Here is a 56497-nt window from a genome sequence, read left to right as displayed (position 1 = left end):
TGCAGCAGCCGGCCGCTTTGGCACTGGCGTTGACCCGTTCGATCAGTTGACGGCCAACGCCCAGGCCGCGCTGCTCGCTGTCAACGTACAGGTCCTGCAGGTAGCAGGCGTTACCAATGCTCCAGTTGGTTCGATGATAGATCCAGTTGACCATGCCTACCGCCTTGCCATCGAGCCAGGCCAGGGCCGAGTGGGTCGGCTCCTGTGGGTCGAGGATGCGTTGCCATGTCACGGCGCTGACTTCATCGGCCAGTTCGGTTTGATAAAAGCGCAGGTAGGCCTGCCACAGGTGCAGCCATGCAGCATGGTCGTTGGCGCTGACGGGGCGCAGGATGATGTTCGGCATGGGGATGTTCCTTCAGGGCGTACGCATCTGCGCTGCCAGTTGATTGTTGAGCGGGTCGGTACTGCTGGCCAAGCCTTGGCGCACACCTTCCATGTCCTGCGCCGAGCGGTTCTGGCTGAGTTTGCGTGCACCCTGCAGCCGCGCGATGGGCAGACGGAAGCCGACGATGGCGCGGAGCATGCCTTCGATGTAATCGCTGGGTGCATCGGTGACTTTCCATGGGGCGCTGCGCCCTTGTTCGTGCAGGTCGGTCAGGCGGCTGACGATATCCAGCAGGCCGGGGCCGCCTTGCACCACCTCAGCGGCGCCGTAGGCATGCACCGCCAGGTAGTTCCAGGTAGGTACCACCTTGGGGTTGTCGAGCTTGCTCGGGTAGTAGCTGGGGCTGACATAAGCGTCTGGGCCGGTGAATACCAACAAGGCTTCTACACCTTGCTCCAAGGCCTGCCACTGAGGGTTGGCACGGGCCAGATGGCCGTAAACGGTGCCCAACTCACCTTCGCTGGCATCGATCAACACGGGTATGTGACTGGCCAGCAGGCCGTGTTCGCCGTGGGTGACGAGCAGGGCCAGGCGGGTTTCGCGCATCTGTTGATGCAGGCGCTCAAGGTTGTGTTCCTGGTGCGGTTTGCTGTTGTACATGAGCCGATCCTTGTCGATTGGCTCCATCGTAGGCAGGCTATTGGTTCAGGTTAAGAGCCATTGACGATGATTTTGATAGGTCCAATGCGATGAGCGAGCGCCCTTTGGTATTGCCATTCGACCCTGCCGGGATCGTCCTCGACCAGCGCCGAGGGTTGAGTCAGCAGCTGTATAAAGCGCTGCGTGCTCGCGTGCTGGATGGACGCTTGAGCAGCGGCACGCGCCTGCCGGCGACACGAGACCTGGCAAGCATGCTCTCGCTCTCGCGCAACAGCGTGGTACGGGCCTATGACCAGCTTTACGCCGAGGGCTACATAGAAAGCCGGGTAGGAGACGGCACCTACGTTTGTCATCTGCCAAAACTATCCACACAACTGTCCACAGGGTTATCCCATGGCTTATCAACAGGGTTATCCACAAAATGCCCGGAAAGCACTGAGGATTTATCCAGGTGTGAACGCTCCAGCGAGCGCCTGGAGCGTCTGAAAAATAACCATCTGCCATCCCCAAAAGCCGGCCCGTCACGGGCATTTCGAGTAGGTGTTCCAGCGTTCGACCTGTTCCCTTTCAACGTCTGGGCCAAGCTGCAAGCGGGCTTCTGGCGAAATCCAGATCCAGCGCAGCTTGGTTATGGCGACCCGGCGGGCGAGCCATTGTTGCGTGAGTTGATCGCTGCGTATCTACGTCGGTCACGGGGCATGTCGTGCACGGCTGGACAAATTGTGATCACCAATGGCGCGCAGGAGGCCATAAGCCTTTGTGCACAGCTGTTGATGCAACCGGGGGATGAGGTGGCTGTGGAAAACCCCGGGTATCGTGCCGCCGGGCATGCCTTTGCCGTGGCGGGCGGGCGGGTGAGAGGCGTGCCGGTAGATGAAGAGGGCCTGGACTGCGCCAGGCTTGCCCACGCTGGCAACTGTCGCTTGGTTTACGTCACCCCGGCGCACCAGTATCCGACAGGGGTAACCATGAGCCTGGCCCGCCGCTTGGCGTTGCTGGCCTGGGCCGAGCGCCAGGATGGCTGGATCATCGAAGATGACTACGACGGTGAATACCGTTACAACGGAGCACCGCTGGCCCCGTTGGCGGCTTTGGACCGGCAAGGGCGGGTGCTGTATGTCGGTACCTTCGGCAAGATCGCTTTCCCAGCGCTGCGCCTTGGCTACTTGGTATTGCCGGAGCGGTTGGTGCAGGCTTTCAGCCAGGGTAGGGCGCTGGCAGTGCGCCATTCCGAAGTGGGAACCCAGTGTGTGATGGCTGAGTTCATGGCTCAGGGGCATTTTCAGCGGCACGTACGCCGCATGCGCCGTGCGGCGCTGAGCCGGCGCAACGTGCTGAAGGCCGGGTGGCCTGGTGATGTGTCGGGGCTGGCGGCGATGCCGGACGTTGCAGCGGGGCTGCATGTGAAGGTCGATGTGGATAACTTTGCGCGCGAGCAAGAGCTGGTGGCCAAGGCCGAGGCTGTGGGCGTGGAGGTGAATCCACTTAGCAGTTACTGGCTCGAGGACAGTGAGGTGCCTGTGGATAAACGGGCGGGGCTGGTGCTTGGGTTTGCGGCAGTACCAGAAGGCGTGATTGCCGAGGCGTTGATGCGCTTGCGTAAGGCTTGGAGATAAACCCCGCCTTGAATCGCGAACGGCCCGCAAAGCGGGCCTCGCAGTGTTGCATGCTGCTCACGGCGTCGGGCCGCAAAGCGGCCCGGGGGCTGATCAGAACGCCGGAACCACAGCGCCTTTGTATTTCTCGGTGATGAACTGCTTCACCTCAGGCGAGTGCAGTGCAGCCGCCAGTTTCTTCATGTCTTGCGAATCCTTGTTGTCCGGGCGGGCAACGAGGATGTTCACGTACGGTGAGTCGCTGCCTTCGATGGCCAGAGCGTCTTTTTCCGGGTTCAGTTTGGCTTCCAGCGCGTAGTTGGTGTTGATCAGGGCAGCATCGACCTGGGTCAGTACACGCGGGATGGTGGCCGCTTCGAGCTCACGGAACTTCACGTTCTTCGGGTTACCGACAACGTCTTTCACGGTCGACAGGATATTGCTGTTGTCCTTGAGCTTGATGACCCCGGCCTTGTCCAGCAGCAGCAAGGCACGGCCGCCATTGGTGGCGTCGTTGGGGATGACCACGGTGGCGCCGGTAGGCAGTTCGTCGAGCTTCTTGATCTTGGTCGAGTAGACGCCCAGCGGCTCGATGTGCACGCCGGCAACGCTGACCAGGTCGGTACCCTTGGCCTTGTTGAACTCATCCAGGTACGGCTGGTGCTGGAAGAAGTTAGCATCCAGGCGCTTTTCGGCGACTTGTACGTTTGGCTGGATGTAGTCGGTGAATTCTTTCACCTTCAGGTTTACACCCTCTTTCTCCAGCTGTGGTTTGACGAAGTTGAGAATTTCGGCGTGCGGCACCGGGGTAGCGGCGACGGTCAAGTCACCGGCGTGGGCCGAAAACGCCGCGACAGCGGCAGCGACAGCAAGCAGCTTCTTCATGAATCACTCCTTGTGAGGGCCGCGACGGCCCCCGAACGGGTCGGCCAGGCCGACCCCATTGGGGTTACTTACGGGAAAAATGCACGACCAGTTTGTCGCCCACGCTCTGCAGTACTTGAACCAGAACCAGCAGCAGTACCACGGTGACTACCATTACGTCGGTCTGGAAACGCTGGTAGCCGAAGCGGATGGCCAGGTCGCCAAGGCCGCCAGCGCCGACCACGCCGGCCATGGCGGTGTACGACACCAAGGTGATGGCAGTGACGGTAATGGCCGCGAAGATGCCCGGGCGGGCCTCTGGCAACAACGCACTGGTGATGATCTGGCGGGTGGTGGCGCCCATCGACTGGGTGGCCTCGATGATGCCGCGGTCCACTTCACGCAGGGCGGTTTCCACCAGGCGGGCGAAGAACGGCGTGGCACCCACCACCAGCGGGGGAATGGCGCCGGCAACGCCCAGCGAGGTGCCGGTGATCAGCACGGTGATCGGGATCATCACGATCAGCAGGATGATGAACGGCAGCGAGCGCAGAATGTTGACCACCAGCGACAGCAGCGCATACACACCCCGCTGTTCGAACATCTGCTTCGGCCCGCAGAGGAACAGCAGCACGCCCAGTGGCAGGCCCAGCAGCACGGTGAAGAACAGCGAACCGAACAGCATGATCATGGTGTCGATGGTGGCCAGCCAGATTTCGGCCCAGTCGACGTTGGCGAAGAAATTCAGGGCGTCCATCAACGCAGTACCTCCATATGTACGTCAGCTGCCGAGAAGCGGTCGAACGCGGCTTGCATGTCGCCGCCGGTGACGGCCAGGGTCAGCTGCCCATAGGGCACATCCTTGATGCGGTCGATACGCCCGGCGAGGATGCTGTAGTCCACGCCGGTTTCGCGGGCCACGGTACCCAGCAGCGGCGCGTAGGTGGCGTCGCCCTGGAAGGTCAGGCGCACGATACGGCCCGGGACGTGGGCAAAATCGTCACGCTGCTCGCCTTCATCGACCTGCTCGTCTTCCTGGACAAAGCGTTTGGTGGTGGGGTGCTGCGGGTGCAGGAACACGTCGGCCACCGAGCCTTGCTCGACTATGTGGCCGGCATCCATCACCGCGACGCGGTCGCAGACCCGGCGGATCACGTCCATCTCGTGGGTGATCAGCACGATGGTCAGCTTCAGCTCACGGTTGATCTCGGCCAGCAACTGCAGCACCGATGCGGTGGTCTGCGGGTCGAGGGCGCTGGTGGCTTCGTCGCACAGCAGAATCTTCGGGTTGGTCGACAGGGCGCGGGCGATGCCGACGCGCTGCTTCTGCCCGCCGGAGAGCTGTGCCGGGTACTTTTTGGCGTGATCCGACAGGCCCACGCGAGCCAGCAGCTGCGTGACGCGCTTATCGATTTCGGCCCGCGACAGCTCGCCCGCCAGCGTCAGCGGCAGGGCGACATTGTCGGCGACGGTCTTGGAGGCCAGCAGGTTGAAGTGCTGGAAGATCATCCCGACCTGCTGGCGGAAGCCGCGCAACTGGGTGGCGTTGAAGGCGGTGACGTCTTCACCGTCGACGATGATCTTCCCGCCCGAGGGCTCTTCCAGCCGGTTGATCAGGCGCAGCATGGTGCTTTTGCCTGCCCCGGAGTGGCCGATCAGGCCGAACACCTGGCCGTCTTCGATGGTCAGGGTGGTTGGGTTCAGAGCGGGGATTTCCCTACCGGCGACGCGGTAGGTCTTGTGTACATGTTGGAACTCGATCACGTAGCGAACCTTGTGGGGCGCATGGAATTTGGGTCAGCGGTTGGCTGGGGTGGCGCATTTTAGCCTTTTCCAATAGGTGTTCTTAGCATTTATTTCGTAATGGACCAATCCATCAGGCATAACGCGACAACTGGTAATCCCGATTGAACGCTCGTCAAAGCCCTCTAGTCACTACTTGAACCAGCCCGAACAGGGCAAGCCTGAAGACTGATGAGGAAAGCCGACCATGACCAGCAAGAAAACGGACGCGCCCAAGCACAGTGAGGCCGCCGGCACGCAGACCCCCGACCGCGCCAATACCAACGCCAAGCTGCAGAGCCTGGAGTCGTTTCGCAGCGATGCCACTGGCCAGGCCTTGCGAACCAACCAGGGTGTGAAGGTAGCCGACAACCAGAACAGCCTGAAAGCTGGTGCTCGCGGGCCCTCGCTGCTCGAAGACTTCATCATGCGCGAGAAGATCACCCACTTCGACCACGAGCGCATTCCCGAGCGTATCGTCCACGCCCGGGGTACCGGTGCCCACGGTTACTTCCAGAGCTACGGCAACCATAGCGAACTGACCAAGGCCGGTTTCCTCCAGGACCCGGAAAAGATCACCCCGGTCTTCGTGCGGTTTTCTACCGTGCAGGGGCCACGTGGCTCGGGTGACACCGTACGCGACGTGCGTGGTTTCGCCGTCAAGTTTTACACCGATGAGGGCAATTTCGACCTCGTTGGCAACAACATGCCGGTATTTTTCATTCAGGATGCCATCAAGTTTCCCGACTTCGTACACGCGGTCAAACCTGAACCGCACAACGAAATTCCCACCGGCGGCTCGGCCCACGACACGTTCTGGGATTTTGTCTCGCTGGTACCAGAGTCGGCGCACATGGTCATCTGGGCCATGTCCGACCGCGCCATCCCGCGCAGCCTGCGGATGATGGAGGGCTTTGGCGTGCATACCTTCCGCCTGATCAATGCCCAAGGCGTGGCCAGCTTCGTCAAGTTCCACTGGAAGCCACGCCAGGGCGTGCATTCGGTACTGTGGGACGAAGCCCAGAAGCTGGCAGGCAAGGACACTGACTACCATCGCCGCGACCTGTGGGAAGCGATCGAGACGGGCGATTACCCCGAGTGGGAACTGGGTGTGCAGATCGTTCCGGAAGCTGATGAGCACAAGTTCGATTTCGACCTGCTGGATCCGACCAAGCTGATCCCCGAGGAGCTTGTGCCGGTGACGCCGCTTGGCAAGATGGTGCTCAACCGCAACCCGGACAACTTCTTCGCCGAGACCGAGCAGGTGGCGTTCTGCCCTGGCCATATCGTGCCGGGCATCGACTTCAGCAACGACCCGCTGCTGCAGGGCCGCCTGTTCTCCTATACCGACACCCAGATCAGCCGCCTTGGCGGGCCTAACTTCCACGAGATCCCGATCAACCGGCCGGTAGCGCCGAACCACAGTGGCCAGCGTGATGCGATGCATCGCATGACCATCGACAAGGGCCGTGCTTCCTACGAGCCCAACTCGATCGATGGCGGCTGGCCGCGGGAAACGCCGCCGGCGGCGCAAGATGGTGGCTTCGAGAGCTATCAGGAGCGCATCGAGGCACACAAGATCCGCCAGCGCAGCGAGTCGTTCGGCGATCATTTTTCGCAGGCGCGGCTGTTCTTCCAGAGCATGAGCCCGACCGAGCAGCAGCACATCATCAAGGCTTACAGCTTCGAATTGGGCAAGGTGGAGCGCGAAGCAATCCGCGCGCGTGAGGTCAATGAGATTCTGGCCAATATCGACCTGAAGCTGGCAGCGGCAGTGGCGGCCAACCTCGGTTTGCCGGCGCCCAAGCAGGGTACGGTTCAGGTCAAAGCAAGCAAGCTTGCGCAGTCCAAGGCCTTGAGCCAGATGAACCACCCTGGAGATGTGGGCATCAAGGGACGCAAGATTGCCCTTGTGGTCGCCGATGGCGTGGACTCCGCGAGCGTCGACAAACTGGTCAAAGCGCTCGAAGCCCAAAGCGCGCGGCCCATGCTCCTGGGGCCATCTTCGGCCCCAGTGAAGAGCGCCGATGGCAAGCCACTGCCGGTGGACGCTTCGATCGAGGGTATGCCGTCGGTCATGTTCGACGCGATAGTGGTACCGGGAGGTAAGGCTTCAATCGATGCCTTGAGCGGCAGTGGCGTCGCCAAGCACTTCCTGCTCGAGGGTTACAAGCATCTGAAGGCGATGGTGTTGGCCAAAGAGGCCAAAGCGTTGGTCGGCAGCTTGGGCCTGAAAGAGGACAAGGGCCTGCTGCTAGGGGATGATCAGAAGACAGTGGATGCCTTCGTCAAAGCCGTGGAAGGGCATCGGGTCTGGGAGCGGGAGGCTGCTGCAGAAGCGATTCCTGCGTAGGGCGCCGCATCGATACCCATCGCCGGTTGCCGGCGATGGGGCCCTGAACTATCAACGCTGATGCGGTACCAAAACCACCTGAGCGGGCAACGTGCGCTGAATCTCGTGCTTTTGCTGGAGTTCGAACCCGCTGTCGATCTTGCGAACCCGCTTTTCCAGCAAGGTCTTCAACCAAGGTGCATCTTCGGTGCGAGGTACCTGGAACACCACTTCGCACTGATAATTCACCACATCGATGGCAATCTCATCGAGCTGTCGGCGCATGGCACGGATGTCCGTGGTATTCAGCGCAATGACCGTGCTGGGCGCAGCCGGGTCAATCACCCGCGCCTTGGGCCTGGCCTCGGCAGCTTTCAAGGCAGCCTCGGCTTTTTCCAGCTCAGCCTTGCGTGCCTGCGAGACCGCGTCCCCGCCAGTCACGGCAGGGGCCTGTGGCATCAGGGCGCGGGCGCGTGCCAGGGCGGTTGCGGCAGCGTTTACGTCACCCTTCTGAAGGACGATCTGGCTGCGTTTGAGGTAAGCCTCAGCCAGTTGCCGCTGGTAGTGTTCCAGGCGGGCATCGTCTGGCGATTGAGCCTGCAGCGAGGCAAGCTGATCTTCGGCTGTGGCCAATTCATTGCTGTTGATGCTTTGCTGCAGCTGCTGCCAGGCATCGGCTTGGGCAGGTGCACCTGTCTGCTCGACCGGCGCGCTCGAACAAGCGGCCAGGAACAGGGAAAACGCGGCAACAAGCAGATAACGGGATGCGAACGGCTTCATTCCTGCGACTCTCTATTTGCGCAAAAAGCGAGCAAGTTTACACCCAGGTGCGCACGCTCGAAAACAAGTCTTACAGACCCTTTACCCGCGAAAAGGTTGCAGGGTGTGCCATGGCGCACCCTGGAGTTCAACGTTTGGGCAGGGCCAGGCTCAGCAAGAATAGCACTGCCGCGCAGACCACGATCGACGGGCCGGCCGGTGTGTCCTTGAACCAGGACATGGCCAGGCCACCGCAGACGGCCGTGACGCCCAGCAGGCTGGCCCCCAATGCCATCTGCTCTGGCGAGCGCGCATGGCGCTGCGCCGCAGCGGCAGGGATGATCAGCAAAGAGGTGATCAACAGCACGCCGACGATCTTCATGGCGACGGCGATGACGACGGCAATCAGCAGCATCAGCGCCAGGCGCAGGCCTGCGACTGGCAGGCCTTCGACCATGGCCAGCTCTTCGTGAACGGTAACCGCCAGCAACGGTCGCCAAAGGACTGCCAGCAGCACCAGCACCAGCGCGCTGCCGGCCAGGATCCAGGCCAGGTCAGTGGTACTGATGGCCAGCAAGTCGCCGAACAGGTAGGCCATCAGGTCGATGCGTACATCGTGCATGAAGCTCAGCACCACCAGGCCCAGCGACAACGTACTGGGGGCGAGAATGCCGAGCAGCGTGTCAGAGGCCAATGGTTGGCGTTGCTGTAGGGTCACCAGAAGGATCGCCAGCAACAGGCACCCCACCGTTACCGCCAGCGCCGGGCTGACGTCCAGCACGAAGCCCATGGCCACGCCCAGCAGCGCTGCGTGGGACAAGGTATCGCCGAAGTAGGCCATGCGCCGCCATACCACGAAAGAGCCCAGCGGGCCCGCCACCAGCGCCAGGGAAAGACCCGCGAGCAGGGCGTAAAGAAGAAAATCAGCCATGCTTGCAGTGGTCTCCGTGTACATGTGGGCCAGGGGCGACCACCGAGCCATGCAGGTCGTGGCTGTGATCATGGTGGTGGTGATAGACGGCCAGGCTCGGTGCGTTCTGGCCGAACAGTTCGACGAAGGCTGGGTCGTTGCTCACCTGCTCTGGGTGGCCGGAACAGCAGACATGGCGGTTGAGGCAGACCACCTGGTCGGTGGCGCTCATGACCAGGTGCAAGTCGTGCGAGACCATCAATACGCCGCAACCATGGCGGTCGCGCAGGCGGGTGATGAGGTTGTACAACTCGGTCTGGCCGACCACGTCCACGCCTTGTACCGGCTCATCCAGTACCAGCAGTTGGGGCTCGCGCAACAGCGCCCTGGCCAGCAGCACACGCTGCATCTCGCCGCCGGAGATGGTCTGGATCGGGCTGTCGATGACCTGTTCGGCGCCCACTTCCTGCAGTGCCGACAACGCGGCCTGCCGGCCAACACCGGGTACCAGGCGCAGAAAGCGCAGCACTGACAACGGCAGGGTCGCGTCCACCTGGATTTTTTGCGGCATGTAGCCGATACGCAGCTTCGGCTTGCGCCAGACGGTGCCGCGATGCGGCTTGAGCAGCCCGAGCACAGCGCGTACCAGGGTGGTCTTGCCTGCGCCATTGGGCCCGATCAGTGTAACGATCTGGCCGGGCGCCACCGACAGGTCGATGCTGTCGAGCACGGCCTCGCCACCGAACGTGACGCCAACCTGCTCCAGGCGGATCAGCGCGTCACTCATGCCGCGCCCCGGCAATTGCCGCACAGGCCGACAATTTCCACCGTCTGCGTTTCTACGCTGAAGCCCACGCCCTTGGCGCTGGCGAGGATCGCATCGCTGATGCTGTCCTGCTCCAGTTCGATGGCGATGTGGCATTCGCGGCAGATCAGGAACTGGCCTTGGTGCACGTGCTCTGGGTGGCTGCAACCGATGAAGGCATTGAGTGAGGCGATGCGGTGTACCAGGCCGTTTTCCAGCAGGAAATCCAGCGCCCGATAAACGGTAGGTGGCGCAGCACGCCGGCCATCCTGTTCGCTGAGCACGGCGAGGATGTCGTAGGCGCCCAGCGGCTTGTGGCTCTGCCACACCAGCTCCAGCACACGCCGGCGCAAGGCGGTCAGGCGCAGGCCCTGGCGCGTGCACAGCACCTCAGCCTCGGTCAGGGCGCTGTGCACGCAGTGAGAGTGATCGTGGGGGCGGTGGGCCAGCGGCGTGATGGACATGGGCAGCGACGGTTCTGGACAGAGACGTTATTATGTTACCCGTTTCTATCGAGTCGAGTATTCACAGTGTCCCGATTGCTTGTGCTTTTTGTCGCTTTTATCGCCTGCTCGGCGCAAGCCGACGTCCGTGTGCTGACCAGTATCAAACCGTTGCAGCAGATTGCCGCGGCTGTGCAGGACGGAGTCGGCACTCCCGAAGTGCTGCTGCCCCCGGGTGCTTCGCCACACCACTACGCCCTGCGCCCATCCGACGTGCGCCGCGTCGGCGATGCCGATCTGCTGTACTGGATCGGCCCCGACATGGAAGGCTTCCTGCCGCGAGTGCTGGGCAGCCGCAGCAAGCCTGTCGTGGCTGTTCAGTCGTTACCGGGTATGCACCTGCGTCACTTTGGCGAGGACAGCCATTCACACGATGAAGCAGCGCATGACGATCATGACCATGATCATCGTCCGGGCAGCCTGGACGCGCATCTGTGGTTGTCGTCAGTCAACGCCAGGGTGATTGCGGCGAAGATGGCAGCGGACCTGGCGTCAGCGGACCCTGCCAATGCTGCGCGCTACCAGAGCAACCTGAAAGCCTTCACCGGGCGCCTCGATAGCCTGGATGCACGCATCAAGGCGCGGGTGGCGGGTGTTGCCGACAAGCCCTACTTCGTGTTCCACGAAGCCTTTGACTACTTCGAGTCTGCTTATGGGCTCAAGCACACGGGTGTGTTCAGTGTGGCCGCCGAGGTGCAGCCTGGCGCGCAGCATGTCGCGGCCATGCGCAAGCGTCTGCAGGAAGTGGGCAAAACCTGCGTGTTCAGTGAGCCGCCGCTGCGGCCGCGCTTGGCTGAAACGCTGACGGCCGGGCTGCCGGTGCGCTTGGCGGAACTGGATGCATTGGGCGGGAATGACCCAGTGGATGCCCAGGGCTACGAGCGTTTGCTGGAAAAGCTGGGCGGTGACCTGGCAGGGTGCCTGGAGCAGCTCTAGCGCCTGTACTGGCCTGTCGTCGGCAAGCCAGCCCCACTTCGACCGCATGGCATTCAAGCGCTGTGCGGCACCTGTGGGGCTGGCTTGCCAGCGTCAGGGCACTGAGATCAGAGGGCGAACGGCAGGTGCAAGGCCACTTGCTGGCGCTGCGCCAGACGCACCTCGAACTCGGCAGGGTCATGGATCATCACATCCATCCCGGCAAACGACTCGGCCGCGATCAAACGCGACAGCCAGAAACGTACGCACCCTACCCGCAACATCTGCGGCCAGAGCTCGGCCTCGGCTGCCGTGAACGGCCGTAGCGCGGCATAGGCCGCCAGCAGGGCCTGGGCACGCGGCATATCGATCGCACCGGTTTCATCCAGGCACCAGTCATTCACGGTGATGGCGATGTCGTACAGCATCGGCCCTGAGCAGGCATTGTAGAAGTCGATGACGCCGGTCAGGTGGGTGCCTTCGAACATCACGTTGTCGCGGAACAGGTCGGCATGCAGGTTGGCCCGGGGCAATGCCAGGATCTGCGCTTTGTGCGCGATGATTTCGTCCAGCGCTGGCTGCAGCAAGGCAACCTGGTCTGCCGAGAGCCGTGGCATCAGCTCGGCACCGTTGGCGAGCATCCAGTCCAGGCCGCGATCGGTCTTGCGCTCGATGACGTGCTCGCGGGTGGCCAGGTGGATGTGCGCCAGCAGCTCACCTACCTGGGCGCAGTGCTGGTTGTTCGGCGCCTTGATGTGCTTGCCCGACAGCCTCGGCTGCAGCAGTGCCGGCTTGCCGCACAGCTCGCGCAGGCCATTGCCGTCACGGTCACGTAGGGCGTAAGGCACCGGCATATCGGCGGCGTGCAGCGTGTCGAGCAGCTCGATGAAGAACGGCATGTCCTCGCTGGGGCCGCGCTCGATCAGCGTCAGGACGAACTCCCCCTGTTCGAGGCTGACGAAGAAATTGCTGTTTTCGGTGCCGGCGGCAATGCCCTGGAAGTCGAGCAGACGGCCCAGCTGATACGGCGCCAGAAAGGTTTCCAGCTCAGGCCGGGTCACGGGGGTGAAGACTGACATGATGAAAGAATGCCCATACGGGCACTTCCGCCGGGAAGTGCCAGGTTGATGTGAACGATACGCGTCAGATTACCACTCGAAGATCTTCCAGGACGGGATCAGCATGTCCGGTTGGTCGGAACGAATGAAATTGCCATCAGAGCCATCGGCGCGTACCAGAAAATAAGGCTTGCCGTTTTTCGGCGTGATCTTGATCGCATACAGGAAGCCGTTTTGCCGGTATTCCTGGATGGTTTTATCGCCTTCGGTGCGAATGGTTACCTCGGGATCTGCCGAGGGAGCGTCATCCGCTGCCAGGGTGACGACAGGCATGGTTGCCAACAGGCCGAGCAGTAACAGGCGATTGAGTGTACGCATGATAACCTTGTCCCTTTGTCGTCATTGATCCGGCTATTCTAGCTCCGGACCCGCCGAAAAGGTTGATTCTGCTCATGAGCCAAGCGCCCCTCGTCCTGGTGGACGGTTCCTCCTACCTTTACCGCGCCTTCCACGCGCTGCCGCCGTTGACCACTTCCAAGGGCATGCCCACCGGCGCGGTCAAGGGGGTGCTGAACATGCTCAAGAGCCTGCGCAAGCAATACCCCGACAGCCTGTTCGCCGTGGTGTTCGATGCCAAGGGCGGTACTTTCCGCGATGCTATGTTCGCCGAGTACAAGGCCAACCGCCCCAGCATGCCAGACGACCTGCGGGTACAGGTGGAGCCGCTGCATGCCAGCGTCAAGGCTTTGGGTTACCCGCTGCTGTGCGTCGAGGGGGTCGAGGCCGACGACGTGATCGGCACGCTGGCGCGCAGCAGTGCGGCAAAGGGGCGCCCAGTGATCATCTCGACCGGTGACAAGGACATGGCGCAGCTGGTAGACGGCCACGTTACCCTGGTCAACACCATGACCGGCAGTGTGCTGGATGTAGCTGGCGTGCATGAGAAGTTTGGCGTCGGCCCGGAGCACATCATCGACTTCCTCGCCCTGATGGGCGACAAGGTCGACAACATCCCGGGCGTACCTGGGGTCGGTGAAAAAACCGCCGTTGGGCTGCTGACCGGCATCGGTGGCGGCCTCAGCGACCTGTACGCCAACCTGGACAAGGTGCCGGCGCTGGCGATCCGTGGCGCCAAGACCCTGCCGGCCAAGCTCGAAGAGCACCGTGATGCGGCGTTCCTGTCCTACGAACTGGCGACCATCAAAGTCGACGTGCCGCTGGATATCGAGGTAGATGCGCTAGTGTGCGGCGAGCCGGACCGTGAAGCACTGCTGGCGCTTTATACCGAGATGGAATTCAAGAGCTGGATCGCCGACGTGCAGCGGGACGCGGCCAGGGCCGGCGATGAAGTTGCACCCGTGCAGGCGCCTGCGGCCAAGGTCGAGCCCAACTACGAAACCATCCTCGATCAGGCTCGCTTCGACGCCTGGTTGGAGAAGCTGCGTCAGGCACCGCTGTTCGCCTTCGACACCGAGACCACCAGCCTCGATGCGCAAAAGGCACAGCTTGTCGGCCTGTCCTTCGCTGTCGAACCCCATGAAGCGGCTTACGTACCGTTGGCTCACGACTACGAAGGCGCGCCGCTGCAACTGGATCGCGAAGCCGTGTTGCTGGCGTTGCAGCCGCTTCTGCAAGACCCGGCCAAGGCAAAGGTAGGGCAGAACGCCAAGTACGATATCAACATCCTTGCCAATGGCTCGCCGGCGATCCACATGCAGGGCGTGGCCTATGACACCATGCTTGAATCGTATGTGCTCAACTCCACTGCGACCCGTCATGATATGGACAGCCTGGCGCAGAAGTACCTCGACCACGCCACCATCGCTTTCGAAGACATCGCCGGCAAAGGCGCCAAACAGCTGACCTTCAACCAGATCCACCTGGACAAGGCCGGCCCTTACGCTGCCGAAGACGCCGACATTACCCTGCGCCTGCATCAGGCGCTGCAGGCCCGCCTTGCGCAGACCCCTAGCGTGCAGCCGGTGCTGATGGATATCGAGATGCCGCTTGTGCCGGTACTGGCCAAGATCGAGCGCCAGGGCGCGCTGGTTGATGCTGCCCTGTTACAGATTCAGAGCGGGGAGTTGGGCGTCAAAATGGCCGACCTCGAGCGTCGGGCCTATGAGTTGGCGGGTGAGGCATTCAACCTCGGTTCGCCCAAACAGCTCGGCTCGATCCTCTATGACAAGCTCGGCATGCCGGTGTTGAGCAAGACCGCCAAGGGCCAGCCATCCACGGCCGAAGCGGTACTGGACGAGTTGGCCGAGCAAGGCTACCCGTTGCCGGAGGTACTGATGCAGTACCGCAGCCTGAGCAAGCTCAAGAGCACTTACACCGACAAGTTGCCGGGCCAGATCAACCCGCGAACGGGGCGTATCCATACGTCTTACCAGCAGGCCGTGGCCGCCACCGGGCGCCTGTCGTCCAGCGACCCTAACCTGCAGAATATCCCTATCCGTACCGCCGAAGGCCGGCGTATCCGCCAGGCGTTCATCGCCAGCCCGGGCTACAAGTTGCTGGCCGCGGACTATTCGCAGATCGAACTGCGCATCATGGCCCATCTGGCCAAGGACGAAGGCCTGCTGCATGCCTTCCGCAACAATCTGGATGTGCACCGTGCCACGGCGGCGGAAGTTTTTGGCGTGGCCCTGGAAGCGGTGACCACCGATCAGCGTCGTAGCGCGAAAGCCATCAACTTCGGCCTGATCTACGGTATGAGCGCCTTCGGCCTGGCCAAGCAGATCGGCGTAGACCGCAAGCAGTCGCAGGATTACATCGACCGCTATTTCGCCCGCTACCCGGGCGTCCTGGCCTACATGGAACGCACCCGGGCCCAGGCTGCCGAGCAAGGCTTCGTCGAGACCTTGTTCGGCCGCAGGCTTTACCTGCCGGACATCAACGCCAAGAACCCGGCCCTGCGCAAGGGCGCCGAGCGCACGGCGATCAACGCACCGATGCAGGGTACCGCCGCCGACATCATCAAGCGGGCAATGGTCAACGTGGACAACTGGCTCAGCGAAAGCGGCCTCGATGCGCGGGTGATCCTGCAGGTCCACGACGAACTGGTGCTTGAAGTGCGCGAGGATCTGGTCGAGCAGGTGAAAGATGAAATTCGCGGGCACATGAGCAAGGCCGCGCAACTGGATGTACCGCTGCTGGTCGAGGTTGGCGTTGGTTCGAATTGGGACGAAGCTCACTGATTGAGCAGAGAAACCTGTGTAGGATCCGGGTTGCAGTGACGCGGATCCTGGCATGGCTCGATGCCACTAGTGCCACGGTTTCATGAAACTATCGCAAATAGTTTTGAGGGCTTTGGAACTAAACCGGTGAAGCGGGACTCAGAGTAACTGAATGGCTGGTGAAGCCCTTCGATGCTCCTATGTTGTGTTAAGTGTTGGCAGATACCTGGACCCCGCCCTAGCGGTCCAGACTTGAACCCCGAACTTCCCCCTCCCCATACGAAGTCCGGGGTTTTTTTTGCCCGGAATTTGCCCTGGCGATGCCGGCCCTCGCCAGGAAGCCGGCGCCCACAGGGTGGGCAAGCCGGCCTGCCGGCGATGAAGTCGCCTCAGGCTACCGGTTTGTCTTCCAGCTCCATCCAGCCCGCCAGCACTTTGTAGGCCTCTTCCAGCCCCAGGCGCTTGGGTGCCGAGAACAGTTGGATGGTCACGCCATCCCCCCAACCTTTGCGGATCTCCGACTGCACCTTGAGCAGTGTGTTCTTGCCTGCGCCGTGGGTCAGCTTGTCGGCCTTGGTCAGCAGGATGTGCATCGGCATGCCGCTTGCCCGGGCCCAGTCGAGCATCATCTTGTCGAAGTCGGTCATCGGGTGGCGCACATCCATCATCAGGATGACGCCGCGCAGGCATTCGCGGCTGCCCAGGTAGGCCTCCAGGTGACGCTGCCAATGCTGCTTGAGTGGGATCGGGACTTTTGCATATCCGTAACCGGGCAGGTCGACCAAACGCCGTTCATCGTCCAGACTGAAGAAATTCAACAGCTGGGTGCGCCCTGGGGTTTTCGAGGTTCGCGCCAGGCTGGCATGAGTCAGGGTATTGAGGGCGCTGGATTTGCCGGCGTTGGAGCGGCCGGCGAAAGCCACCTCGTAACCCTGGTCGTCCGGGCATTGTTCGACCTTGGCAGCGCTGAGGGCGAAGGTGGCTTTCTGGCAGAGGCCGAGGATGGGGTTCTTGACTTGCATGGGATATCCGATGTGGGTGTTGCCAAAGCCTAGGCCGGCAAGCGGTGTCGTTTCCGTTTGGATGGCGGAAGTATATAATGCCCCAGTATTTGTGTGCTCATTCTCCCAGCGAAGGAGAACGGGCATGGGGTGTCGAACAATAGCTCGCGCATCAGAACGCAGCGCGTCCCCCAACCCTGTCAGGTCGTTTCGCATGGCGAAATGGCTGCTAGCTGTCGGTATGTTCCTGCCGTTTTTCAGCGCACAGGCTACACAGGATCCCGAGGCGTTGTACAACCGCACGTGTGCGGCCTGTCACGCCGGGCAGTTGCCACAGGCGCCCAGGAAGGGTGACCGGGCAGCTTGGGAGCCAAGGCTGGCGCAAGGCATGGAGGTGCTCACGGCTCATGTGACTCAGGGTTTCAAGGCTATGCCGCCGCGTGGATTGTGCATGGACTGCAGTGCCGAGGACTACCGTTTGGTCATCCTTTGGATGAGCGGCAGTCCCGATACATAACATTTCACCCTTAGCCGTGTTGGATTAGCTGATGAACAAACTAGTCGTGAGTCTGCTGTTGACCATGGGTGTCGCAGGTGCGGCCACTGCTGCAGAACCTATCAAAGGCGATGCCGCCGCCGGCCAGGCCAAGACCGCCATCTGTGGTGCCTGCCACAACCCCGACGGCAATAGCCTGGCGCCCAACTTTCCCAAACTGGCTGGCCAGGGCCAGCGCTATCTCGAAAAACAGTTGCATGACATAAAGTCCGGCAAGCGTACCGTGCTGGAGATGACCGGCATGCTGGCCAACTTCAACGATCAGGACCTGGCCGACATCGCCGCCTACTTCGCCAGCCAGAAAGGCAGCGTCGGCGCCGCCGACCCCAAATTGGTCGAGCGTGGCCGGGCGCTGTTCAATGGCGGCGACCTGGAAAAAGGCATGCCTGCCTGCACCGGTTGCCACTCTCCCAATGGCGCAGGCATCGCGCTGGCCGGCTTCCCGCACCTGAGTGGCCAGCATTCGCAGTACGTGACCAAGCAGCTCACCGACTTCCGCGAGGGCAATCGCACCAATGATGGTGATGCCATGACCATGCGGACCATAGCCGGCAAGCTGAGCAACCATGATATCGAAGCGTTGGCCAGTTATATCCAGGGCCTCCACTGAGATAGCTGCGCATTAACATTCGGTTAATGCTGCAACGCTAAAGATGAAAGGGCGGCGCGGACCGCCCTTTTTTCGGTCCGCAGCCGGTACACTACAGAACTCGGGCCCGTCCCGACCTGTCTCAATACAGGTCGTGTAGAGGCGACCAAAGACTGCTCAGGAGTAAAGCATGCGTAAACTGATTCTCAGCGCTGCGCTGGTCGCCGCCAGCGTATTCGGTATGTCTGCCGTTCAGGCTGCGGAGCCTGCCACAGCCGGCAAGGAATACCTCGAGCTGAGCAACCCTGTTCCGGTGTCCGTTCCCGGCAAGATCGAAGTGGTCGAGCTGTTCTGGTACGGTTGCCCTCATTGCTACCACTTCGAGCCGGTGATCAACCCTTGGGTTGAAAAACTGCCGAAGGACGTTAACTTCAAACGCGTGCCGGCGATGTTCGGCGGGCCATGGGATGCCCACGGCCAGATGTTCCTGACCCTCGAAGCCATGGGCGTGGAGCACAAGGTTCACGCTGCGGTGTTCGATGCCATCCAGAACCAGCACAAGCGCCTGACCGATCCCGACGACATGGCTGACTTCCTCGCCACCCAAGGCGTCGACAAGGATAAATTCCTCGCCACCTTCAACTCGTTCGCCATCAAGGGCCAGGTCAAACAGGCCAAGGAACTGGCGAAAAAGTACGAAATCACTGGCGTACCTAGCATGGTGGTAAACGGCAAGTACCGTTTTGACCTCGGCACCGCTAAAGGCCCGGAAGGCGTGCTGAATGTCGCCGACCAGCTGATCGACAAGGAGCGCGCCGCTAAGTAAGCGGCGAACCCATGCCCCGGTTCAGAACCGCGCGTGGTGTTGGCCTGCACCAGCCGCAGGTCAACGAGCATCATCTGCAGGCCAATGGCCTGCCGGAAGATGGTCGCCTGCGGCTGCTCAGCTTCAATATCCAGGTCGGCATCAGTACCGAGCGCTATCGGCATTACCTGACCCGTAGCTGGCAGCACCTGCTGCCGCACACCGGGCGCGCCGGCAATCTGCAGAAAATCGGCGACCTGCTCAACGATTTCGACCTGGTGGCTTTGCAGGAGGTCGATGGCGGCAGCCTTCGGTCCGGTTACGTCAACCAGGTGGAGCACCTGGCCCAGTTGGGGGGCTTCCCTTACTGGTACCAACAGCTCAACCGTAACCTTGGGCATTTCGCCCAGCACAGCAATGGCGTACTCAGCCGCCTCAAGCCGCACCTGTTGGAAGATCATCCTCTGCCCGGCCCCTCCGGCCGCGGTGCGATCCTGGTGCGCTTCGGTGAAGGCGAGGACGCCCTGATCGTGGTCATGATGCATCTTGCGCTGGGTGCCAAGACCCGCGCTCGCCAACTCGCTTACATCCGTGAACTGATCGGTGGATACCGCCACCAGGTTCTGATGGGCGACATGAACACCCATGCCAATGACTTGCTCGACCATTCCCCGCTGCGTGATCTGGGCCTGATCGCCCCGCAGGTCGAAGCGACCTTTCCCAGCTGGCGCCCGCAGCGTTGCCTGGACCACATCCTGCTCAGCCCGAGCCTGACCCTGGAGCGGGTCGAGGTACTGGCCCAGCCTATTTCCGACCATCTCCCGGTCGCCGTAGAGATCCGATTGCCTGATGCATTGACTGTGGATACGCTTCCGGTCCTGAGCTAGATCAGCAAAAGGCCATGGAGCATTCAAGAGTTCCCGCCGTGCGCCGACAGCGTGTAACCACAGCCCACCGATGCATCACCCGTTGCGGATCCAGGCATGACCGAAGAAGCCGAGCGCTGGAAAGAAAAATACCTTAAAAGCATCGAACAGCAGGAGAAGCTGGAGCGGCGATGGGCCGCGCGGCTTGACCTGCTGCGTCGAGGCCTGGTGCGCAGTAGCTTGGCCGCTGAAGGCAGCGACAAGGCAGTGGACCAGTGCATGAAGGAAATGCGTGAGGTCATTCGCCGCGACGACATGGATGCCGGCCTTGCCGGGTTGATCCCGCGTCTTGAAAAGGCCGTGCTCGACTCCGAGCAGCGCCGCGAAACCCGCATGAACCAGGTCAGCGATGCCCTGACTGCGCTTGTGACGCAGCTGCAAGGCCTGCCGTTGTCGGGTGACGTGACGCGGTCGCTCAAGAAACTGGCGAAGAAACTCGACGGCGGCGTCAGCCAGTCGCGCGAGTTGCCGCCGCTGCTCGCAGAGCTGAGCGGTTTGCAGGGGAGGGCGCTGTCCTCTTTGGACAGGCCGGACGAGGAGGCCAGGCCGGGCTTTTTGCAACGTTTGTTCGGCAACCGCGAAAGCGAACCGGGGAGTGGCAGCGCTGTGGAGCCGGCGGCCCCTTCTGTGATCGCTGAGCCTGAGCTGCAGCCATTGCCGGACGGGCCAGTCCTGGTGGATCTGCCACCCCGGGATATCGACGAGCTGCAGCCGCTGGCAGCGCCCGAGGTTGATAACCCCGAACCTGTGGTGCCTGCAACGCCTGATGCCGCGCCGCCCGCCCCAAGCGAACCTGAGCCGCCGGCACCGGCGCCAGCACGGGACGCTGTCGAACCCGACTGCGCTGAGGAGCCGCAGCGCCCCGACGGCGTTCGGGCCGAGCTGCCACTGCAGGCCGATGAGCCACACGCGCTGAAACCCCTGGAAGAAACCTTCGGCGAAGACGGGCCCTATTCGCTCCCTGACGCAGTCGAGCCGCCCTACAGCCAGGTTGCCGCGCATATCGAGCAAACCCTGATCGGCCTGCTCGATGATCTCAGCCTGCCGGAACGCCACAAAGCCCAGGCACTGCAAATGCGCGAGCGCGTGGCGCGGGGGCTGAACTGGTACGAGCTGATCCCGGTGCTCGATGACCTGGCCGTGCTCATGCTGGCGATCACCGACAGCGGGCAGCACGAATTCGAGACGTACCTGCAGCAGCTCAATGAGCGCCTGGAAAGCTTCCAGAGCCACCTTCATGAAGCCAGTGCCGGTCATGCCGACAACAGTTCTGCTGCTCGCGAACTGGACAGCCAGCTGCGTGAGCAGGTCGATGGCCTGCAAAGCAGCGTGCAAGGGGCAGTCGATGTGGACAGCCTCAAGCACATTCTCGAGAACCGCCTGGAAGGGCTGCTGGGCACGATGGATGAGCATCAGCATGAGCGTGACCGTCGCGAACAGGAGCTCGCCGGGCGACTACAGGGCTTGGCCGAGCGCGTCGCCAACATGGAGCAAGAGGCCCTCGGCTACCGCGAACACCTTGAGGAACAGCGGCAGAAGGCATTGATCGACCCGCTGACCGGGCTGCCCAATCGTGCGGCCTGGAGCGAGCAGGTAGAGCGCGAAATGCAGGCCTGGCAGGAGAACGGCGGCCATTTGGCGATGGCGATCCTGGACTTGGACCACTTCAAGCGCATCAATGACAGCTATGGCCATCTGGCGGGTGACAAGGTGCTGAAGATCGTCGCTGACCAGTTGCGCAAGCGCCTGCGTCCGCGCGATTTCATCGCCCGGTTCGGCGGCGAGGAGTTCGTACTGTTACTGGCGCAGACCTCACCCACCGTCGCTGCCCAAGTGGCCGAGGTGCTGCGTGCCGCGATCGAAGCGTGTCCGTTCCATTTCAAGGGCGAACGGGTGGTGATCACCGCCTCCATCGGTTTGAGCGCATTCCGCTCGGGTGAGCGCGGTGATCAGGTGCTCAAGCGTGCGGATGCGGCGCTGTACCGGGCCAAGGACCTGGGCCGTAATCGGGTGGAACAAAGCTGAGCGGGTGAGCCGGGGGCGCATACGTTATGCTAGAGCGTCACTGACTAACCACCCTGGCTTCTTCCATGAAAGCGTTGTTCACTGCATTTTTGCTAATCGTTCTGGCCGGTTGTTCGACCGGCCTGCGTATCGACCGCAGCCACCCCTCGGCCAACCAGGACAACCGCATCCAGTTCGTCGTGCTGCATTACACCAACGCCTCGCTGGAGCGCTCGCTGGCGCTGCTGACCCACGGCGAGGTCAGCAGCCACTACCTGATCGGAGATGGCCCGGCCACGGTGTATCAACTGGTTGATGAAAGCCGTCGTGCCTGGCATGCCGGGGACAGCCAATGGCAGGGGCGAACCTGGCTGAATTCGAGCTCGATCGGTATCGAGATCGTCAACCCAGGCTTCGACACCACGCCCAACGGGCGAGTCTGGTACCCCTACAGCGAAGCGCAAATTCAGTCTCTGATCGCGCTGCTCAAGGACATCGTCAAACGTAACAACATTGACCCTAGCCATATCGTTGGCCACAGTGATATCGCACCCTTGCGCAAACTGGACCCGGGGCCGCTGTTCCCCTGGAAGCGTCTGGCCGATGCGGGGCTTGGGGTATGGCCAGAGCCTGGCGCCGTGGCGCGCCAGCAGGCGTACTTCAACGTCAATCCGCCGAGCATAGGTTGGTACCAGCAAGAGCTGGCACGCTTCGGCTACGCCATCGAACAGACCGGGCAGCTCGATGTCGCTACCCGCCATGTCATTGCGGCGTTCCAGATGCGTTTCCGGCCACAGCGCTTCGACGGCCTGCCCGATGCGCAGACAGCCGCCATGCTTCACGTGCTCAACCGCAAGCGCTGAACCTTCGCGCCCTGGGCTCCGCCAAACGGCCAAGCCAATACGCCATTCAGTTGCTATACCCTGTATATCAACTGGATGCTGCCCATGTCGGCTCTGATAACTGCGTTGCGCCAATTTTTTTACCGTCCCTGGATGCTGGCCTCTTTGGCCGCGTTGGCCAGCGCCGCTGTGTTGCTGACTGCCAGTATCGGTATTGCGCTGCAGCAGATGAAGCAGAGCGAGAGTGCGCAGATGAATGCTCAGGGCGAGCGTTTTCTTGACCGCCTCGAGCAGGTTTTCGGCCAATTGCGTGAGGGGGTCGATGACCTGCAGGCGCAGCCATTGCGCGGATGCAACCCGGCGATGTTGGCGTTGTTGCAGCAGGTTGGGCTGGGCTCGCGTTTCATTTATGAGGCGGCGTATGTAGACGTCAACGTCGCCTGCTCCAACCGCGGCGGGGCACGCGCTTTCGTGCCCACGCGGGCCCCGGACATCCAGGGCCCGACTTATAGCTATTGGCTCAACACCACTACCGAACCCAACGAGAACCTTGCCGCGTTGATGCTGGCACGCGGCAATTTCCTGGTCTCTACCTCGCGCGGGCACTTGACCGACGTGGTTGACCTGCCGCCCGGCGGTAGCCTGTTGGTGGTGCTGGACAATGGCACCAGAGCGATACCCGTACTGGGCCCGCCACAAGTCTGGCCGCCCGCTGAGCATTGGCCGCCACCCAGCGGCAATTCGTTGTTCGAACTGCACGACCGCCTTGTCTATCGCATGCTGACCAAATCGCCCGATTACCAGCTTGTGCTGATCGCACCGCGTGCCAGCCTGCCACTGAGGATGAACGGCATGCTCTGGTTGCTGTTCCCCGGTAGTGTTCTGGCTGCCTGTTGTATCGGCTGGCTGGTGCTGCAACTGATCCTGCAGCGGCGCTCCATGAGTTCCGAGCTGCAGAACGCGCTGCGCCGTGGTGAACTGCAGGTGCTTTATCAGCCGATCATCGAACTCGACAGCCGGCGCTGCGTTGGCGCTGAGGCGCTGGTGCGCTGGCGGCGCCCGGACGGGACCCTGACCAGCCCGGACCTGTTCATTCCGCTGGCCGAAAATACCGGGCAGATTCGCCAGATCACCGATTTCGTGCTGCAGCGGGTACTGGAGCAACTTGGCCAGTTGCTGCGTTCGCACCGCAATCTTTACATCTCGGTGAACCTGGCCGCCTGTGATGTGATGGTCCCGCGCATTGGCCGGGTGGCGGCGCGGTTGCTGGCACTGCACCGGGTGGCTGCCAGCCAGATCGCCTTCGAGGTTACCGAACGGGGGCTGATCGATGTGGTGGTGGCCCGTGACAACCTGCAAGCGCTTCGTGCGGTGGGGCATCAGGTGTTGATCGATGACTTCGGCACGGGCTACTGCAGCCTGGCCTATCTGCAGACCTTACCGGTGGACTGCCTGAAGATCGACAAGGCTTTCATCGACGCGCTTGGGCATGATGCTGCCAGCAGTGGTGTGGCGCCTCATATCATTCGCATGGCCCATGACCTGCATCTGCGGGTGATAGCCGAAGGCATAGAGTGCGAGGCCCAGGCGGTGCTGCTCAACAGTGAAGGTGTCAACTATGGCCAGGGCTGGCTGTTCGCCCATCCGCTCAATGCCCGGCAGTTCGTCGAGCTGGTGACGCGAGGGCGGCAGGTCCGAAGGCCGCGGCTGGACGATGAACCTTGAGCGAACGTGCAAGGGCCGGCAAGGCGTTGCCCCCAACGACCTTCAGCTGGAAAATCAGACCGGAAGAGCCATGTAGAACTGCGTCCCCTGCCCAGGCCGGGAGAAGACGCCCATGCGGCCGCCGTGCAATTGCACGATTTCCTTGCACAATGCCAGCCCCAGCCCGGCCCCGCCCTTCTTGCGCCCAACCTGCACAAAGGGTTCGAAAATGCGCCCCTGCTGTCCGTAGGCAATGCCTTCGCCATTGTCCTCCACGCTGATGATGACGCGTTCCGCGTGGCGTCGCGCATGGAGACGGATTCGCCCGCCGCTGCCGGTATGCCGAATGGCGTTGTGCAGCAGGTTGTCGAGCACACGGTCCAGTTGGGCGATGTCGGCCTGAATACGAGGCAGCGGTGGCTCCAGCGCCTTGATCAGCTCGATCTGCTTGACCGATGCCTGCTCGCTGAACCGTGCCTGGGCACGTTCGAGCAGTTCGTCGATGGCGCAGGGGGCGAGTTCGAGTTTTTGCAGGCCGCTCTGGTAGCGAGAGAAATTCAACAGGTCGTTGATCAGCTGGGTCAGGCGTTGCATTTCCTCGCTGATGGTCTCCATCAGGTCATTCTCACGCGCCTGCGGTGGAAACTTCACGCGTTCTCGCAGCAAGCCGAAGGCCATGTGCATGCCGGTGACCGGCGTACGCAGTTCATGTGAGGCGCGCAGCACGAATTCGCTACGCACACGTTCGAACGCGCGCTGCTCGGTCACATCGTGCAGCACCATCACGGCGCCGAGGATCGGCCCTTGCGGGTGGCTGACAGGGGTCAGGCTGTAGGACAGCAAGCGTGACTCGTCATCGACCTCTATGCTCAGGTCCTCAGGCGGGCGGTCCAGGCTGCCGCCGCGCAGCACCTGACGCAGCTGTTGCTCCAGCTCTGGGCGCTGCAGTGCTTCTGCCAAAGGGCTGCCCAGGCGGTTCTTGCTCCAGCCGAGCTGGCGCTGGGCGACTGGGTTGATATGCTCCAGGTCGCCTTGGCGGTCTATGATCAGCAAGCCATCGTCGATGCTGTCGAGCACAGCCTGCAAGCGTTGTTGGCCAGCCAGCAGCTCATCGACATTGGTCTCCTGGTGCTTGCGCAACGCCTCTGCCATCAGGCCGAAGCGGCGGGTGAGCTGGTTGATTTCTATGGCTTGGCTGACGGGTAAGGTGACATCGAAGTTACCTTGGCCAAGTTGATCTGCGGCCTTGGCCAGGGCTTCGATGGGTTGCCCAAAGCGACGGGCGATGTTGTGTGCGGTAACGAAGCCGAGCATCAGCACAACCAAGCCCGTCAGGCCAAGTACACCACTGACCAGCAGAGCGCGGTCGCGAGACATCTGTTCGCTGCGGGTGATGTAATCGATGGCAAGTTTGTGCGAATCGATCAGGTCGGTGCGCACTTGGTTGAACGCGGCGCCCAGTGGCTGGTCGGCACCCATGCTGTTTGCCGGGGCAGGGCTTTGACGATAGGCACTCAGGAAGGCCTGGTAGTTGCTGCTGGCCTTGCTGAAGCCGGTACGTTCACCACCTTGTGCGAGCCCTTCGTCAAGCAGGTCCTGGAAATTGTCTTGCAAAGCTCGCAGGCGTTGGGGCGAAGTTTGCGCATCGAGGATCAGCATCAACTGCTCGCCCAGGTTCTGCCGTAGCTTCAAGCCTATTTCCAGAACATGGGTGGTATTGTGCACCGACGCTTGCTGGGCGGCGGTCATTTGCAAGACGCTGACCAAACCCAGCATCAGGCCCAGCAGGGCGACTGTGATCAGTGCTGAAATGCTGAGGAAGAGCCGCGTACGCAGCTTCATCGGCCATCTCATAGGTTGTACTGCTTACGCTTGCGGTACAGGGTCGAGGCATCGATACCCAAGGTCTTGGCGGCCTGGTCCAGTGTGTCACTGGCTGCCAGCACGGCGCCTATGTGGGCACGCTCCAGTTCATCCAGGCTCAGCGCCGCACCTACACGGGGCGCGTTGCTTGCCGGTTGCTCGCCCATACCCAAGTGGACGATTTCCACGCGCTCCTGGGGGCAGATGATGCTGGCGCGTTCGACCACGTTGCGCAGTTCGCGAATATTGCCCGGCCAGCGGTAATTGAGCAGTGCGGCGCGGGCTTCGTCGCTGAAGCCGCGGGCAGGGCGCGCGTAATCCTTGACGAACCGGGCGAGGAAGCGATCGGCCAGGGTAAGGATGTCCTCACTGCGCTCGCGCAGGGGCGGCAGGTGCAAGGTGATGACGTTCAGGCGGTAGAGCAAGTCCTCACGGAAGCGGCCTTCGCGGACCATCTCTTCCAGGTTCAGGTTGGTCGCCGCGAGGATGCGCACATCGGCGCGCCGGGTGACGGGGTCGCCCACCCGCTCATACTCTTTATCCTGGATGAAGCGCAGCAATTTGGGCTGCAATGTCAGAGGGAAATCGCCGATCTCGTCGAGGAACAGCGTGCCACCATCGGCCTGGTTGACGCGGCCCAGCGTGCTTTCACTGGCGCCCGTGAACGCGCCGCGGGTGTGGCCGAACAGTTCGCTCTCCATCAGCTCGGCGTTCAGCGACGGGCAGTTGATGGTCACGCAAGCCTTGCGTGTCCGCTTGCTCCAGCTGTGAATGGCGCGGGCCAGTTCGCCCTTGCCGGTGCCTGATTCGCCCAGGATGAGGATGTTGGCATCGGTGGTTGCCACCTGGCGTGCGGTCTCCAGCACGGCCATCATTGCCGGGCTGTGCGAGTCCAGGCCGTCCTTGGGCTTTCGTATTTCACCTTCGAGCGCCTCCAGGCGTGCCGACAACTGGCGGACTTCCAGCTGCTTGGCAGTGGCCAGGCGCAACTGGTCGGGGCTGCAGGGTTTTACCAGGTAGTCGGCGGCACCGGCCTGGATCGCATCGACCGCAGTGTCGATGGCCGAATGCGCCGTGACGATCACCACGCGCATCCACGGTGCCTGAATGCGCATCTGTGCCAGGACATCCAGGCCGTTGTCTTCACCCAGGCGCAGGTCGAGGAAGCACAGGTCGAACACCTGGCGCTGGAGCAAGGCTTCGGCCTGCGCGGCACTGTTGGCCGTGGCCACGCTGTAGCCCTCATCTTCGAGGCAGTAGCGGAAGGTACGCAGGATCGCGGATTCGTCATCCACGAGCAGAATACGGCCTTGGTTGTCCTGGGCTGATTCCATTTCCAGCGCTCCTTTGGGAAAGATCTTCATTTAGTGTGGGAAAAATCGGGCAAGTTGCATGGTCAATTCTGAAGGATTCTGTCCTATGCATGCTAGCCAATGGCCGAAGAATGCCGTGAACCCGCGTATCTCAATGATTGCCTTAGAGCATTGAGGTGGCACATTGGTTGCGATGATTTGTGGATTTAGCCTACAGAAGGAGTGCGGTCATGTCCTTTACCACTCGAACGGCTGTGTTGGCAGCCAGCCTGTTATCCATTTGCAGCCCAGCGTTCGCTGACCCGCTTCAGGATGCGCGCCTGGAGGGCTCGCTGCAGACGGCGCTGGCGCTCAACCGCATGCTCAACCCGTTTCGCATCGAAGTCGAGGTGGATGGAAAGCGGGCACGCCTGACGGGGGAGGTCGAGAATGAGGTCGAGCGTCAGCTGGCCGAACACGTCGCGCAGGCCACCCGGGGCATCGAACAGATAGACAACCAGTTGCAGGTCAACCCCGGCCTGGTAGAGCGCCCGCTCGAATTGCGGGCTTACGCTCAGCGTCTTGAGGATGCCACATTGGCTGCCGTCATCCGTGCGCGGCTGTTGTGGAGCCGTACGACAGAGAAGGCGCCTATCGAGGTGCAGAGCAGTGAGGGTGTGATTACCCTGCGCGGCAAGGTCGACAGCGCTGAGGCCAAGGACCTGGCCGGTGTGATAGCGCGTACCACGGACGGTGTGTACCTGGTCAACAACCTGGTCAGTCTGGATTCGGCTGCCATGGCCCAGGCTCGCGAAACGCCTGTGGGCGTGTCCACTGCGCCGCAGCCAACGGACAGTTGGGTGATCGACAAGATCCAGACCAGCTTGCGCTTCAGCCGCAATCTTGATGGGCTGAACATCCGGGTAGCCAGTGATCAAGGCATGGTGCGGCTGTCCGGTGAGGTGGTCAGCAGCGAGCAGAAAACCATCGCTGTCGAGATCGCGCGCCAGATCATTGGAGTGCGGGGGGTGGACGCCGATCTGCTGAAGGTGGCCACCAAGGTTGAAGGATGAATCGTGCAATACGCACGACCCCACGGCGGGCATCGTGCAGGATACGTCCTCAAGCCCAAGTCGACGTGAGTATAAGTTGCTGATTTATAAGGATTTATTTGAAACCGAAAGGCTGGCATGCAGGCTGCAATTACCTGTTCAGGTTTGAATAGAAAAATTACAGCAGGAGAAGCCGGCATGAACCGCCAATCCGTCAACCGTTCACAGATCGCCGCACTGCCCCTGCGCCAATTCCTGTTCCTCGGGTTGGCGTTGCTGCTGACTTTGGCCGCAGGCCTTTTTTACTACAGCTGGCAGACCGCGCGACTGACTGAGCAGGTTGCGGCGCAGACTGCGCTGATAGCGCAGATCCAGGCAACACGTGCCAACACTTTGGTGAGGGCAGCCCAAACGCTGCCTTCTGCCAATACCTCGCCAGCCACTGTTGAAAAAGTAGTGCCTCAGCAACGCTGGGTATTTTAAGGCGCTGCAGTTTTGACACCGGCCGGATCGATTTCAAAAAAGAAAGGAGAAGCATCATGCTGAGTTGGGCTATCACTTTCCTCATCATCGCCATCATCGCTGCTGTCCTGGGCTTCGGTGGTATCGCCGGCGCTGCCACGGGTATCGCGAAGATCCTGTTCATTGTCTTCCTGGTCCTGTTCGTAGCCTCCTTCTTCTTTGGACGTGGTCGAGGTTGACGATGAGCAGGAAGCTCTGCAATGCCATAGCTGCGGCCCTGCTGTTGGGTAGCAGCGCAATGGCGATGGCGGCCAATGATGGCCAGGTCAGGGTCGACCAGCTGCTTGGTTCTGACCCTGAATACCGGGAAACCTGGCAGGACGCGATCGAAGGCGAGGAACGCCTGCCCGACTGGGTGATCAACCTGACGGGCAGCGCGCAGGAGCAGATGTCTGCAGTGACCGAGGATGGCGATAAATACCTCGTCGGCCCGCTGTGTGAATCCAAAGACAACTGCACCTACAAACGCCTGATCGTAGCATTCAGCTGGGACAAGGATGACGCCTACGGAATGCTGGTAGAGGTGCCCGAAGGCCTGCCGAGCGACAAGTCTCCCACCCGGCATGCGCAGTATCGTTGGCTGGGTGAGCCGGACGAAGGCATGCAGGCGATGCTGAAGGAGCAGCTCAAGCGTGACCCGAACTGGTACTGAGTGTCAGGGACGATAGGTCGCGCACTGTCACGTAATAGAAGCGGAACCTTTCTATAGTTCTCGCTTCTATGATGCGCCGCCCCGAGGAGGGGTTGCACATGACCAAGGGGCCGGGCTGTTCTGATTGTTGCAGGATCGGAGTGGCCTAGGGGTACAGGGAGTACCTCCAGTAATGGGCCGGGTCAGGCAAGGCAAAATCGGAGGTTCAGGCCAGGACAGAGTTTTCCCACTCAAACCTGGCCTGGCTTCCGAGATGCCATCCTCGTTACAAGGCCTACCTTTCAGCTTTTTCCTGTTGAGACACATTTTGTCTTGACCGCACATCATTTTTTTTCCGTCCAGGCCGGTCATGGCCAAGTGTCATTTCGGCCATTCGGATTGTCGAACAGGCCATCAATGCACTCCTCTACACACTGCCAAATCAGCCTAGATCTGGCGGTTTAGTCTTGTTCGGGTTTCCGAACGTTATATATCAATGACTTGCGAATGCCCCATTTTGTCGCATTTCACTATGCCGAACCGGCATAGGGTATGCGCTTCCGGCATTAGATTTCGTCCGTGGCCATCGCAATAGTTGCCGCCTTTTCGCTGGCCCGAGCGCCTTGTCGCTCGCTTGCGGTGTCCTTACATGAGGCCTCCGGACGGAAGCTGTACGATGCCCGTGACGTTGCCAACGGCTCTGTTACGTGCTTTTCCGGTCGGTGCCCGTGACCACTAGAACAAAGGGTAAAGACATGAAGAAGGCAAAACTGAGCCTCGCCTGGCAGATCGTCATCGGTCTGGTCCTGGGCGTTGCAATCGGCGCGCTACTGAACCATTTCAGTGCGGAAAAGGCATGGTGGATCAGCAACGTTCTCCAGCCCGCCGGTGACATCTTCATTCGCCTGATCAAGATGATCGTCGTCCCGATCGTGATTTCTTCGCTGATCGTGGGCATCGCCGGGGTTGGCGATGCGAAGAAACTGGGCAGCATCGGCCTGAAGACCATCATCTACTTCGAGGTGGTCACGACGATCGCCATCGTTGTCGGCCTGGTCCTGGCAAACCTGTTCCACCCGGGCGCCGGCATCGACATGAGCACCTTGGGCACCGTGGACATCTCCAAGTACCAGGCGACCGCCGCCGAGGTGCAGCATGAGCATGCGTTCATCGAAACCCTGCTGAACCTGATTCCGTCGAACATCTTCGCGGCGCTGATGCGTGGCGAGATGCTGCCGATCATCTTCTTCTCGGTGCTGTTCGGCCTGGGCCTTTCCAGCCTCCAGGCAGACCTGCGCGAGCCACTGGTGCGTACCTTCCAGGGCGTGTCGGAGACCATGTTCAAGGTCACCCACATGATCATGAACTACGCCCCGATCGGCGTATTCGCCCTGATCGCCGTGACGGTGGCCAACTTCGGTTTCAGCTCGCTGCTGCCGCTGGCCAAACTGGTGCTGCTGGTGTACTTCGCCATCGCCTTCTTCGCCTTCATGGTGCTGGGCCTTGTAGCCCGCCTGTTCGGCTTCTCGGTAATCAAGATCATGCGCATCATGAAAGATGAGCTGATCCTGGCCTACTCCACGTCCAGCTCCGAGACCGTGCTGCCACGCGTCATCGAGAAGATGGAAAAGTACGGTGCACCGAAGTCGATCTGCTCGTTCGTGGTACCGACCGGTTACTCGTTCAACCTCGACGGCTCTACCCTGTACCAGAGCATCGCGGCGATCTTCATCGCCCAGCTGTACGGCATTGACCTGTCCTGGAGCCAGCAATTGCTGCTGGTGCTGACCCTGATGGTGACCTCCAAGGGTATTGCCGGTGTGCCGGGCGTATCGTTCGTGGTCTTGTTGGCGACCCTGGGCAGCGTGGGCATCCCGCTGGAAGGCCTGGCCTTCATCGCAGGTGTCGACCGCATCATGGACATGGCGCGTACCGCGCTGAACGTGGTTGGCAATGCCTTGGCTGCACTGGTGATCGCGCGTTGGGAAGGCATGTACGACGCCGCCAAGGGCGAGCAGTACTACGCCTCGCTGATCGCCGACAAGAAGGAAGCGGCGCTGGTTGGCGAGACCGCCAAGCGCTGAACCTGACGCGTCGCACAATGAGCCCCGATTTATTCGGGGCTTTTTGCTGTCTGTCTGGTCCATATCGTCAGCGAACCGGCAATATGGCCAGCGCAGGCTAAAGCAGCCGTCGGTGCGTTATCATTCAGGCACTTTTCAGGGGGAACACACGGATGCTGAACGGCCTTTGGCTTGGCTTTTTCCTGGTGGCGGCCGTATCGGCCCTGGCCCAATGGCTGGTGGCCGGCAATGCCGGCATTTTCGCGGCGATGGTCGAAAGCATCTTCGCCATGGCCAAGCTGTCGGTTGAAGTCATGGTCCTGCTGTTCGGCACCCTTACCCTCTGGCTGGGTTTCCTCAAGATCGCAGAACAGGCGGGTATCGTGGAATGGCTGGCCAAAGTGCTTGGCCCGCTATTCGCCCGGCTGATGCCAGAAGTACCGCCCGGGCACCCGGCACTGGGCCTGATCACCATGAACTTTGCTGCCAACGGCCTGGGCCTGGACAACGCTGCTACGCCTATCGGCCTGAAAGCCATGCGCGCCCTGCAGGCGCTCAACCCCAGCAGCACCACCGCGAGCAATGCACAGATCCTGTTTCTGGTGCTCAATGCCTCATCGCTGACCCTGCTGCCGGTGACCATTTTCATGTACCGCGCCCAGCAGGGCGCTACGGACCCGACCCTGGTGTTCCTGCCGATCCTGCTGGCGACCAGCGTTTCGTCCCTGGTCGGGCTGTTGTCGGTAGCGGTCATGCAGCGCTTGCGCCTGTGGGACCCGGTGGTGCTCGCCTACATGATCCCGGGTGCGCTGTTGCTGGGCGGCTTCATGGCCTTCCTCGGTACCCTGTCGGCTGCGGCGCTGGCCAGCCTCTCATCCGTACTCGGCAATCTCACACTGTTTGGTGTGATCATGCTGTTCCTGGTGATCGGCGCGCTGAAGCGGGTGAAGGTGTATGAAGCTTTCGTCGAAGGCGCCAAGGAAGGGTTCGACGTGGCCAAGAGCCTGTTGCCCTACCTGGTGGCCATGCTGGTCGCCGTTGGTGTGCTGCGCGCCTCCGGTGCCCTGGAGCTGGCATTGGATGGCATTCGCCATCTGGTGAACTGGATGGGCATGGACACCCGCTTCGTCGAAGGCTTGCCAACCGCATTGGTCAAGCCGTTCTCCGGCAGTGCGGCGCGGGCGATGCTGATCGAGACCATGCAGACCCATGGCGTGGACAGCTTCCCGGCACTGGTAGCCGCCACCGTTCAGGGCAGCACTGAAACCACGTTCTACGTGCTGGCGGTGTATTTCGGCGCTGTCGGCATCCAGCGCGTACGCCATGCAGTCGGTTGCGCCTTGTTGGCCGAACTGTCCGGTGTCATTGCTGCCATCCTGGTCTGCTACTGGTTCTTTGCCTGAGCCTGAGCGCTTTGCGCAACGGTCCAGTTCACCACCTGCGCGACCAGTTGATCGTTGGCCGCGCCGAAGCCGGCCACCACGGCCGAAATCTGTGGATCTGCCAGCGGCTGACGCACCTCGAAGCGCTTGCTGGCTAGGATTCGCTGGCTGCGCCCCTGAACCAGACGCGCGTCATAGCGGATCACGACCTCCACCGTACCGTTGGGTTGGTACTCGCTCTGAAACGCCTGCAGCTCACCGGCCAGTTCGTAATCGGCCTGCAGGTTGCTGTCGTCGGCGCTCAGGCGCTGCACACGCCCGTCACGCTGGAAGCCATCGAGCAGGCGGTTGCGGACGAGCAACGGCACCGGGTCGCTCCAGCGGGCGCCTTTGTAGCTGCTGACCACGTTGCCCTCGGGGATCACCGCGATACGTGGCCCGGCCAGCACTTCGCTTGCCAGCGGCTTGTTCAAGCGTAACGACCAGGGCACCGGTGTCGCACTGTGGCTGGGCTGGTCGACCGCAAGCCGGTAGATATCCACAGGCGCCTGCTGCGGCAGTATCGAGCAGGCGGCAGACAGGCTCAGCGCGGCCGTCAGGGCCAGCAGGCGCAGCGACAGCTTCATGGCTGGAACTCCTTGTTGTTGTCGCGGCCAAGCAGGTAGCCGCTGGGGTCAGCTTCCAGGCGCCGGGAAATGCCCTTGAGTGAGTTGAGGGTTTCACGCAGTTCGCGAATGGCCGGTGTCAGCTGGTTGAGGCCTTGCGCGCCGTCGTCGATGGACTCACGGTTGTCATTGAGCAGGCTGTTGATGGTCGCAGTGCTGGCGGCCAGCGATTGCATGGCCTGCTCGGCGCTGCCGATGGCCTGCTTGCCCTGGGTGCCGAGCAAGGTGTTGGCATTGCGCATCAGCGCTTGGGTTTCGGCCAGCGTGGCGTTGGCCTGTTTGCCGACCTGCGCCAGCTGATCCATGACCTGGGAAATGCCACCTTTTTGGTTGGCGAACGCACGGGTGGTCTGTTCCAGATTGGCCAGGGTGTTGCTCAGGCGGTCGATATTGGTTTCCGAAAACATCTGGTTGGCGTTGTGCAGCAGCAGGTTGATGTTGGTCACCAGGTCGCTGCTGTCATTGAGCAATTGCGAGATGGGCGAGGGCGAGGCGATGATCACCGGCAACTTGCCGTTCTCTCCCTTGAGCTCGGGGCTTTTCGGTGTGCCGCCGCTGAGCTGGATGAATGAGTTGCCGGTGACGCCGGCGAGGGTAAGTTTCGCCTGGGTGTCTTCCTTGACCGGCGTATCGCCGCTCAGGCGAACCCGGGCCAGCACCCGGCGCGGGTCCTTGGGGTCCAGGCGCAGGCTGGTCACGTCACCGACCTTGATGCCGTTGTATTGCACGGGGCTGCCGCGGGACAACCCTGAAACGGCTTCGTTGAAGATCACTTCGTAGTCCTTGAAGGCGTCGTCGACGCTGGACTTGGTCAGCCACAGGCCAAACAGCATGGCACCGGCCACCACCAGCACGGTGACCAGGCCGATGAGGACGTGATGAGCTCGGGTTTCCATCGTTCAGCGCTCCTGCCCGGCACGGCTGGCGGCCTGTTCAGCCGCCCGCCCGCGTGGGCCGTGAAAGTAATCGTGAATCCACGGGTCGTCGGTCTGTTCGACTTGGGCCAGCGGGCCTGCAACCAGCACTTTCTTCTGCGACAGCACCGCAATGCGGTCAGTGATGGTGTAGAGCGTGTCCAGATCGTGGGTAATGAGGAACACGCTCAGGCCCAGGGCATCGCGCAGCGTGAGGATCAGCTGGTCGAAGGCGGCAGCGCCGATTGGGTCGAGGCCGGCAGTGGGTTCGTCAAGGAACAGGATGTCCGGGTCCAGGGCCAGTGCACGGGCCAGTGCGGCGCGCTTGATCATGCCGCCAGACAGTGAAGAGGGGTATTTGTCTGCGGCGGAAATCGGCAGGCCGGCCAAGGCCAACTTCACCCCGGCCAGATGTTCTGCATCGGCGCGCGACAGGCCTGCATGCTCAATCAGTGGTAACGCGACGTTCTCGGTGACGGTCAGCGAGGAAAACAGCGCTCCCTTCTGGAACAGCACGCCAAAGCGTCGTTCGACCAATGAGCGTTGCTCTTCATGCAGGCCGGCCAGGTCTTGGTCAAACACCTTGATCTGGCCTTCATTCGGTAGCCTTAACCCTATGATGCTGCGTAGCAGCACCGACTTGCCGCTGCCCGAACCGCCAACCACGGCCAGGATTTCACCGCGGTAAAGGTCCAGGTCGAGGTTCTCGTGCACGCTCTGGCTGCCGAAGCGGTTGCAGATGCCCCGCGCCTGGATCACTGCCTTCTGCTCACTCACCAGCCCATCTCCATGCAGAACAATGCGGCCACGGCATCCAGTACGATGACCACGAAGATCGACTGAACCACGCTGGAGGTGGTGTGGGCGCCTACCGACTCAGCGCTGCCACTGACCTTGAAGCCTTCCAGGCAGCCAATGGCCGCGATCAGGAACGCAAAGAAGGGTGCCTTGGCCAGGCCGACGAGAAAGTGCTGCACACCGATGTCACTTTGCAGCAGCGAGAGGAACATGGCCGGCGAGATATCCAGTGAAAGCGCGCAGACGACAGCCCCCCCGACGATGCCGCAGATCATCGCGACGAAGGTCAGCAGCGGCAGCGAGACCAGCAGCGCCAACACCCGGGGGACGACCAGCAGTTCGATCGGGTTCAGGCCCAGGGTGCGGATGGCGTCGATTTCCTCGTTGGCCTTCATCGAGCCGATCTGCGCAGTAAAGGCACTGGCTGTGCGGCCGGCCATCAGGATGGCCGTGAGCAACACGGCGAATTCGCGCAGGAACGAGAACGCCACCAGGTCGACAGTGAATACGGTTGCGCCGAAATCGGCCAGCACGGTCGCCCCGAGGAAGGCGACCACCGCGCCTACCAGAAACGTCAGCAACGCGACGATGGGCGCGGCGTCCAGGCCGGTCTGCTCGATATGCGAGACAACCGGGGTGAGCCGCCAACGATGCGGTTGCAGGGCCCGGCGCAGCAGGGTTTCGAGGATCAGGCCGATGAAGCCGAGCAGCTGCAGGGTGTCTTGCCACAAGGTACTGACCGCGCGGCCGATGCGCTCCAGTAGCAGAAGCAGTACATGGCGCTCAGGTTCCTTAACCGGGATGCAGTAGTCCTGAACCGAGCAGTAGACGTTCTTGAGCAGGGCGCGGCTGGCATCGGGCAGCCCTTGAGTGCAGCGCGACAGGCGCTCAGAGCCCAGCAGCTCAGCCAGTAGCGAGGCACCGGCGGTATCGAGCTGGCCCAGTTGGCTGAGGTCGGCTACGGCGTCGGCACCGTATTGGGTGCGCAGGCGTTCGCTGTCACGCTTGAGGCTGGCGTAGTGAGCCAGGGTCCAGTCACCGACAATGCGCAGGCAGGCCGGTTGGCTACTGGTATCCAGGGTGGCGCTGGGGGTGGTCATAAGCTCCATGCATCTGACAGGCGTAGAGACTGATCATAGCGCAGCAGGCATGGCGAGGTTTGTTGAGAATGTGCTGAGTGTTGTGGGGCCGCGTTGCGGCCCATCGCTGGCAAGTCGGCTCACCCAGCAGCGCTCATTGCCTCGCCGGCGCGTCGTTTACCACCTTGAAACGCAGCACACCGATTACTTGGCCATCTTCGGTCAGCACGCGGACTTGCCATTTACCCGCAGGGTTGGGCGGGAAGTTCTGCTTGTGGGTCCACGCGCGGTAGCCCTCCTTGCGCCCGCCATGGATATCCAGGGCGATACGGTCCACTTCTTTGCCATCCTTCTGCCACACATGGTAAATGCGCTCGTTAAGGCCACGCGGTGCGTTGATGGCGGTATAGGCATAAAGGCCGCTGCTGCGAATGCGGCTGGCGGCTACTTCATCCAGCGATTCACCGGGCTGGCGGTTCGATACCTCGGTGCTGACCGCCACTTCGGTCATCCACAGGGTGGCGGGTGGTACCCACGAGCGCAGTAACCAACCGCCGCCGCCCACCGCCAGGGTCATCATCACCAGCGCCACGCCACGGCGCCAGGTGTTGATCGGGAAACTGCTGGCCAGGCTTGGGAACGACAGCACCATGGCGGCGACCAGTGCCAGCTTGAAGCTTTGTGCAGTGGTCAGGTGCAGGATGATCGGCAGGGCCGTCAGCAGTGCGGCGAACAGGGTGAGGGTGTGCAGCGCCATGAACAGCCAGCGCCGCGGTGCCAGCCACTTGTAGTACAGCGGGTCGACGATCGAAACCAGCCCGGCTGCACCGAGCAGGCCGGTGAACACCAGTTGGCCACTGTTCCAGGTGGTGGTGATGAAAAAGAACGGCAGTACGAAGAACAGGCTTTCCTGGTGGATCATCTGCGTCGCGTAGCGCAGCAGCGGCTGAGGAATTTCCCGGTTGAAGGTGCGGGCGAACAGGCCTGTCAGGGTGTTTTCCAGCATCAGCCAGATCCAGCTGACCAGCATGAGAATGGCGATCCAGCTGGCCAGGCTGGCCTGGCGGTCGACCAGAATGAAGCTGCCGATACCGGAGAGAAAACCGCCGAGCGCGATGATGCCGGGGTAGCGTTTTAGCAGTTCGATGACGCGCTGAACGATATGGGGAATAGGGGGCATGGGTATACAACAGAGTGATAGGGTGACTGTGCCGCCCCGTCGCGGGTAAACCCGCGAAGCGGCCGGTACTGTCGAAAGGATACCGCCGAATCACCGCTGCCGTGTAGCACCGCTCGGTGGTTGCGGTGAAGTACGCCGGCGACGCAGTAGCCCGGCGGCCAGGATCACACCAAGCCCCAACGCAATCAGCCCGTACAGCTCGTCATACCCAAGCAACGGTTTCTCGATGCGCAGGTAACCCTCGTCCTTGAGCAATGCCTTCAACGCTTCATTGGCCTGGTTCAGGCTGACCTGTCGCAGCTGCCGGGCCGGGTCGGCAAAGCGCCCGTTGCTGTAGGCGTTGAGTGCCCCCCAGTAGTAATCGGCCAGCGCGCTGTTGCCTTGGGTACTCCAGCTTTCCTTGGCGACGGCGGCCTCCTTGACGCGGGCGAATATATCCGGGTCGAGGCCGTCCTCCCGCAAGTGGTCGAACAGTTTCTGCATCACCTTGACCGCCTCGTCGACGTCGTCGCGCTCAAGGTCAGCGTTCAAGCTGAGCAGGCCGCTGTCACCAAAGCTTTCCCGCTGTACCGAAGGCCCGTAGGAAAGGCCGTGACGCAGGCGCATTTGGTCGTACAGGGCCCAGTCCAGATAGCGTGAGAGCAGGTCGAGTGTCGACTGGTGGTCGTTGTCCAGTACCGGCTCGATGAATAGCCAGTGCAGTTTGACGCTGTCGCCCAGAAAGCCCCGGGTCAGGTCGCGCCGCTGTTCGGCCTGCTGGCTGATGCTATCCAGGTTGCGCCGCTCCTGCGGCTCGGTGGCCGGCAGTTCGCCGTAGGTGCGCTCCAGGTAGGCCGGCAGCAGCCGATCGAGGCCGCCCACCATGATCAGGGTCATGTTGTTGGCGGCGTACCAGCGATCACGCAGTGCTTGTACCTGCTCCAGTGTCATGTCATCGAGGTTTGAGCGTTCCGGGCATTTGAGGCCCAGCTCGGTCGCCAACTGATCGCTGGCTGGATGGCCGATGTCCTGGCGGTCGAGCCAGCGTTGCAGGTGGCCATAGTGGCCGCCGTCTTCACGTTCGATGATGCGCTTGGCCGTGGCCAGGGCCTTGGCGTCGATGCGGGTGTCACGCACTACCGCCAGGAGCAGGTCCAGCACCTTGCGCTGGTTGCGCGCCGGGGCCTCGATGACGAAGGTGGTGTCGGCGCTGCTGGTGAAGGCATTCCATTCGCCACCCAACGCCTGCAGGCGCTCTTCCAGGCCGCCCTCTCCGGTCTCGTCGATGCCGCTGAACAGCAAGTGCTCGAGCAGGTGCGGCAACTCTTTCTGCTCGCAGTCGAAGTCGTCCAGGCCCACACCTACCACCAGGCGGATCGCCACATGATCGCGTTCGTAGCCGGATTTAAGGATAACCTGCAGGCCGTTGGGCAGCAGGTAGCCCTCGACACGCGAGCGATCGAGGGCGAATGAATGCAGGCTACAGATCAACAGGCAAACGAAGGTCAGGCAACGCATGGGCGAGCTTGGGTCTCCAGGTAGGCGAGATCAGGGTAGGCGGGCTTCGTCCGGCACGCTGTCGAGCAATAGCCCGCCAGTGTCCGAGCCACCCAGTACCACATAGGCACTGCTGCAGAACAAAGAGTTCAACCGCTTCATGTCCGCGATCAGCTCCAAGTGTAGCGAACTGGTCTCGATACTTTGCACCACCTTGCGTTGCAAACGGCTGACATGGGCATGGGCCAGGCGCCTTTCCTGGGCACGGAAGCGGCGTTTTTCCCGCAACAGCAAGCGCGCGCTCTCTGGGTCCGCGCTGAGAAATACCGAAAGGCCCAAGCGCAGGTTGGTCAGCAATTGCTCTTGCAGGCCGGTGAGCTCCTGCAGGCCGACCTGGGAAAACTCCCGGCGTTGGCTGGTCTTCTGCTGTTGGACCTTGCGCAGCATGCGCTCGACCAGGTCACTGGCCAGCTTGAGGTTGATCGCCAGTTCGATGATTTCGGCCCAGCGCCTGTTGTCCTGATCGCTGAGGTCTTCCCGAGGCATTTGGGCCAGGTACAGTTTTATGGCGCTGTACAACGCTTCGGCGTCTTCGCCCAGGGCGCGGACCTGCTGTGGCAGGGCGGCCTGGGTGCCGCGCAGGGCGTTGAGCATGGCTTCGAGCAGGCTGTCGACGATATCGCCCAGGCGCAAGGTCTCGCGGGCAGCGTTGGCCAGGGCCAGGCTCGGCGTTGTGAGCGCCGAGGCGTCCAGATGGCGTGGACGCACTTGGCCGTTACCGTTCTCGCGCTCTGGCAACAAGGCGTTGCACAGGCGCCCCATGGGCTTGACGGTGGGCAGCAGGATCAGACAACGCAGTGTGTTGTAGAGCAGGTGGAAGCCGATCACCAGCTCCTGGGGGCTGAAGCTGAGCGAGTCCATCCACGCCACCAGTGGGTGCAGCACCGGTATGATCAGTACCAGCCCGATCAGCTTGTACAAAAGGCTGCCCAAGGCCACCCGCCGGCCCGCGGCGTTCTGCATGCTGGTGCTGAGAAACGCCAGCAGCCCGCTGCCGATGTTGGCGCCGACCACCAGGCCGATGGCCACTGGCAGGCTGATCAGCTCAGCGCCGGCCAGGGTGGCGGTCAGCAGCACTGCCGCCAGGCTGGAGTACGACACCATGGCGAACACCGCGCCAACCAAAGCATCGAGCAGGATGTCCCCGGTCAGTGAGGCGAACAGCACCTTCACACCCTGAGCCTGGGTGATCGGGGTGGCCGCCTGAACGATCAGCTGCAGCGCCAGAATGATCAGGCCCAGGCCGATGCCTACCCGGCCCAGTTGGCCTGCACGCGTCTGCTTGCGCGACAGGAAAAAGATCACGCCCAGGAACACCAGCAGTGGCGAGAGCCAGGAAAGGTCCAGGGTAAGCACCCTGGCCATCAGTGCGGTGCCGACGTCTGCACCGAGCATGATGGCCAAGGCGGGGGTCATGGCCATCAAGCCCTGGCCGACGAATGACGTCACTAGCATGGCGGTGGCGTTGCTGCTTTGCACCACGGCCGTGACCAGGATGCCGGCGATGAACGCCAATGGCCGCCGGTCCATGTTCTGGCTCAGAACCCGGCGCAGGTTGGAGCCGAACACTCTCAGGATGCCGGTTCGCACGATATGCGTGCCCCATACCAGCAACGCGACGGCGGAAAGCAGGTTGAGCAGGGTCAGCATGGTGTAGCCCCCCTCTTATCCGGGCTCCAAAGGCGGAGCCAATGGGTGAAGCGGTAAGCCTGGCCCGGGGGTGGGTGTTTTTATCCAGTGCTTACTCTAGCTTTAGTTGTTTTGCGGACCTGTCGCCAGCTTGGCATGCGCGGCCAGCATTTGAAACCTGCCTGTCATGAAATCCAAGGCATGAAAAAGGGCCCTGATGAGGGCCCTCGACTACGGCGTTCGCGGTGCTTACTGGCCCGGAATGTCCTTGCGCAATTTCACTGCGTCCTGCTCCTTGCCGCGCTTGCGCGCCATGGCGGTGCGCATGCGGATGTTGATGGCCTCCACCCCAAGGGAGAACGCCATGGCGAAGTAGACATAGCCCTTGGGCACATGTACATCGAAAGATTCGGCGATCAGCACAGTACCCACAACGATCAGGAACGAAAGTGCGAGCATCTTCAGCGAAGGGTGCTTGTCGATGAAATTGCTGATGGCACCGGCGCACAGCATCATCACCAGTACTGCAACGATGATTGCCGCGACCATCACCGGCACATGCGAAACCATGCCGACAGCGGTGATCACCGAGTCCAGGGAGAACACGATGTCGATGATGGCGATCTGAATGATTGTGAAGAGGAACGTGCCGCCCTTGCCCTTGGGCTCCTCACCGCTTTCGTCCTCACCTTCCAGGCCGTGGTAGATCTCCTGGGAGCTTTTCCACAGCAGGAACAGGCCGCCACAGAACAGAATCAGGTCGCGGCCCGAGATGCCTTGGCCGAATACCACGAAAAGGTCGGCAGTCAGGCGCATGACCCAGGTGATCGATAGCAACAGCAAAATGCGGGTGACCATGGCCAGGGCCAGGCCGAAGATTCGGGTGCGCGCCTGCATGTGCTTGGGCATGCGGCTGACCAGAATCGAGATCATGATGATGTTGTCGATACCGAGAACGATCTCAAGCGCAGTGAGGGTGAAAAAGGCAACCCAGATTTCCGGGCTGGTCAGCCATTCCATGTGTATTCCTTCGAGCGATAGTGGCGAAGCGCCCTTGCACAGGGCACTTCGCGTTGCGGTGACAGGCGTTTATTTAAAGACTGCTGAACAGCGGGAAAATGCCCATCAGCAGTGCGGCGAGCATTATGCACATGCACACCAGTACTGCCCATTTGAGTGTGAAGCGCTGATGATCACCGAATTCGATGCCTGCCAGCGCCACCAGCAGGTAGGTCGAGGGTACCAGCGGGCTCAGCAGGTGTACCGGTTGACCGACGATCGACGCGCGGGCCATTTCCACCGGGCTGATACCGTAGTGGCTGGCCGCTTCCGCCAGCACCGGCAGCACCCCGTAATAGAAGGCGTCATTGGACATGAAGAAGGTGAACGGCATGCTCACGATCGCGGTGATCACCGCCAGGTAAGGGCCCAGCGCCTCGGGAATGACCGCCAACAAGCTTTTGGACATGGCCTCGACCATGCCGGTGCCCGACAGGATGCCGGTGAAGATACCTGCAGCGAAGATCAGCCCGGTTACGGCGAGCACGCTGCCAGCGTGGGCGGCGATACGGTCCTTCTGCTGCTGAAGGCAAGGGTAGTTGACAATCATGGCGATGCTGAAGGCGATCATGAACAGCACCGGCAGTGGTAGCAGGCCTGCGATCAGTGCAGCCATCAGCGCGGCGGTGAGCGCACCGTTGAACCACAGAAGCTTGGGCCGGCGTGCGTCGGGGAACTGCGACACGGTGATTTCGCTGTGATCGATGTCGTCGGTAGGCAGGTGCAGTTCACCCAGGCGGGCACGCTCACGCTTGCCGTACATGTAGGCGATGGCGAGGATCGCCAGCACGCCGAAGACCATGGCCGGGATCATCGGTACGAAAATGTCCGACGGGTCTACGTGCAGGGCACTGGCTGCGCGGGCAGTGGGGCCGCCCCATGGGGTCATGTTCATGACCCCGCCTGCAAGTATGATCAGGCCGGCCATGATCCTCGGGCTCATGCCCAGGCGGCTATACAGGGGCAGCATGGCGGCGCAGCAGATCATGTAGGTGGTGGCGCCGTCACCGTCCAGCGAGACCACCAGGGCCAGGACAGCGGTGCCGACCGAGACTTTCAGCGGGTCGCCCTTGACCAGCTTGAGGATCTTGCGCACCGCCGGGTCGAACAGGCCGGAGTCGATCATCAGGGCGAAGTAAAGGATGGCGAACATCAGCATGACGCCTGTGGGCGCGAGCTTGCTGATGCCTTCGAGCATCATCGGGCCGATCTTGGCGGAAAAACCACCGAACAGGGCGAACAGGATCGGTACCAGGATCAGTGCGATCAAGGCCGACAGGCGCTTGGTCATGATCAGGTACATGAAGGTGATGACCATGGCAAAGCCGAGGAAGGTCAGCATGGCAATACTCCAGGCGTGGCGCGGCGAAAGGAAAGTCGATCGGGGCGAATCAGCGCGTCAAGCGCTGCACGGGGAGCAAGCGGAGGGGTACTGCGAAAGGGCGGGCACAGGAATACATCAGAATCACCATTGTTGTTGTTGATTGGGCCGGGCGCGGAATAGTCCGGGTGCCCTGGCTGACCGGTCTTGTGCCGGTAGTGGTGGCTATCCTATGGGTGCAAGCTTTCAGCCAGCTTTCGCCAGGAAAAGGGCGACGGGAGGTAGGAGATGTCTGATGTAACTGAAGGTGGCTGCCATTGCGGCGCCTTGCGCTATTGCTTGAAGGGTGAGGTGACCGATATCGCCCATTGCCATTGTTCGATCTGCCGGCGGGTCAGCGGGGGCCTGCTGGTGACCTGGCTCACCGTGCCGCGCTCCGGTTTCCAATGGGTGGCGGGCAGGCCGCAGTGCTATGTGGCACCGGCCAGTTGCAAGCGCTACTTCTGTGGTGATTGTGGTGCACATGTGGCATTGGTGACGTCGCATAGCCCGGGCAGCATCGATGTGACGGTAGCGACGCTGGACCACCCGGAACGGGTGCGGCCCACGCGGCACATCTGGACCGGGAGCCGGTTGCCCTGGCTGCATGTGGATGAAGGTTTGCCTGAGGAGCAAGAGGAAAACCCCTAGCGTATGGACGCATTACTACCCTGTCGCCGGCAATTGGCCCGCATACATGACCCAGGGTGCACGCTGGGGGAGCCGCCTTGCCGGCGATAGGGCCAGAAGGGCGATCAAGGTAGTTGCAGGCCGCCTGCTGCCTTGTGCAGCGCCCTCAGGTGTTCACCGATCTGCTTCACATTGGCCTCGACCGCTGCAATTTCCTTGGCCCGCGAAGGCTCCAGCAGTGCCCTGACTTCTCTGTCGAGGTCAGTGCTCAAACGCAGCAACTGCGACTGCCGTTCACTACTGACTTTCTCCAGATGCTCGCGCTCATCCGGCTGCGGCAGCCCGTATCCCTTGGTATCCAGCAGTTCGGCCGGGCGGCTGAGGAAGCCACTGTTGGCGAGCATCTGTTTGAGTGTCCGGTCGGCTTTGTTGACACTGCCGTCTTTCAGCGCGGCCGCATTCAGATAGCGCTGCTTCACTTCATCCTGAGCCAGCAGCAGTTGGCGGCGCAGGCTGGCCTGTTCCAGCAGCAGCAAGGCGGCGCTGGTGCGCAGGTCGGCTTGCGAGAACCAGCCGCGGCGTTGTTCGGCGTCCTGGGCCAGCCAGTCCTCGACCTTGTCCTGCTTGACTGGCAGCTGTTTCTTCAGCACATCGAACATCGCCTGATAGCGGTCGCGATAGGAGTCGAAACGGTAGCCCAGGCGCAAGGCTTCGCGCGGGTCGTCGAGCACGCTGGTATCGGCCAGTCCGCGACCTTTCAATACGGCGAGCAAACCGTTGGGCATGATGCTGTCCAGGTCGTTCAGGCGCGGGTTGGCGGTGCCGCTGCGCAACAGTTTCAAGGACTCTACCGCACAGTTGTTGGACAGGAACCAGTAGTTGCCGTCATAACTCCAGTGCATCTCTGCGGCCTGGCGTACCAGGTTTTCTACTTCGTCGCGGTTGAGCTTCAACGGCACCGACGCCAGGCTGCGCAGTTCGGTCTTGGTGTATTCGTCGATCACCTGGGCCAGCGGCAGCACGAACAGCCTTGACGGATAGGCTCCAACCAGGCCATCCCAGCTGGACAGTTGAACGTCGTTGACGAAGGCCCGGTAGGAGAGCACCAGGTGCTGGTCCAGGTCCAGGCGGCAGTCTGGCCCCCTTGGGCGGCCGGGTTTGCAGATCACCAGGCGCAACATGCTGTGGCCCCAGCGGCTTACCAGGTTCTGGTTGGCCTCGGCCAGGAGAAAGTCCACCTCGTAGACCCGCTCTGGGTCGATTTCGCCCAACGGCTGGCGGGCGAAGTCGCTGCCGGCGTTGAGGAATGGCAATCCCTTGGCGCACGTTGTCTGCTTGGGCGCCCAGCCGAAATGATCAGTCAGGTACTGATTGAGCGCTGGCCGACGGCAGCCATAGCTCGGGTCCAGGAGGAAGTACTCCATGTTGACCGCGATGTATTCCTTGGGGCTGCTCAGCTCATAGCTGTCGGGGCTGCGCAGGAACTGGCCATTGTGCTGTTCGCGCTCACCGCGGCGGCCAACGTATTGCGGCCAGCCGGCCAGGTCGAGCAGGCGTGGGTCATCGCTCAGGGTAAAGCGGCGCTCGGCCTGGCCGCGACACTGCTCGGGAAGGCCGACCTTACCCACGGTGCCTTGCTGGCGTTTGCAGCGGGCGATCAGCGAGTGTTCAGCACTGGGCCAGAGCCGGGCTCGGTCGTATATGTGGGTAAGCTCGTGCAGGACTGTAGCCAGCAACTCCTCACGCACCGTGCCATGCGGGCGGTTGGTACGCTCTTTGGCGGCACTGCCATCCGCCAGGCTGGGCAGCAGGCGCCGGTTGAGCTGCAGGGTCGAGACCAAGGAGGCCTGGCCGTAGGCGTCAGCTGGCATGTTGTCGCTCCAGCTGACCTCGACGCGCCGGTTGAGCTGTTGCTTGAAGCGGGGAGGGAGCTTGGCCAAAGCCTCATCAAGCAGGGTGTGGGTGGCTTGAGCCTGCTGTGGGGTCAAGCCGGCTGCCTGCAGCTCGAGCTGCAGGTCAGCCAGGGCGGGCGTGCCCAGCAGCGTCAGGGCGCAGCCGAGCAACCAGGCACGTACGCGGTTCACAGCGCCAGGATGGCTTCGGCCAGCACCTGGTCGCTGGCGTCGCGCGCTTCAGGCACGCGTTCGCGCAGGGTGTTGAAAGCGGCCTCAAGCTGGGCGCCACGAATATCACCGTTGCTGGCGACGAAGCTTGCGGCGTCGTCATGGGCTTCACGCACGACTTTGGAGTCGCGGATCGAGGTGGTGGTGTCAGAGGTGAAGTCGATCGAGCGGCCGAAGGCCTGCACGATGATGTTGCTGGTGGCCACCAGAGTTTGTGCCTGGGCCAGGTCGGCCAGCAGCAACATGCCGAGGGTAGCGGCGATCAGCGGTTTACGCATGGAGCATCTCCGGAAATACAGGGAGTCAGATTTAATGATTGGACGAGAATTGCTTCTGCCAGTTCAAGGTCGCCGACAGATTGACGAATGTCGTCATGTCGCAGCGACTTGAACGCTGCTTCCAGGCGTGCTCCGTGAATCAGGCCGTCGCTGGCGACGAAGGCTGCGGCATCATCGCGAGCCTGCCTGACCAGCTTGCGATCGAATGGGGCAGTCGTGACCTGGCTGGTGACGTAGCCTGTGATGACCAGGCCTTGCGTGGTGGTGTCCATGGCATGGGCACTGCCCATGGTGACTACACAGAACAGTAGCGGCAACAGATAACGCATTGGCTTTCTTACGACAGGAACAGGAACGTCGAAGGCTAGCCCACAAGTACCGGCCAGGGCCAGCGCTTGTGGGCTGTAGCAGATCAGAGCGCCAGGATAGCCTGAGCCAGCTGCGCATCGCTGGCCTGCAGGGCTGGCATGTTCGAGCGGATGTGCAGCAAAGCGCTTTCGAGCTTGGCGCCGCGAATGGCGCCCTGGCTGCCCACGTAGCTGGCCGCATCGTCGCGAGCGGCCTGCACGATCTTGTCATCGCGGAACGACGAAGACACATCGGAGGTGGCGTCGGTGGAGGCGGCAACCGCGCCAACGACTGCGTCAGTAGTGACAATGAAGCTGGTGGCGTGGGCAGTGCCGGCCAGGCCGAGCAGCAGGGCTGCGCCAATCAGGTATTTACGGGTCATGGTCGTGCACTCCTGGGGAAGGTTCGGGTAGATCTGCTTGAGACGCTCACACGGGTCGTCCGTCACGGTGGCTTTGAGCATCTGGTTTTTATCAGACCGCCCAGTCAAGCGTATCACGCGCCGGAATGAATGGATGTTAATGAACGGCGCACAAGCAAACTGTTATGGTTGTTTTTTGAAGCCATAAAACTGTACTTGTTGCTGACGGCAGCGCCTTGGTTGAACCACCGGGCAAACTCATAAAAAAACCCGCTGCAGTTTCCTGCAACGGGTTTGGAAATTCGCGGTGCCGGCCGCAGCCGACGAGCCGGGGGCTTAGCGCCAGAACGGCTTGCTCAGCTCTTCGTAACGCTGCGACTCGCTGATACCGGCATCTGCCAGCAGGCGGGCATCCAGGCGAGCCAGTTGACGACGGCTGGCCATGCGGCGCTGCCACAGCAGCAGGGTAGAGAGCGCGCGCAGCGGCAGGGAAGCGTGGGTTTGCTGGGCGTTGTTTTCAAAAACGAGACCGGAACTGAGGGTACGTTCCATGATGTTTCATCCTTCCGCTTATGGCGGGACTAGGGAGTGGTTTAACTGATGCCAATGATCCTCCTTTGCTGTCCATAACAGTAGATACAGTTCCGCTGCATAACGATGGTTCAGTTAACTGTGTAACCCTACTGTTGCACTCGAAACAGGCGCAACTGTACTGGTCAGCACTATTTTGGTGCTTTTTTGAGATTTGGATGGGTTTGCTCAGGCGGAGCGGAGAGGAATTACCGGTACAGTAGTACAGTTTTGTAGCTTGGTGGATGCCTTGCTGAATCGACTAGGCGCGAAAGGGCTGCAGAGCAGCCCTCACAGTATCGCTGGGGATGAGAAACGCGTGGCGGCCAATGGCAGAGGCTGGCCGCTGCTACAGATCAGCTGGCGAGCATGCGCCCACTTTCTTCCAGGTTTTCGTGCCAGCTCAGCGCTTCACGCAGGATATGCGGGGTATGGCCGCCCCGCAGGCAAGCGCGATCGAAATAGTCGTTCAGCGCTGCGCGGTAATCCGGGTGGACACAGTTATCGATGATCGCCCGTGCCCGCTCCCGCGGCGCGAGGCCCCTCAGGTCTGCCAGCCCCTGCTCAGTCACCAGGATGTCCACATCGTGTTCGGTGTGGTCGACATGGCTCACCATAGGTACAACGCTGGAGATCGCGCCGCCTTTGGCGATCGACTTGGTGACGAATACGGCCAGGTGCGCATTACGGGCGAAATCGCCGGAGCCACCGATACCGTTCATCATCCGGGTGCCACAGACGTGCGTGGAGTTGACGTTGCCGTAGATGTCGAACTCCAGCGCGGTGTTGATGCCGATGATGCCCAGGCGGCGCACGACCTCAGGGTGGTTGGAGATCTCCTGCGGGCGCAGGACCAGTTTGTCCTTGTAGCGCTCCAGGTTGCCGAATACGTCGGCATTGCGACGGCCCGACAGGGTGATGGAGCTGCCTGAGGCAAAACTCAGCTTGCCAGCGTCGATCAGGTCGAAGGTCGAGTCCTGAAGCACTTCGGAGTACATGGTCAGGTCTTCGAACGGCGACTCGATCAGGCCACACATCACCGCGTTGGCGATGCTGCCGATGCCGGCCTGCAGTGGGCCGAGCCTGTTGGTCATGCGGCCTGCATCCACTTCTTTTTTGAGGAAGTTGATCAGGTGGTCGGCGATGGCCTGGGTTTCGTCGTCCGGCGGCAGCACCGTGGACGGCGAATCTGGCTGGTCGCTGATGACGATGCCGACGATCTTGGCGGGGTCGATCGGGATCGCGGTGCTGCCGATGCGATCATCCACTTTCACCAGCGGGATCGGCGTGCGGGTCGGGCGATAGGTCGGGATATAGATGTCGTGCAGGCCTTCGAGGTTGGCGTTGTGCGACAGGTTGATCTCGACAATCACCTGCTTGGCGAAGATCGCGAAGCTCGCCGAGTTGCCCACCGAGGTGGTCGGCACGATGTGGCCTTGTTCGGTGATGGCCACCGCTTCGATTACCGCGATGTCCGGCAATTTGAGCTGCTGATTGCGCAGCTGCTCTACGGTTTCCGACAGGTGCTGGTCGATGAACATCACCTGACCGTCGTTGATGGCTTTGCGCAGGGTGCTGTCGACCTGGAATGGCATGCGGCGCGCCAGCACGCCGGCCTCGGTCAACTGCTTGTCCAGGTCATTGCCCAGGCTGGCGCCGGTCATCAGGCTGATTTTCAGAGGCGACAGCTTGGCGCGTTCGGCCAAGGCATGCGGTACGGCCTTGGCTTCGCCGGCGCGGGTGAAACCGCTCATGCCGACGGTCATGCCGTCCTCGATCAGGCCAGCGGCATCAGCCGCACTCATTACCTTGCTGTGCAGGGAGGACAAGCGGATACGATCACGGTACATGGATTGTTATCTCGGGCTACTGAAGCTACTGCCGGGCAGTCTAGAGATTTACCCCGGCGCCGTCCCACGACCATGGTCGTATGAGGCGCCCGGGAATAGAGCCATTGATCTGGATCAGCAAAATGCAGAAGCCCCGGGAGGGGACTCGCCGGGGCTTCTTCATGTTCCACTGGTGGGTGGAAGCGGGGTTACTCGACGGCTTTGACCATATCCTCGATGACCTTCTTCGCGTCACCGAATACCATCATGGTCTTGTCCAGGTAGAACAGTTCGTTGTCCAGGCCGGCGTAGCCGCTGGCCATGGAGCGTTTGTTGACGATGACAGTCTTGGCTTTGTACGCCTCCAGGATCGGCATGCCCGCAATCGGCGACTTTGGATCGTTCTTCGCCGCCGGGTTGACCACGTCGTTGGCGCCAAGCACCAACACGACGTCGGCCTGGCCGAACTCGGCGTTGATGTCTTCCATCTCGAACACTTGGTCGTAAGGCACTTCGGCCTCGGCCAGCAGTACGTTCATATGCCCGGGCATGCGCCCTGCCACTGGGTGGATGGCGTACTTCACGGTCACCCCGTTGTGGGTCAGCTTCTCGGTCAGTTCCTTGAGCGCGTGCTGGGCACGGGCTACCGCCAGGCCGTAGCCGGGTACGATGATCACCGTGTCGGCGTTACTCAGCAGGAAGGTCGCGTCATCTGCCGAGCCAGACTTCACTGGGCGTTGCTCTTTCGAGCCTTGCGCCGCGCCGGCATCGACATCCCCGCCGAAGCCGCCAAGGATGACGTTGAAGAACGAGCGATTCATCGCTTTGCACATGATGTACGAGAGGATCGCACCGCTGGAGCCCACCAGGGAGCCGGCGATGATCAGCATCGAGTTGTTCAGCGAGAAGCCGATACCGGCTGCCGCCCAACCCGAATAGCTGTTGAGCATCGACACCACCACCGGCATGTCTGCACCGCCGATCGGGATAATGATCAGCACACCCATGATGAAGGCCAGGACCAGCATCAGGGTGAAGGCGCTGTAGTGGCCGGTGAAGGTGAACAGCAGGCCCAGGGCAATCGTGGTCAGGCCGAGAATCAGGTTCAGCTTGTGCTGGCCGGCGAACTGTACCGGTGCGCCTTGGAAAAGACGGAACTTGTACTTGCCCGACAGCTTGCCGAACGCGATCACGGAGCCTGAGAAGGTGATTGCACCGATGGCAGCGCCGAGGAACAGCTCCAGGCGGTTACCGGTGGGGATCGGGTCGCTGATGCTAGCGACAATGCCCATCGACTGCGGTTCGAGTACTGCTGCGATGGCAATGAATACCGCCGCCAGGCCGATCATGCTGTGCATGAAGGCGACCAGCTCCGGCATCTTGGTCATCTCCACGCGCTTGGCCATGATCGAACCGGCAGTACCGCCGACCAGCAGGCCGACGATGACGTAACCGATACCGGCAGTTGCCAGCTCTGCCCCAAGCTTATAGATGAGGCCAACCGTGGTGAGGATCGCAATCCCCATGCCGATCATGCCGAACAGGTTGCCGCGCCGCGACGTGGTCGGGTGCGACAGGCCCTTGAGTGCCTGAATGAAACAGACCGAGGCGACGAGATAGAGGAGCGTTACCAGATTCATGCTCATGCTTACTTCTGCGCCTCGTTCTTGGTTTTCTTCTTGAACATCTCAAGCATGCGACGGGTGACCAGGAAGCCACCGAACACGTTGACTGCAGCCAGGGCCACCGCGAGGGTGCCCATCAGTTTGCCGGCCGGGGTCACGGTCAGCGCGGCAGCCAGCATGGCGCCGACGATGACGATGGCCGAGATGGCGTTGGTGACCGCCATCAGGGGCGTGTGCAGTGCCGGGGTCACGTTCCAGACCACGTGATAGCCGATGTAGATGGCCAGCACGAAGATGATCAGGTTGTAGATGCCGTGGGAAATCAGCATGTCTTCCATTGTCGTGCTCCTTAGCCGTTCTTGCGCACGACCTGGCCGTCGCGGCACATGAGGCACGCGGCGACGATGTCGTCTTCGAGGTTGATGACCAGCGCACCGTCCTTGTCGAACAGCAGCTTCATGAAATCCAGCAGGTTGCGTGCATACAGTGCCGAGGCATCTGCCGCCACCTGGGCCGGCAGGTTGGTCGGGCCGACGATGGTCACGCCGTTTTCCATCACGACCTGGTCGGCGACGGTCAGCGGGCAGTTGCCGCCTTGGGCAGCGGCCAGGTCGATGACCACCGAGCCTGGCTTCATCTGCGCCACGGTTTCGGCGCTGAGCAGCGTCGGAGCCTTGCGGCCAGGGATGAGCGCCGTAGTGATGACGATGTCGGCCTGTTTGGCCCGCTCATGCACGGCCTGGGCCTGACGCTGCATCCAGCTGGCCGGCATCGGCCGGGCATAGCCGCCGACGCCTTCTGCGCACTCGCGTTCCTCATCGGTCTCGTAGGGCACGTCGATGAACTTGGCGCCCAGCGACTCGATCTGCTCCTTGACCGCCGGGCGTACGTCGGACGCCTCGATGACTGCGCCCAGGCGCTTGGCGGTGGCAATGGCTTGCAGGCCGGCGACGCCAGCACCCAGGATCAGCACGCGCGCGGCTTTCACAGTGCCGGCGGCGGTCATCAGCATGGGCATGAAGCGCGGGTAGTGATGGGCAGCCAGTAGCACGGCCTTGTAACCGGCGATGTTGGCCTGGGACGACAGCACGTCCAGGCTCTGGGCCCGCGATGTACGCGGCGCGGCTTCCAGGGCGAAGGCAGTGATACCGCGCTCTGCCATCTTGCCGATCAGCTCGTTGTTGAAGGGGTTGAGCATGCCCACCAGAAGGCTGCCGCTGTTGATCAGGGCCAGCTCTTGGTCGTTGGGGCCGACCACCTTGAGAACCAGTTGGGCGCCGTAAGCATCGGCTGCGCTTCCCAGGGAAGCACCCACAGCCTCATAGGCACTGTCCGGAATGCTGGCATTGAGCCCTGCCCCCCGTTGGACGGTGACCTGATGGCCCTGGCCAATCAGTTTCTTGATGGTTTCCGGGGTCGCAGCGACCCTTGTCTCACCGGTCTGCGTCTCGAGAGGAACACCAATGTGCACGACTATTTCTCCTGCGGTGACCTTTTTGTCTTTATGAAGCCAGCGCACTTCGGGTGGTGCGCGGGTTTGGCTATTGGGCGCCAGCCCGCCGAATCCAGGGCGGGCGGAGCATTTTGCAGACGAACCCAAGGCCCTTCAACCGGTTCTGGAGCGAAACGAAGTTAAAACTACAAGTCACCCTGTGACCGTATGTCGCAACGAGTGGGCCGCAGCCCGTCAAGCATGGGCTATTGGCAGATTAGGGGGTTTTTTGAATTTTTTTGCATTGATTTCGCAGATGGACTCGCGAAGGTCGTAAAACCCTCTGAAAGCCGCGTGTTTAAAGGTTTTGTTGAGGTTTTTCGATTCACCTGAACAGTTTGCTTATATGCGACAAAAACATACATCTGTAGGTGTTTAAAATAATTGACTACAAAGGTAGGGAAGGGGCGATGTAGTGCTGTGCCTGCGCCAGAAGCCAATCACGGAATGCCCGTAGCGATGCCGACTCGGCCTTGCGTTCGGGAATCATCAGATAATAGGCCTTGTCGCTGGACAGGGCGTATCTGTTAGCGACCACCAGCCTGCCTTCCTCCAGCTCCCGCTGAATCAAGAATGGTGGTATCAGCGCGATGCCCATCTGGTGGATTGCAGCCTGGGCCAGCATGGAGAACAGTTCATAGCGCGGGCCTGTCATATCGCCGGAAACGTTCATGCCCAAACCGTTGAACCACTGGCGCCAGGCATAAGGCCGGGTGGTCTGCTGCAGCAGCGGTAGGTTGGCGATACGCGTCGCGTCGAGCATGCCGTGGCCGTCCAGCAAGGCCGGGCTGCACACAGGTACCGGGTTTTCGCCCATCAGGCGGTGGGCGTGCGTGCCTGACCAGTCGCCATCGCCAAAATAGATAGCGGCATCGAACGCCGTGTCGGCAAACAGGAATGGCCGTGTGCGGTTGGTCAGGTTGACGGTGACGTCCGGGTGTCGCTGCTGGAAGTCCTTGAGCCGAGGCAGCAGCCATTGGGTGCCGAAGGTCGGCACCACGGCCAGTTCGATCACGTTGGCACCTTGCTGGCGCATTACCGACAAGGTGTCGCGCTCTACTGCATCCAGCTGGGCGGCAACCTGGCGGCTATAGGACAGTCCCGCCTCGGTCAGCTTGACGCCGCGCCGCGAACGCCGGAATAGCTCTACGTTGAGAAACGCTTCAAGGCCGCCGATCTGGCGACAGACGGCGCCCTGGGTCAGCGCAAGCTCCTGAGCAGCCTTGGTAAAGCTCTCGTGGCGCGCTGCCGCTTCGAAGCAGACCAGTGCGGTGGTACTGGGGATCTTGCGGCGCATGTACGGCAACCTCACTCATAGTGTTTGCGAGACTGGGTTTTTAGCGTTTCGGAGTGACAAATTATCACTAATGCGTGCGCAATCCTCGTTTGTCCTCGTTGTAGATCAGGCCTAGGATCAAAGGCACAAGAATCTGCTCCCCTATTTCGAGGATTTCGTTCATGGCCGGTAAAGCAAGCTTCAACTGGATCGACCCGCTGCTGCTGGACCAGCAGCTCACTGAAGAAGAGCGCATGGTTCGTGACAGCGCCTATCAGTTCGCCCAGGACAAGCTGGCACCGCGGGTGCTGGAGGCGTTCCGCCATGAGCAGACCGATCCCGCTATCTTTCGCGAAATGGGTGAGGTCGGACTGCTGGGCGCAACCATTCCCGAGCAATATGGCGGGAGTGGCCTCAACTACGTGTGCTACGGGCTGATTGCCCGGGAAGTGGAACGTATCGACTCCGGCTATCGCTCGATGATGAGTGTGCAGTCTTCACTGGTGATGGTGCCGATCAACGAATTCGGTACCGAGGCGCAAAAACAGAAGTACCTGCCCAAGCTCGCCAGCGGCGAGTGGATCGGTTGCTTTGGCTTGACCGAACCTAACCATGGCTCCGACCCGGGCTCGATGATCACTCGTGCGAAGAAAGTGGACGGTGGCTATCGCCTGAGCGGCAGCAAGATGTGGATCACCAACAGCCCGATCGCCGATGTGTTCGTGGTCTGGGCCAAGGATGACGCGGGGGATATCCGAGGCTTTGTCCTTGAAAAGGGTTGGCAGGGCCTCAGTGCGCCGGCAATCCACGGCAAGGTCGGCCTGCGCGCGTCGATCACCGGCGAAATCGTGATGGACAATGTGTTCGTGCCAGAGGAAAACATCTTCCCCGAGGTGCGTGGCCTCAAAGGTCCGTTCACCTGCTTGAACTCTGCCCGTTATGGTATTTCCTGGGGGGCTCTGGGGGCGGCTGAAGCCTGCTGGCACACCGCTCGCCAGTACACCCTGGACCGTCAGCAGTTCGGTCGCCCGTTGGCTGCCAACCAGCTCATCCAGAAGAAATTGGCCGACATGCAGACCGAAATCACCTTGGGCCTGCAAGGCTGCCTGCGTTTGGGACGGATGAAGGACGAGGGCACCGCTGCGGTGGAAATCACTTCGATCATGAAGCGCAACTCGTGCGGCAAGTCGCTGGAGATTGCGCGTATGGCCCGTGACATGCTGGGTGGTAATGGTATTTCCGACGAGTTCGGTGTTGCGCGTCATCTGGTCAATCTTGAGGTGGTCAACACCTACGAGGGAACCCATGACGTACACGCGCTGATTCTGGGGCGCGCGCAAACCGGCATCCAGGCCTTCTATTGATAAGGAGCCGGGCCATGGGCGCGCTATCTCATCTGCGGGTGCTGGATCTCTCCCGTGTGCTGGCTGGGCCTTGGTCCGGTCAGATTCTGGCTGACCTGGGCGCCGATGTGATCAAGGTCGAGCGCCCAGGCTGCGGCGACGATACCCGCGCCTGGGGGCCGCCCTTCCTCAAGGATGCACAAGGCGAGAACACCAGCGAGGCGGCTTACTACTTGTCGGCCAACCGCAACAAGCGTTCGGTGACTATCGACTTTACGCAGCCGGAGGGGCAGCGCCTGGTGCGTGAGCTGGCTGCGAAGTCGGACATCGTCATTGAAAACTTCAAGGTTGGCGGGTTGGCTGCCTATGGGCTGGATTACACGAGCCTGAAGTCAGTGAATCCCAAGCTTATCTATTGCTCGATCACTGGCTTCGGTCAGACCGGGCCCTACGCGAAGCGCGCTGGCTATGACTTCATGATCCAGGGGCTGGGCGGGCTGATGAGCCTGACCGGGCGCGCGGATGGTGAGGAAGGTGCCGGGCCTGTGAAGGTGGGGGTAGCGCTTACCGATATTCTGACTGGGCTGTATTCGACCGTGGCCATACTGGCGGCCCTTGCCCATCGCGACCAGACTGGGGTTGGGCAGCACATCGATATGGCCTTGCTGGATGTGCAGGTAGCATGCCTGGCCAACCAGGCGATGAACTACCTCACTACCGGCAACGCACCTCGCCGGCTGGGCAATGCACATCCTAATATTGTGCCTTATCAGGATTTCCCGACCGCAGATGGCGACTTCATTCTTACCGTGGGCAACGATGGCCAGTTCCGCAAGTTCGCCGAGGTGGCTGGTCAGCCTCAATGGGCTGATGACCCACGCTTCGCAACCAACAAACTGCGGGTGGCCAATCGGTCGCAGCTGATTCCCTTGATTCGCCAGGCCACAGTGTTCAAGACAACGGCGGAGTGGGTGAGCCAGTTGGAGGCCGCGGGCGTACCCTGTGGGCCGATCAATGATCTGGCGCAGATGTTCCAGGATCCGCAGGTGCTTGCTCGCGGCCTGGCAGTGAGCATGCCGCATGCCTTGGCTGGGAGTGTGCCGCAGGTGGCCAGCCCTATCAGGTTATCGGAAACGCCTGTTGAGTATCGTCGTGCGCCGCCGTTGTTGGGTGAGCATACGGAGGCGGTTCTTGGGGATGTGCTGGGGTTGGATGGCGATGCGCTGGGGCGTTTGCGCAGTGCCGGTGTGGTCTGAGGCTATATATAGGTGATGAAAAGCGGGGAGGCCGACAGGCCTCCCCGCTTGGCTTTTCAGCGAAGGTGAAGTTAATTGGATTTAAGCCTTGACGCGTTCTCGAATCCCCTTATAATGCGCCCCACTTCCAGCGTAGTCGGAACGAGAAACTCCTTGAAATTCAATGAGTTGCTTAATCCAGGTAGTGCTGGAGGTGCTTCGGTCATCTGATCGATAGCGGTTGA

53 protein-coding genes (1 of these 53 cut by a window edge) are annotated in these 56497 nt (G+C 61.5%); 20 read left to right on the top strand and 33 right to left on the bottom strand.

What is annotated here, in order from left to right:
• Positions 1-346: the 5' portion of a GNAT family N-acetyltransferase gene (locus JNA92_RS22975; RefSeq protein ID WP_241806820.1), read on the bottom strand. It extends 101 nt beyond the left edge of the window; the window shows 346 of its 447 coding nt (coding positions 1-346); the start codon lies at positions 344-346; the stop codon falls past the left edge of the window.
• A 12-nt stretch (positions 347-358) separates the two neighbouring features.
• Positions 359-988: an FMN-binding negative transcriptional regulator gene (locus JNA92_RS22970; RefSeq protein WP_241806819.1), complete on the bottom strand. Its 630-nt coding sequence runs from the start codon at positions 986-988 to the stop codon at positions 359-361.
• Between the two features lie 89 nt (positions 989-1077).
• On the opposite strand from JNA92_RS22970, the gene JNA92_RS22965 reads away from it, so the two are divergent.
• Positions 1078-2604, top strand: coding sequence for a PLP-dependent aminotransferase family protein (locus JNA92_RS22965; protein ID WP_241806818.1), 1527 nt, complete (start codon positions 1078-1080; stop codon positions 2602-2604).
• A gap of 93 nt (positions 2605-2697) precedes the next feature.
• Here JNA92_RS22965 and JNA92_RS22960 read toward each other — a convergent pair whose 3' ends face one another.
• From JNA92_RS22960 to JNA92_RS22950, 3 genes are all read right to left on the bottom strand, one after another.
• The gene (locus tag JNA92_RS22960; protein ID WP_241806817.1) at positions 2698-3468 is read right to left on the bottom strand and encodes a MetQ/NlpA family ABC transporter substrate-binding protein; all 771 of its coding nucleotides are present in this window, start codon (positions 3466-3468) and stop codon (positions 2698-2700) included.
• A gap of 64 nt (positions 3469-3532) precedes the next feature.
• Positions 3533-4204: a methionine ABC transporter permease gene (locus tag JNA92_RS22955; protein WP_039603885.1), complete on the bottom strand. Its 672-nt coding sequence runs from the start codon at positions 4202-4204 to the stop codon at positions 3533-3535.
• Positions 4204-5211, bottom strand: a complete 1008-nt coding sequence (locus JNA92_RS22950) for a methionine ABC transporter ATP-binding protein (RefSeq protein ID WP_241806815.1) — start codon at positions 5209-5211, stop codon at positions 4204-4206. The genes JNA92_RS22955 and JNA92_RS22950 overlap by 1 nt, the downstream gene beginning before the upstream one ends.
• A 226-nt stretch (positions 5212-5437) precedes the next feature.
• Here JNA92_RS22950 and katE point away from each other — a divergent pair, with 226 nt between their 5' ends.
• Positions 5438-7582, top strand: a complete 2145-nt coding sequence (gene katE, locus JNA92_RS22945) for a catalase HPII (RefSeq protein WP_241806814.1) — start codon at positions 5438-5440, stop codon at positions 7580-7582.
• A gap of 51 nt (positions 7583-7633) precedes the next feature.
• Here the strand turns inward: katE and JNA92_RS22940 are convergent, their stop codons facing one another.
• The 4 genes from JNA92_RS22940 to zur all read right to left on the bottom strand — a co-directional run bounded on the left by JNA92_RS22940 (position 7634) and on the right by zur (position 10499).
• Entirely contained in the window at positions 7634-8341 is a 708-nt protein-coding gene (locus JNA92_RS22940) for a PA5502 family lipoprotein (RefSeq protein ID WP_241806812.1), read from the bottom strand.
• Between the two features lie 127 nt (positions 8342-8468).
• Complete coding sequence (gene znuB / locus JNA92_RS22935) at positions 8469-9251, bottom strand: zinc ABC transporter permease subunit ZnuB (RefSeq protein ID WP_241806811.1); 783 nt, start codon at positions 9249-9251, stop codon at positions 8469-8471.
• Positions 9244-10017, bottom strand: coding sequence for a zinc ABC transporter ATP-binding protein ZnuC (gene znuC, locus JNA92_RS22930; protein ID WP_241806809.1), 774 nt, complete (start codon positions 10015-10017; stop codon positions 9244-9246). Before znuC ends, znuB begins: the two co-directional genes overlap by 8 nt.
• A complete protein-coding gene (gene zur, locus JNA92_RS22925; RefSeq protein ID WP_241806808.1) occupies positions 10014-10499 on the bottom strand; it encodes a zinc uptake transcriptional repressor Zur in 486 nt (161 codons plus the stop codon). The genes znuC and zur overlap by 4 nt, the downstream gene beginning before the upstream one ends.
• A gap of 66 nt (positions 10500-10565) precedes the next feature.
• Here zur and JNA92_RS22920 point away from each other — a divergent pair, with 66 nt between their 5' ends.
• Positions 10566-11474, top strand: coding sequence for a zinc ABC transporter substrate-binding protein (locus JNA92_RS22920; protein WP_241806807.1), 909 nt, complete (start codon positions 10566-10568; stop codon positions 11472-11474).
• A 107-nt stretch (positions 11475-11581) separates the two neighbouring features.
• Here JNA92_RS22920 and JNA92_RS22915 read toward each other — a convergent pair whose 3' ends face one another.
• Positions 11582-12532 carry a homoserine kinase gene (locus tag JNA92_RS22915; protein ID WP_241806803.1) on the bottom strand — a complete coding sequence of 317 codons (951 nt, stop codon included), beginning with the start codon at positions 12530-12532 and terminating at the stop codon, positions 11582-11584.
• 69 nt (positions 12533-12601) lie between these two features.
• Positions 12602-12889 carry a DUF2782 domain-containing protein gene (locus JNA92_RS22910; protein ID WP_013970316.1) on the bottom strand — a complete coding sequence of 96 codons (288 nt, stop codon included), beginning with the start codon at positions 12887-12889 and terminating at the stop codon, positions 12602-12604.
• A gap of 74 nt (positions 12890-12963) precedes the next feature.
• Here JNA92_RS22910 and polA point away from each other — a divergent pair, with 74 nt between their 5' ends.
• Complete coding sequence (gene polA, locus JNA92_RS22905; RefSeq protein WP_241806801.1) at positions 12964-15711, top strand: DNA polymerase I; 2748 nt, start codon at positions 12964-12966, stop codon at positions 15709-15711.
• A 368-nt stretch (positions 15712-16079) separates the two neighbouring features.
• On the opposite strand, the gene yihA is transcribed toward polA, so the two are convergent.
• A complete protein-coding gene (gene yihA, locus JNA92_RS22900) occupies positions 16080-16712 on the bottom strand; it encodes a ribosome biogenesis GTP-binding protein YihA/YsxC (RefSeq protein WP_012316856.1) in 633 nt (210 codons plus the stop codon).
• Positions 16713-16905: 193 nt separating this feature from the next.
• Between yihA and JNA92_RS22895 the strand changes: the two genes are divergently transcribed.
• The 7 genes from JNA92_RS22895 (at position 16906) to JNA92_RS22865 (ending at position 24138) form a co-directional block, all read left to right on the top strand.
• Positions 16906-17208, top strand: coding sequence for a c-type cytochrome (locus JNA92_RS22895; protein WP_241806799.1), 303 nt, complete (start codon positions 16906-16908; stop codon positions 17206-17208).
• Positions 17209-17239: 31 nt separating this feature from the next.
• The gene (locus tag JNA92_RS22890; protein ID WP_241806798.1) at positions 17240-17857 is read left to right on the top strand and encodes a c-type cytochrome; all 618 of its coding nucleotides are present in this window, start codon (positions 17240-17242) and stop codon (positions 17855-17857) included.
• Between the two features lie 169 nt (positions 17858-18026).
• Entirely contained in the window at positions 18027-18662 is a 636-nt protein-coding gene (gene dsbA, locus JNA92_RS22885) for a thiol:disulfide interchange protein DsbA (protein WP_241806797.1), read from the top strand.
• Between the two features lie 11 nt (positions 18663-18673).
• Positions 18674-19528, top strand: coding sequence for an endonuclease/exonuclease/phosphatase family protein (locus tag JNA92_RS22880; protein ID WP_241806795.1), 855 nt, complete (start codon positions 18674-18676; stop codon positions 19526-19528).
• Positions 19529-19624: 96 nt separating this feature from the next.
• On the top strand, positions 19625-21592 hold the full coding sequence (locus JNA92_RS22875) for a GGDEF domain-containing protein (protein ID WP_241806794.1): 1968 nt from the start codon (positions 19625-19627) through the stop codon (positions 21590-21592).
• 65 nt (positions 21593-21657) lie between these two features.
• A complete protein-coding gene (locus JNA92_RS22870) occupies positions 21658-22434 on the top strand; it encodes an N-acetylmuramoyl-L-alanine amidase (protein ID WP_241806793.1) in 777 nt (258 codons plus the stop codon).
• An 84-nt stretch (positions 22435-22518) separates the two neighbouring features.
• Positions 22519-24138, top strand: a complete 1620-nt coding sequence (locus JNA92_RS22865; protein ID WP_241806791.1) for an EAL domain-containing protein — start codon at positions 22519-22521, stop codon at positions 24136-24138.
• Positions 24139-24192: 54 nt separating this feature from the next.
• Here JNA92_RS22865 and JNA92_RS22860 read toward each other — a convergent pair whose 3' ends face one another.
• Both JNA92_RS22860 and algB read right to left on the bottom strand, forming a co-directional pair.
• Positions 24193-25971, bottom strand: a complete 1779-nt coding sequence (locus JNA92_RS22860; protein ID WP_241806790.1) for a KinB sensor domain-containing domain — start codon at positions 25969-25971, stop codon at positions 24193-24195.
• Positions 25968-27314 carry a sigma-54-dependent response regulator transcription factor AlgB gene (gene algB, locus JNA92_RS22855; RefSeq protein ID WP_241806789.1) on the bottom strand — a complete coding sequence of 449 codons (1347 nt, stop codon included), beginning with the start codon at positions 27312-27314 and terminating at the stop codon, positions 25968-25970. Before algB ends, JNA92_RS22860 begins: the two co-directional genes overlap by 4 nt.
• A 209-nt stretch (positions 27315-27523) precedes the next feature.
• On the opposite strand from algB, the gene JNA92_RS22850 reads away from it, so the two are divergent.
• From JNA92_RS22850 to JNA92_RS22825, 6 genes are all read left to right on the top strand, one after another.
• Positions 27524-28345 (top strand): BON domain-containing protein, encoded by an 822-nt coding sequence (locus JNA92_RS22850; protein WP_241806788.1) that lies wholly within the window; start codon positions 27524-27526, stop codon positions 28343-28345.
• 177 nt (positions 28346-28522) lie between these two features.
• The gene (locus tag JNA92_RS22845) at positions 28523-28807 is read left to right on the top strand and encodes a hypothetical protein (RefSeq protein WP_241806869.1); all 285 of its coding nucleotides are present in this window, start codon (positions 28523-28525) and stop codon (positions 28805-28807) included.
• A 56-nt stretch (positions 28808-28863) separates the two neighbouring features.
• Positions 28864-29025 (top strand): DUF1328 domain-containing protein, encoded by a 162-nt coding sequence (locus JNA92_RS22840; RefSeq protein WP_008092060.1) that lies wholly within the window; start codon positions 28864-28866, stop codon positions 29023-29025.
• Between the two features lie 2 nt (positions 29026-29027).
• Positions 29028-29498, top strand: coding sequence for an inhibitor of vertebrate lysozyme family protein (locus tag JNA92_RS22835; RefSeq protein WP_241806787.1), 471 nt, complete (start codon positions 29028-29030; stop codon positions 29496-29498).
• A gap of 734 nt (positions 29499-30232) precedes the next feature.
• The gene (gene gltP / locus JNA92_RS22830; RefSeq protein ID WP_012316843.1) at positions 30233-31561 is read left to right on the top strand and encodes a glutamate/aspartate:proton symporter GltP; all 1329 of its coding nucleotides are present in this window, start codon (positions 30233-30235) and stop codon (positions 31559-31561) included.
• A 152-nt stretch (positions 31562-31713) separates the two neighbouring features.
• The gene (locus JNA92_RS22825) at positions 31714-32943 is read left to right on the top strand and encodes a nucleoside recognition domain-containing protein (protein ID WP_241806786.1); all 1230 of its coding nucleotides are present in this window, start codon (positions 31714-31716) and stop codon (positions 32941-32943) included.
• Here the strand turns inward: JNA92_RS22825 and JNA92_RS22820 are convergent.
• The 9 genes from JNA92_RS22820 to JNA92_RS22780 form a co-directional block, all read right to left on the bottom strand.
• Positions 32925-33548 (bottom strand): ABC-type transport auxiliary lipoprotein family protein, encoded by a 624-nt coding sequence (locus tag JNA92_RS22820; RefSeq protein WP_241806784.1) that lies wholly within the window; start codon positions 33546-33548, stop codon positions 32925-32927. The genes JNA92_RS22825 and JNA92_RS22820 overlap by 19 nt on opposite strands.
• Complete coding sequence (locus JNA92_RS22815; RefSeq protein ID WP_241806783.1) at positions 33545-34483, bottom strand: MlaD family protein; 939 nt, start codon at positions 34481-34483, stop codon at positions 33545-33547. Before JNA92_RS22815 ends, JNA92_RS22820 begins: the two co-directional genes overlap by 4 nt.
• A 3-nt stretch (positions 34484-34486) precedes the next feature.
• Positions 34487-35278, bottom strand: a complete 792-nt coding sequence (locus tag JNA92_RS22810) for an ABC transporter ATP-binding protein (RefSeq protein WP_241806782.1) — start codon at positions 35276-35278, stop codon at positions 34487-34489.
• Positions 35275-36408, bottom strand: coding sequence for an ABC transporter permease (locus tag JNA92_RS22805; RefSeq protein ID WP_241806781.1), 1134 nt, complete (start codon positions 36406-36408; stop codon positions 35275-35277). Before JNA92_RS22805 ends, JNA92_RS22810 begins: the two co-directional genes overlap by 4 nt.
• Before the next feature lie 124 nt (positions 36409-36532).
• Positions 36533-37558: a DUF5924 family protein gene (locus tag JNA92_RS22800; RefSeq protein WP_241806780.1), complete on the bottom strand. Its 1026-nt coding sequence runs from the start codon at positions 37556-37558 to the stop codon at positions 36533-36535.
• Positions 37559-37648: 90 nt separating this feature from the next.
• On the bottom strand, positions 37649-39055 hold the full coding sequence (locus JNA92_RS22795) for a M16 family metallopeptidase (protein ID WP_241806779.1): 1407 nt from the start codon (positions 39053-39055) through the stop codon (positions 37649-37651).
• 30 nt (positions 39056-39085) lie between these two features.
• Positions 39086-40744 carry a Na/Pi cotransporter family protein gene (locus tag JNA92_RS22790; protein WP_241806778.1) on the bottom strand — a complete coding sequence of 553 codons (1659 nt, stop codon included), beginning with the start codon at positions 40742-40744 and terminating at the stop codon, positions 39086-39088.
• Between the two features lie 228 nt (positions 40745-40972).
• Positions 40973-41743 carry a TerC family protein gene (locus JNA92_RS22785; protein WP_241806777.1) on the bottom strand — a complete coding sequence of 257 codons (771 nt, stop codon included), beginning with the start codon at positions 41741-41743 and terminating at the stop codon, positions 40973-40975.
• Between the two features lie 73 nt (positions 41744-41816).
• Positions 41817-43124 (bottom strand): CitMHS family transporter, encoded by a 1308-nt coding sequence (locus JNA92_RS22780; protein ID WP_012316833.1) that lies wholly within the window; start codon positions 43122-43124, stop codon positions 41817-41819.
• A 267-nt stretch (positions 43125-43391) separates the two neighbouring features.
• Here JNA92_RS22780 and JNA92_RS22775 point away from each other — a divergent pair, with 267 nt between their 5' ends.
• Positions 43392-43793: a GFA family protein gene (locus JNA92_RS22775; RefSeq protein WP_241806776.1), complete on the top strand. Its 402-nt coding sequence runs from the start codon at positions 43392-43394 to the stop codon at positions 43791-43793.
• A 104-nt stretch (positions 43794-43897) separates the two neighbouring features.
• On the opposite strand, the gene JNA92_RS22770 is transcribed toward JNA92_RS22775, so the two are convergent.
• From JNA92_RS22770 to JNA92_RS22725, 10 genes are all read right to left on the bottom strand, one after another.
• Positions 43898-45856 carry a DUF4105 domain-containing protein gene (locus tag JNA92_RS22770; protein ID WP_241806775.1) on the bottom strand — a complete coding sequence of 653 codons (1959 nt, stop codon included), beginning with the start codon at positions 45854-45856 and terminating at the stop codon, positions 43898-43900.
• On the bottom strand, positions 45853-46173 hold the full coding sequence (locus JNA92_RS22765) for a DUF2388 domain-containing protein (protein WP_241806774.1): 321 nt from the start codon (positions 46171-46173) through the stop codon (positions 45853-45855). Before JNA92_RS22765 ends, JNA92_RS22770 begins: the two co-directional genes overlap by 4 nt.
• A complete protein-coding gene (locus JNA92_RS22760) occupies positions 46158-46502 on the bottom strand; it encodes a DUF2388 domain-containing protein (protein WP_241806773.1) in 345 nt (114 codons plus the stop codon). Before JNA92_RS22760 ends, JNA92_RS22765 begins: the two co-directional genes overlap by 16 nt.
• Before the next feature lie 83 nt (positions 46503-46585).
• Positions 46586-46903: a DUF2388 domain-containing protein gene (locus JNA92_RS22755; RefSeq protein ID WP_241806772.1), complete on the bottom strand. Its 318-nt coding sequence runs from the start codon at positions 46901-46903 to the stop codon at positions 46586-46588.
• A 315-nt stretch (positions 46904-47218) separates the two neighbouring features.
• Positions 47219-47434, bottom strand: a complete 216-nt coding sequence (locus JNA92_RS22750) for a DUF1127 domain-containing protein (protein WP_241806771.1) — start codon at positions 47432-47434, stop codon at positions 47219-47221.
• Between the two features lie 374 nt (positions 47435-47808).
• On the bottom strand, positions 47809-49302 hold the full coding sequence (locus JNA92_RS22745) for an acetyl-CoA hydrolase/transferase family protein (protein WP_241806769.1): 1494 nt from the start codon (positions 49300-49302) through the stop codon (positions 47809-47811).
• A gap of 188 nt (positions 49303-49490) precedes the next feature.
• A complete protein-coding gene (locus JNA92_RS22740; RefSeq protein WP_241806768.1) occupies positions 49491-50927 on the bottom strand; it encodes an NAD(P)(+) transhydrogenase (Re/Si-specific) subunit beta in 1437 nt (478 codons plus the stop codon).
• A 2-nt stretch (positions 50928-50929) separates the two neighbouring features.
• Complete coding sequence (locus tag JNA92_RS22735; RefSeq protein ID WP_012316824.1) at positions 50930-51244, bottom strand: NAD(P) transhydrogenase subunit alpha; 315 nt, start codon at positions 51242-51244, stop codon at positions 50930-50932.
• An 11-nt stretch (positions 51245-51255) separates the two neighbouring features.
• Positions 51256-52377, bottom strand: a complete 1122-nt coding sequence (locus tag JNA92_RS22730; protein WP_039604735.1) for a Re/Si-specific NAD(P)(+) transhydrogenase subunit alpha — start codon at positions 52375-52377, stop codon at positions 51256-51258.
• A gap of 409 nt (positions 52378-52786) precedes the next feature.
• A complete protein-coding gene (locus JNA92_RS22725) occupies positions 52787-53695 on the bottom strand; it encodes a LysR family transcriptional regulator (protein WP_241806767.1) in 909 nt (302 codons plus the stop codon).
• Positions 53696-53856: 161 nt separating this feature from the next.
• Between JNA92_RS22725 and JNA92_RS22720 the strand changes: the two genes are divergently transcribed.
• Both JNA92_RS22720 and JNA92_RS22715 read left to right on the top strand, forming a co-directional pair.
• On the top strand, positions 53857-55038 hold the full coding sequence (locus tag JNA92_RS22720) for an acyl-CoA dehydrogenase (RefSeq protein ID WP_241806766.1): 1182 nt from the start codon (positions 53857-53859) through the stop codon (positions 55036-55038).
• 14 nt (positions 55039-55052) lie between these two features.
• A complete protein-coding gene (locus JNA92_RS22715) occupies positions 55053-56273 on the top strand; it encodes a CaiB/BaiF CoA transferase family protein (protein WP_241806765.1) in 1221 nt (406 codons plus the stop codon).
• Positions 56274-56497: the final 224 nt, after the last annotated feature.

This window comes from Pseudomonas putida (assembly GCF_022627325.1).
GTDB lineage: Bacteria > Pseudomonadota > Gammaproteobacteria > Pseudomonadales > Pseudomonadaceae > Aquipseudomonas > Aquipseudomonas putida_X.
The sequence above is the reverse complement of the archived record's forward strand: the minus strand, read 5'-3'. Positions and strand labels throughout refer to the sequence as shown.

Bases quoted from the DNA above. Each gene is read 5' to 3' on its own strand.
- JNA92_RS22970 (WP_241806819.1), bottom strand. From the start codon at position 988: ATGTACAACAGCAAACCGCACCAGGAACACAACCTTGAGCGCCTGCAT.
- JNA92_RS22965 (WP_241806818.1), top strand. From the start codon at position 1,078: ATGAGCGAGCGCCCTTTGGTATTGCCATTCGACCCTGCCGGGATCGTC.
- JNA92_RS22960 (WP_241806817.1), bottom strand. From the start codon at position 3,468: ATGAAGAAGCTGCTTGCTGTCGCTGCCGCTGTCGCGGCGTTTTCGGCC.
- JNA92_RS22955 (WP_039603885.1), bottom strand. From the start codon at position 4,204: ATGGACGCCCTGAATTTCTTCGCCAACGTCGACTGGGCCGAAATCTGG.
- katE (WP_241806814.1), top strand. From the start codon at position 5,438: ATGACCAGCAAGAAAACGGACGCGCCCAAGCACAGTGAGGCCGCCGGC.
- JNA92_RS22940 (WP_241806812.1), bottom strand. From the start codon at position 8,341: ATGAAGCCGTTCGCATCCCGTTATCTGCTTGTTGCCGCGTTTTCCCTG.
- znuB (WP_241806811.1), bottom strand. From the start codon at position 9,251: ATGGCTGATTTTCTTCTTTACGCCCTGCTCGCGGGTCTTTCCCTGGCG.
- znuC (WP_241806809.1), bottom strand. From the start codon at position 10,017: ATGAGTGACGCGCTGATCCGCCTGGAGCAGGTTGGCGTCACGTTCGGT.
- zur (WP_241806808.1), bottom strand. From the start codon at position 10,499: ATGTCCATCACGCCGCTGGCCCACCGCCCCCACGATCACTCTCACTGC.
- JNA92_RS22915 (WP_241806803.1), bottom strand. From the start codon at position 12,532: ATGTCAGTCTTCACCCCCGTGACCCGGCCTGAGCTGGAAACCTTTCTG.
- JNA92_RS22910 (WP_013970316.1), bottom strand. From the start codon at position 12,889: ATGCGTACACTCAATCGCCTGTTACTGCTCGGCCTGTTGGCAACCATG.
- polA (WP_241806801.1), top strand. From the start codon at position 12,964: ATGAGCCAAGCGCCCCTCGTCCTGGTGGACGGTTCCTCCTACCTTTAC.
- yihA (WP_012316856.1), bottom strand. From the start codon at position 16,712: ATGCAAGTCAAGAACCCCATCCTCGGCCTCTGCCAGAAAGCCACCTTC.
- JNA92_RS22895 (WP_241806799.1), top strand. From the start codon at position 16,906: ATGGCGAAATGGCTGCTAGCTGTCGGTATGTTCCTGCCGTTTTTCAGC.
- JNA92_RS22890 (WP_241806798.1), top strand. From the start codon at position 17,240: ATGAACAAACTAGTCGTGAGTCTGCTGTTGACCATGGGTGTCGCAGGT.
- dsbA (WP_241806797.1), top strand. From the start codon at position 18,027: ATGCGTAAACTGATTCTCAGCGCTGCGCTGGTCGCCGCCAGCGTATTC.
- JNA92_RS22880 (WP_241806795.1), top strand. From the start codon at position 18,674: ATGCCCCGGTTCAGAACCGCGCGTGGTGTTGGCCTGCACCAGCCGCAG.
- JNA92_RS22875 (WP_241806794.1), top strand. From the start codon at position 19,625: ATGACCGAAGAAGCCGAGCGCTGGAAAGAAAAATACCTTAAAAGCATC.
- JNA92_RS22870 (WP_241806793.1), top strand. From the start codon at position 21,658: ATGAAAGCGTTGTTCACTGCATTTTTGCTAATCGTTCTGGCCGGTTGT.
- JNA92_RS22865 (WP_241806791.1), top strand. From the start codon at position 22,519: ATGTCGGCTCTGATAACTGCGTTGCGCCAATTTTTTTACCGTCCCTGG.
- JNA92_RS22860 (WP_241806790.1), bottom strand. From the start codon at position 25,971: ATGAGATGGCCGATGAAGCTGCGTACGCGGCTCTTCCTCAGCATTTCA.
- algB (WP_241806789.1), bottom strand. From the start codon at position 27,314: ATGGAATCAGCCCAGGACAACCAAGGCCGTATTCTGCTCGTGGATGAC.
- JNA92_RS22850 (WP_241806788.1), top strand. From the start codon at position 27,524: ATGTCCTTTACCACTCGAACGGCTGTGTTGGCAGCCAGCCTGTTATCC.
- JNA92_RS22845 (WP_241806869.1), top strand. From the start codon at position 28,523: ATGAACCGCCAATCCGTCAACCGTTCACAGATCGCCGCACTGCCCCTG.
- JNA92_RS22840 (WP_008092060.1), top strand. From the start codon at position 28,864: ATGCTGAGTTGGGCTATCACTTTCCTCATCATCGCCATCATCGCTGCT.
- JNA92_RS22835 (WP_241806787.1), top strand. From the start codon at position 29,028: ATGAGCAGGAAGCTCTGCAATGCCATAGCTGCGGCCCTGCTGTTGGGT.
- gltP (WP_012316843.1), top strand. From the start codon at position 30,233: ATGAAGAAGGCAAAACTGAGCCTCGCCTGGCAGATCGTCATCGGTCTG.
- JNA92_RS22825 (WP_241806786.1), top strand. From the start codon at position 31,714: ATGCTGAACGGCCTTTGGCTTGGCTTTTTCCTGGTGGCGGCCGTATCG.
- JNA92_RS22820 (WP_241806784.1), bottom strand. From the start codon at position 33,548: ATGAAGCTGTCGCTGCGCCTGCTGGCCCTGACGGCCGCGCTGAGCCTG.
- JNA92_RS22815 (WP_241806783.1), bottom strand. From the start codon at position 34,483: ATGGAAACCCGAGCTCATCACGTCCTCATCGGCCTGGTCACCGTGCTG.
- JNA92_RS22805 (WP_241806781.1), bottom strand. From the start codon at position 36,408: ATGGAGCTTATGACCACCCCCAGCGCCACCCTGGATACCAGTAGCCAA.
- JNA92_RS22800 (WP_241806780.1), bottom strand. From the start codon at position 37,558: ATGCCCCCTATTCCCCATATCGTTCAGCGCGTCATCGAACTGCTAAAA.
- JNA92_RS22795 (WP_241806779.1), bottom strand. From the start codon at position 39,055: ATGCGTTGCCTGACCTTCGTTTGCCTGTTGATCTGTAGCCTGCATTCA.
- JNA92_RS22790 (WP_241806778.1), bottom strand. From the start codon at position 40,744: ATGCTGACCCTGCTCAACCTGCTTTCCGCCGTCGCGTTGCTGGTATGG.
- JNA92_RS22785 (WP_241806777.1), bottom strand. From the start codon at position 41,743: ATGGAATGGCTGACCAGCCCGGAAATCTGGGTTGCCTTTTTCACCCTC.
- JNA92_RS22780 (WP_012316833.1), bottom strand. From the start codon at position 43,124: ATGCTGACCTTCCTCGGCTTTGCCATGGTCATCACCTTCATGTACCTG.
- JNA92_RS22775 (WP_241806776.1), top strand. From the start codon at position 43,392: ATGTCTGATGTAACTGAAGGTGGCTGCCATTGCGGCGCCTTGCGCTAT.
- JNA92_RS22765 (WP_241806774.1), bottom strand. From the start codon at position 46,173: ATGCGTAAACCGCTGATCGCCGCTACCCTCGGCATGTTGCTGCTGGCC.
- JNA92_RS22760 (WP_241806773.1), bottom strand. From the start codon at position 46,502: ATGCGTTATCTGTTGCCGCTACTGTTCTGTGTAGTCACCATGGGCAGT.
- JNA92_RS22755 (WP_241806772.1), bottom strand. From the start codon at position 46,903: ATGACCCGTAAATACCTGATTGGCGCAGCCCTGCTGCTCGGCCTGGCC.
- JNA92_RS22750 (WP_241806771.1), bottom strand. From the start codon at position 47,434: ATGGAACGTACCCTCAGTTCCGGTCTCGTTTTTGAAAACAACGCCCAG.
- JNA92_RS22745 (WP_241806769.1), bottom strand. From the start codon at position 49,302: ATGTACCGTGATCGTATCCGCTTGTCCTCCCTGCACAGCAAGGTAATG.
- JNA92_RS22740 (WP_241806768.1), bottom strand. From the start codon at position 50,927: ATGAGCATGAATCTGGTAACGCTCCTCTATCTCGTCGCCTCGGTCTGT.
- JNA92_RS22735 (WP_012316824.1), bottom strand. From the start codon at position 51,244: ATGGAAGACATGCTGATTTCCCACGGCATCTACAACCTGATCATCTTC.
- JNA92_RS22725 (WP_241806767.1), bottom strand. From the start codon at position 53,695: ATGCGCCGCAAGATCCCCAGTACCACCGCACTGGTCTGCTTCGAAGCG.
- JNA92_RS22720 (WP_241806766.1), top strand. From the start codon at position 53,857: ATGGCCGGTAAAGCAAGCTTCAACTGGATCGACCCGCTGCTGCTGGAC.
- JNA92_RS22715 (WP_241806765.1), top strand. From the start codon at position 55,053: ATGGGCGCGCTATCTCATCTGCGGGTGCTGGATCTCTCCCGTGTGCTG.